Source organism: Vibrio sp. 1078-1 (assembly GCF_033340475.1).
In genome coordinates this window covers 748,683-806,353 of sequence record NZ_JAWOWM010000001.1, presented here as the reverse complement: position 1 = coordinate 806,353, position 57,671 = coordinate 748,683, and the positions used below count along the sequence as shown (strand labels likewise).

52 protein-coding genes and 3 pseudogenes (2 of these 55 cut by a window edge) are annotated in these 57,671 nt (G+C 45.4%); 15 read left to right on the top strand and 40 right to left on the bottom strand.

The features are described 5' to 3' along the window. Both R7190_RS03550 and R7190_RS03545 read left to right on the top strand, forming a co-directional pair. Positions 1-498, top strand: partial view of a hypothetical protein gene (locus R7190_RS03550; protein WP_186585223.1) — the 3' portion only. 1,737 nt of this gene lie to the left of the window's left edge; only the last 498 of its 2,235 coding nucleotides appear in the window; its start codon lies off the left edge, out of view; its stop codon occupies positions 496-498. A gap of 141 nt (positions 499-639) precedes the next feature. Then, positions 640-1,635 (top strand): ABC transporter substrate-binding protein, encoded by a 996-nt coding sequence (locus R7190_RS03545; protein WP_186585222.1) that lies wholly within the window; start codon positions 640-642, stop codon positions 1,633-1,635. An 82-nt stretch (positions 1,636-1,717) separates the two neighbouring features. Here the strand turns inward: R7190_RS03545 and R7190_RS03540 are convergent, their stop codons facing one another. The 7 genes from R7190_RS03540 to R7190_RS03510 form a co-directional block, all read right to left on the bottom strand. Beyond that, positions 1,718-2,095, bottom strand: coding sequence for a nuclear transport factor 2 family protein (locus R7190_RS03540; protein ID WP_005390944.1), 378 nt, complete (start codon positions 2,093-2,095; stop codon positions 1,718-1,720). Positions 2,096-2,239: 144 nt separating this feature from the next. After that, positions 2,240-2,971, bottom strand: a complete 732-nt coding sequence (locus R7190_RS03535) for a DUF3726 domain-containing protein (RefSeq protein ID WP_186585221.1) — start codon at positions 2,969-2,971, stop codon at positions 2,240-2,242. Further along, positions 2,968-4,704 carry a hypothetical protein gene (locus tag R7190_RS03530; protein WP_186585220.1) on the bottom strand — a complete coding sequence of 579 codons (1,737 nt, stop codon included), beginning with the start codon at positions 4,702-4,704 and terminating at the stop codon, positions 2,968-2,970. The genes R7190_RS03535 and R7190_RS03530 overlap by 4 nt, the downstream gene beginning before the upstream one ends. Before the next feature lie 101 nt (positions 4,705-4,805). Then, a complete protein-coding gene (locus R7190_RS03525) occupies positions 4,806-6,407 on the bottom strand; it encodes a BCCT family transporter (RefSeq protein WP_005375792.1) in 1,602 nt (533 codons plus the stop codon). A 109-nt stretch (positions 6,408-6,516) separates the two neighbouring features. After that, positions 6,517-7,506, bottom strand: a complete 990-nt coding sequence (locus R7190_RS03520; RefSeq protein ID WP_053303711.1) for a membrane dipeptidase — start codon at positions 7,504-7,506, stop codon at positions 6,517-6,519. Between the two features lie 69 nt (positions 7,507-7,575). Next, positions 7,576-9,036: an aldehyde dehydrogenase family protein gene (locus tag R7190_RS03515; protein WP_031781215.1), complete on the bottom strand. Its 1,461-nt coding sequence runs from the start codon at positions 9,034-9,036 to the stop codon at positions 7,576-7,578. A gap of 73 nt (positions 9,037-9,109) precedes the next feature. Beyond that, positions 9,110-9,508: a RidA family protein gene (locus tag R7190_RS03510; protein WP_182016142.1), complete on the bottom strand. Its 399-nt coding sequence runs from the start codon at positions 9,506-9,508 to the stop codon at positions 9,110-9,112. A gap of 155 nt (positions 9,509-9,663) precedes the next feature. Here R7190_RS03510 and R7190_RS03505 point away from each other — a divergent pair, with 155 nt between their 5' ends. Beyond that, positions 9,664-10,554, top strand: coding sequence for a LysR family transcriptional regulator (locus R7190_RS03505; protein ID WP_005375788.1), 891 nt, complete (start codon positions 9,664-9,666; stop codon positions 10,552-10,554). A gap of 80 nt (positions 10,555-10,634) precedes the next feature. Here the strand turns inward: R7190_RS03505 and R7190_RS03500 are convergent, their stop codons facing one another. The 13 genes from R7190_RS03500 to R7190_RS03440 form a co-directional block, all read right to left on the bottom strand. Next, a complete protein-coding gene (locus tag R7190_RS03500) occupies positions 10,635-11,741 on the bottom strand; it encodes an NADH:flavin oxidoreductase (protein WP_186585219.1) in 1,107 nt (368 codons plus the stop codon). Positions 11,742-12,411: 670 nt separating this feature from the next. Beyond that, complete coding sequence (gene cyoE / locus R7190_RS03495; protein ID WP_033906955.1) at positions 12,412-13,326, bottom strand: heme o synthase; 915 nt, start codon at positions 13,324-13,326, stop codon at positions 12,412-12,414. Beyond that, positions 13,287-13,598 (bottom strand): cytochrome o ubiquinol oxidase subunit IV, encoded by a 312-nt coding sequence (gene cyoD, locus R7190_RS03490; RefSeq protein ID WP_005375783.1) that lies wholly within the window; start codon positions 13,596-13,598, stop codon positions 13,287-13,289. Before cyoD ends, cyoE begins: the two co-directional genes overlap by 40 nt. Next, positions 13,598-14,200 carry a cytochrome o ubiquinol oxidase subunit III gene (cyoC, locus tag R7190_RS03485; RefSeq protein WP_005375782.1) on the bottom strand — a complete coding sequence of 201 codons (603 nt, stop codon included), beginning with the start codon at positions 14,198-14,200 and terminating at the stop codon, positions 13,598-13,600. The genes cyoD and cyoC overlap by 1 nt, the downstream gene beginning before the upstream one ends. Next, on the bottom strand, positions 14,190-16,226 hold the full coding sequence (gene cyoB / locus R7190_RS03480; RefSeq protein ID WP_005375781.1) for a cytochrome o ubiquinol oxidase subunit I: 2,037 nt from the start codon (positions 16,224-16,226) through the stop codon (positions 14,190-14,192). The genes cyoC and cyoB overlap by 11 nt, the downstream gene beginning before the upstream one ends. A 5-nt stretch (positions 16,227-16,231) precedes the next feature. Beyond that, positions 16,232-17,113 (bottom strand): ubiquinol oxidase subunit II, encoded by an 882-nt coding sequence (cyoA, locus tag R7190_RS03475; RefSeq protein WP_005388604.1) that lies wholly within the window; start codon positions 17,111-17,113, stop codon positions 16,232-16,234. A 798-nt stretch (positions 17,114-17,911) separates the two neighbouring features. Continuing rightward, a complete protein-coding gene (locus tag R7190_RS03470) occupies positions 17,912-18,670 on the bottom strand; it encodes an SDR family oxidoreductase (protein ID WP_005375778.1) in 759 nt (252 codons plus the stop codon). Between the two features lie 110 nt (positions 18,671-18,780). After that, on the bottom strand, positions 18,781-19,686 hold the full coding sequence (gene mmsB, locus R7190_RS03465) for a 3-hydroxyisobutyrate dehydrogenase (protein WP_005375775.1): 906 nt from the start codon (positions 19,684-19,686) through the stop codon (positions 18,781-18,783). Between the two features lie 11 nt (positions 19,687-19,697). Beyond that, entirely contained in the window at positions 19,698-20,837 is a 1,140-nt protein-coding gene (locus tag R7190_RS03460) for an enoyl-CoA hydratase/isomerase family protein (RefSeq protein ID WP_186585218.1), read from the bottom strand. Between the two features lie 8 nt (positions 20,838-20,845). Continuing rightward, positions 20,846-21,631 (bottom strand): enoyl-CoA hydratase, encoded by a 786-nt coding sequence (locus R7190_RS03455; protein WP_145472032.1) that lies wholly within the window; start codon positions 21,629-21,631, stop codon positions 20,846-20,848. Between the two features lie 38 nt (positions 21,632-21,669). Continuing rightward, a complete protein-coding gene (locus tag R7190_RS03450) occupies positions 21,670-22,824 on the bottom strand; it encodes an acyl-CoA dehydrogenase family protein (RefSeq protein WP_186585217.1) in 1,155 nt (384 codons plus the stop codon). Between the two features lie 19 nt (positions 22,825-22,843). Beyond that, on the bottom strand, positions 22,844-24,337 hold the full coding sequence (locus R7190_RS03445; RefSeq protein ID WP_064354633.1) for a CoA-acylating methylmalonate-semialdehyde dehydrogenase: 1,494 nt from the start codon (positions 24,335-24,337) through the stop codon (positions 22,844-22,846). A 23-nt stretch (positions 24,338-24,360) separates the two neighbouring features. Next, the gene (locus R7190_RS03440) at positions 24,361-25,572 is read right to left on the bottom strand and encodes an acetyl-CoA C-acyltransferase (protein WP_017821196.1); all 1,212 of its coding nucleotides are present in this window, start codon (positions 25,570-25,572) and stop codon (positions 24,361-24,363) included. Between the two features lie 275 nt (positions 25,573-25,847). Between R7190_RS03440 and R7190_RS03435 the strand changes: the two genes are divergently transcribed. From R7190_RS03435 to R7190_RS03415, 5 genes are all read left to right on the top strand, one after another. Beyond that, positions 25,848-26,222, top strand: coding sequence for a MerR family transcriptional regulator (locus R7190_RS03435; protein ID WP_017821195.1), 375 nt, complete (start codon positions 25,848-25,850; stop codon positions 26,220-26,222). Between the two features lie 66 nt (positions 26,223-26,288). Further along, on the top strand, positions 26,289-27,458 hold the full coding sequence (locus R7190_RS03430) for an isovaleryl-CoA dehydrogenase (protein WP_248525410.1): 1,170 nt from the start codon (positions 26,289-26,291) through the stop codon (positions 27,456-27,458). Between the two features lie 25 nt (positions 27,459-27,483). Further along, positions 27,484-29,088, top strand: a complete 1,605-nt coding sequence (locus tag R7190_RS03425) for a carboxyl transferase domain-containing protein (protein ID WP_318137511.1) — start codon at positions 27,484-27,486, stop codon at positions 29,086-29,088. A 29-nt stretch (positions 29,089-29,117) separates the two neighbouring features. Further along, positions 29,118-29,957 carry an enoyl-CoA hydratase-related protein gene (locus R7190_RS03420; protein WP_042521092.1) on the top strand — a complete coding sequence of 280 codons (840 nt, stop codon included), beginning with the start codon at positions 29,118-29,120 and terminating at the stop codon, positions 29,955-29,957. After that, positions 29,957-30,865, top strand: a complete 909-nt coding sequence (locus R7190_RS03415) for a hydroxymethylglutaryl-CoA lyase (protein WP_213965143.1) — start codon at positions 29,957-29,959, stop codon at positions 30,863-30,865. The genes R7190_RS03420 and R7190_RS03415 overlap by 1 nt, the downstream gene beginning before the upstream one ends. 46 nt (positions 30,866-30,911) lie before the next feature. On the opposite strand, the gene R7190_RS03410 is transcribed toward R7190_RS03415, so the two are convergent. The 4 genes and pseudogenes from R7190_RS03410 to R7190_RS03400 form a co-directional block, all read right to left on the bottom strand. After that, positions 30,912-31,790, bottom strand: a complete 879-nt coding sequence (locus R7190_RS03410) for a DMT family transporter (RefSeq protein WP_005375761.1) — start codon at positions 31,788-31,790, stop codon at positions 30,912-30,914. A 391-nt stretch (positions 31,791-32,181) separates the two neighbouring features. Next, positions 32,182-32,535, bottom strand: a pseudogene (locus R7190_RS31345) (methyl-accepting chemotaxis protein); the annotation flags it as partial. 180 nt (positions 32,536-32,715) lie between these two features. Continuing rightward, positions 32,716-33,402, bottom strand: a pseudogene (locus tag R7190_RS31340) (PAS domain-containing protein); the annotation flags it as partial. Between the two features lie 507 nt (positions 33,403-33,909). Continuing rightward, the gene (locus R7190_RS03400) at positions 33,910-34,083 is read right to left on the bottom strand and encodes a hypothetical protein (protein ID WP_153294768.1); all 174 of its coding nucleotides are present in this window, start codon (positions 34,081-34,083) and stop codon (positions 33,910-33,912) included. Between the two features lie 179 nt (positions 34,084-34,262). Between R7190_RS03400 and R7190_RS03395 the strand changes: the two genes are divergently transcribed. Then, on the top strand, positions 34,263-34,703 hold the full coding sequence (locus R7190_RS03395) for a phosphate-starvation-inducible PsiE family protein (protein WP_005375731.1): 441 nt from the start codon (positions 34,263-34,265) through the stop codon (positions 34,701-34,703). A 419-nt stretch (positions 34,704-35,122) separates the two neighbouring features. On the opposite strand, the gene R7190_RS03390 is transcribed toward R7190_RS03395, so the two are convergent. Then, positions 35,123-35,731, bottom strand: coding sequence for a MarC family protein (locus R7190_RS03390; RefSeq protein WP_017635732.1), 609 nt, complete (start codon positions 35,729-35,731; stop codon positions 35,123-35,125). A gap of 279 nt (positions 35,732-36,010) precedes the next feature. Next, positions 36,011-36,436, bottom strand: a complete 426-nt coding sequence (locus R7190_RS03385) for a TraR/DksA C4-type zinc finger protein (RefSeq protein WP_064354628.1) — start codon at positions 36,434-36,436, stop codon at positions 36,011-36,013. A 190-nt stretch (positions 36,437-36,626) separates the two neighbouring features. Between R7190_RS03385 and zigA the strand changes: the two genes are divergently transcribed. Next, positions 36,627-37,826, top strand: a complete 1,200-nt coding sequence (zigA, locus tag R7190_RS03380) for a zinc metallochaperone GTPase ZigA (RefSeq protein ID WP_005375723.1) — start codon at positions 36,627-36,629, stop codon at positions 37,824-37,826. A 147-nt stretch (positions 37,827-37,973) separates the two neighbouring features. Here zigA and R7190_RS03375 read toward each other — a convergent pair whose 3' ends face one another. Together R7190_RS03375 and R7190_RS03365 are read right to left on the bottom strand one after the other, a co-directional pair. Next, positions 37,974-39,188, bottom strand: a complete 1,215-nt coding sequence (locus R7190_RS03375) for a CobW family GTP-binding protein (protein WP_053303729.1) — start codon at positions 39,186-39,188, stop codon at positions 37,974-37,976. 523 nt (positions 39,189-39,711) lie between these two features. Beyond that, positions 39,712-40,971, bottom strand: a complete 1,260-nt coding sequence (locus tag R7190_RS03365) for a peptidoglycan DD-metalloendopeptidase family protein (protein WP_054579012.1) — start codon at positions 40,969-40,971, stop codon at positions 39,712-39,714. 147 nt (positions 40,972-41,118) lie between these two features. On the opposite strand from R7190_RS03365, the gene R7190_RS03360 reads away from it, so the two are divergent. Continuing rightward, complete coding sequence (locus R7190_RS03360; RefSeq protein WP_064354625.1) at positions 41,119-41,991, top strand: aspartoacylase; 873 nt, start codon at positions 41,119-41,121, stop codon at positions 41,989-41,991. 207 nt (positions 41,992-42,198) lie between these two features. On the opposite strand, the gene R7190_RS03355 is transcribed toward R7190_RS03360, so the two are convergent. The 6 genes from R7190_RS03355 to R7190_RS03330 form a co-directional block, all read right to left on the bottom strand. Further along, positions 42,199-43,212, bottom strand: coding sequence for a CobW family GTP-binding protein (locus R7190_RS03355; RefSeq protein ID WP_005375717.1), 1,014 nt, complete (start codon positions 43,210-43,212; stop codon positions 42,199-42,201). Further along, a complete protein-coding gene (locus R7190_RS03350) occupies positions 43,202-43,762 on the bottom strand; it encodes a carbonate dehydratase (protein ID WP_017635738.1) in 561 nt (186 codons plus the stop codon). Before R7190_RS03350 ends, R7190_RS03355 begins: the two co-directional genes overlap by 11 nt. 44 nt (positions 43,763-43,806) lie before the next feature. Further along, positions 43,807-45,141, bottom strand: a complete 1,335-nt coding sequence (locus R7190_RS03345) for a dihydroorotase (RefSeq protein ID WP_047104476.1) — start codon at positions 45,139-45,141, stop codon at positions 43,807-43,809. An 82-nt stretch (positions 45,142-45,223) separates the two neighbouring features. Next, positions 45,224-45,694 carry a Fur family transcriptional regulator gene (locus tag R7190_RS03340; RefSeq protein ID WP_258490091.1) on the bottom strand — a complete coding sequence of 157 codons (471 nt, stop codon included), beginning with the start codon at positions 45,692-45,694 and terminating at the stop codon, positions 45,224-45,226. A 4-nt stretch (positions 45,695-45,698) separates the two neighbouring features. Beyond that, positions 45,699-46,367 carry a DUF1826 domain-containing protein gene (locus tag R7190_RS03335; RefSeq protein ID WP_017635741.1) on the bottom strand — a complete coding sequence of 223 codons (669 nt, stop codon included), beginning with the start codon at positions 46,365-46,367 and terminating at the stop codon, positions 45,699-45,701. 338 nt (positions 46,368-46,705) lie between these two features. Further along, positions 46,706-47,500, bottom strand: coding sequence for an AraC family transcriptional regulator (locus R7190_RS03330; protein WP_258490089.1), 795 nt, complete (start codon positions 47,498-47,500; stop codon positions 46,706-46,708). A 122-nt stretch (positions 47,501-47,622) separates the two neighbouring features. Here R7190_RS03330 and R7190_RS03325 point away from each other — a divergent pair, with 122 nt between their 5' ends. Further along, positions 47,623-48,429 carry a sulfite exporter TauE/SafE family protein gene (locus R7190_RS03325; protein WP_258490088.1) on the top strand — a complete coding sequence of 269 codons (807 nt, stop codon included), beginning with the start codon at positions 47,623-47,625 and terminating at the stop codon, positions 48,427-48,429. A 119-nt stretch (positions 48,430-48,548) separates the two neighbouring features. Here the strand turns inward: R7190_RS03325 and R7190_RS03320 are convergent, their stop codons facing one another. The 4 genes from R7190_RS03320 to R7190_RS03305 all read right to left on the bottom strand — a co-directional run bounded on the left by R7190_RS03320 (position 48,549) and on the right by R7190_RS03305 (position 52,415). After that, positions 48,549-49,574, bottom strand: a complete 1,026-nt coding sequence (locus R7190_RS03320; protein ID WP_132936369.1) for an alpha/beta hydrolase family protein — start codon at positions 49,572-49,574, stop codon at positions 48,549-48,551. A gap of 407 nt (positions 49,575-49,981) precedes the next feature. Continuing rightward, entirely contained in the window at positions 49,982-50,284 is a 303-nt protein-coding gene (locus tag R7190_RS03315; RefSeq protein WP_054579645.1) for a hypothetical protein, read from the bottom strand. A gap of 205 nt (positions 50,285-50,489) precedes the next feature. Continuing rightward, complete coding sequence (locus R7190_RS03310; RefSeq protein ID WP_017635745.1) at positions 50,490-51,428, bottom strand: alpha/beta hydrolase; 939 nt, start codon at positions 51,426-51,428, stop codon at positions 50,490-50,492. 72 nt (positions 51,429-51,500) lie between these two features. Further along, a complete protein-coding gene (locus tag R7190_RS03305; protein ID WP_182038368.1) occupies positions 51,501-52,415 on the bottom strand; it encodes an alpha/beta hydrolase in 915 nt (304 codons plus the stop codon). 128 nt (positions 52,416-52,543) lie between these two features. Here R7190_RS03305 and R7190_RS03300 point away from each other — a divergent pair, with 128 nt between their 5' ends. Next, on the top strand, positions 52,544-53,473 hold the full coding sequence (locus R7190_RS03300; protein WP_115386707.1) for a LysR family transcriptional regulator: 930 nt from the start codon (positions 52,544-52,546) through the stop codon (positions 53,471-53,473). A gap of 68 nt (positions 53,474-53,541) precedes the next feature. On the opposite strand, the gene R7190_RS03295 is transcribed toward R7190_RS03300, so the two are convergent. After that, complete coding sequence (locus tag R7190_RS03295) at positions 53,542-54,735, bottom strand: acetate/propionate family kinase (protein WP_005375697.1); 1,194 nt, start codon at positions 54,733-54,735, stop codon at positions 53,542-53,544. 363 nt (positions 54,736-55,098) lie between these two features. On the opposite strand from R7190_RS03295, the pseudogene R7190_RS31335 reads away from it, so the two are divergent. Next, positions 55,099-55,419, top strand: a pseudogene (locus R7190_RS31335) (GGDEF domain-containing protein); the annotation flags it as partial. 125 nt (positions 55,420-55,544) lie between these two features. Beyond that, positions 55,545-55,721, top strand: a complete 177-nt coding sequence (locus R7190_RS31330) for an EAL domain-containing protein (protein ID WP_373921230.1) — start codon at positions 55,545-55,547, stop codon at positions 55,719-55,721. A gap of 100 nt (positions 55,722-55,821) precedes the next feature. Here the strand turns inward: R7190_RS31330 and R7190_RS03285 are convergent, their stop codons facing one another. After that, positions 55,822-57,671, bottom strand: the 3' portion of a protein-coding gene (locus R7190_RS03285; protein ID WP_104976537.1) for a DEAD/DEAH box helicase. Its footprint extends 82 nt past the window's final position; only the last 1,850 of its 1,932 coding nucleotides appear in the window; its start codon lies off the right edge, out of view; it ends in the stop codon at positions 55,822-55,824.

Sequence of the window (57,671 nt, the reverse complement as noted above, 5' to 3'; positions counted from 1 at the left end):
GGTAACAACTTCTGGAAGGCAAGCGTACCAAAGAATATTGCTTATCAACCTAGCACCTTACTTGCCATCGATTTAGGTACGCCGGCCAATCAAATCCCAGATGGGTATCAGGCGACTCCGCTAATGATGTCCACCAGCACGCCCTATTCCGCCGATTACACGGTGATTGGAGATGCTTCTATGAGCAAAGTGGCTCATCCTGACTTGCCTAATGGCGCTATCGATTTGTTACCAACCCATACGTACTTTGCGTATCGCTCAGAAGATACGGTAGTGATGCATGGCCCTACGGAGATGGTGTTAGCCCGCGAATTCACCAAAGGCCGAGTGCTGTATCGGACTGATTTCTCTGGCAAGAATATCGATTACTTCTCCTCACCGAAGATAACTATCGCACTTCCAGAGCCTATGCGACCTGTAGATCAAGACGGTAACATCGGCGACTATGTTTCTCACATTGAGATCGGCGGCTACGAAGGGGTGTTCTTGCTGTATTAACTCCCTTTCAATCACTCTAACTAAACGCTTCATAAATCGCCGTTTTTATGCTTAACGTCACTGAAAAAACCTTGTTCACTGAATCTTTATAAACCGATGTATATACTGAAGTAAATGACAACGACAAGGAAATTCAGTCACATGAAGACGACACCTTCCATGCTCTCTGTTCTACTGCTATCGGCATTATCAACTCATGCAAATGCGGATGAATGTGGAAAAATAACCATCGCGGATATGAATTGGAATTCGGCCAGCTTAATGGCGCACATCGACCAATTTGTCTTAAATGAAGGCTACCAGTGCGATGCGGAATTGATCCCTGGTGATAGCGTTCCTACGGGCACCTCTATGATTGAAAAGGGACAACCTGACGTTGCGCCAGAGTTATGGACAAACGGCATTAAAGAAGCGCTTGATAAAGGCATTGCGGATAAACGCTTGCGCATCGCTGGTGAATCGCTTGTCAATGGCGGTGAAGAAGGGTTTTGGGTTCCCGCCTATCTGGTAAAACAGTATCCAGAGCTCGCGACGATAGAAGGCGTCATTAAACACGCCAAGCTGTTTGAACACCCTGAGGATGACGACAAGTTCGCCTTTTATAGCTGCCCTGCTGGTTGGACATGCCAAATCACCTCCGGTCACTTGTTTAATGCATTAGGGTTAAGTGAGCACGGCTTTGAGATGGTTGACCCAGGCTCTGGCGCAGCATTAGCTGGCACCATCGCCAAAGCCTATGATCGCAAAATGCCTTGGTTTGGTTACTACTGGTCACCAACACCCGTATTGGGCAAGTATGATATGGTCAAAGTGGATTTTGGTAGCGGAACGGATCTGGAAGAGTATCGCAACTGTACCACCCAGCCTGATTGTGCTTCACCAAAAGTAACAATGTACCCACCTTCTCCAGTTCGCACAGTAACAACTGAGGCATTTGCGAACAAAGAACCCCAAGCATTCGCGTACTTGCAGAAACGCGGATTTACCAACGAGCAAATGAGTGAAATGCTGGCCTGGATGGAAGATAACTACGCAGATGGTGAAGAAGCGATGTTTTACTTCTTTAATACCTACCCTAACTTATGGAAAGGTTGGGTATCTGAAGACGTAGCGGTGAAAATAGAAAAAGCGCTTTGATGATTGATACTTAGAGTGCCACAAATCATTTAACCTCCCATACCGTTTGAATAAACGGCATGGGAGACTAATCAACGATTCGTTAATACATGGTGTGGCCATTCAATGTTTCTTTAGGAATCTCTTGCAGAGCGTCCCAATGTTCGACGATTTTCCCATTATGATCAAAACGAAAGAAATCCATCGTCACGTATTCAATATCATTAGGCCATGTTTGGTGAGTGTGTAGTGCCACCAAATTCCCCTCAGCAATGGCTCGCACAAACGTAATGTCTTTATTGGGATACTCGTTTTGCATCCGCTCAAAATACTCGATAAAAGCCTCGGGGCCATTTCCAACTAATGGATTGTGCTGGATGTACTCATCGCCAACGTAGTCTTCAACCGCCTTTCTTGGATTACCTCGATAGGCAGTTTCGTAAAACGCAATGGCATTTCTTTTGTTCTCTTGCAGGTCCATTTTTCTTCCCTATGTCGCTCTACTTGGTATTTAACGATAATCATAGCCTTAGAACCTAAGAAGTGACCGAACATCGCGCACAAAAAAGGCCGCTAAACCGCAGCCTTCATCACTTGAAACTTGGAATCGCTGTCCCTTCAGAGCTTAAACCACACCACCAGCGCCCTGCATGGAACGCTCACTGTTCTCCACTAGCAATGCGGTTGCGGTTTGTTTCAATGTTTCCCACTCTTGGTCTTCGACAAAAATACCATTTTGCCAAGAGGCTTGTTGCGTGTTGCTTAACTCATCGCCTTCAATGTGAATGATGTATCCTTGTGCGCTTTTCTCGATATCGAAATCGTTCACAGAGAGTTCGATAACCATACTGTGCAAATCCGTATCATGCCCATCAAACTGATCCGAGAAAAAGACTTCTGGCGCGATTCGTCCACGGTTTAACACATAAAGCGTTCGTTTTGGACTAGAGCCATTGACCCATTGTGCACGGCACGCGATGCCTTTTGCAGAGAGCTTCAACAACTCACTAAAACCTAGCCAACGGTTATGGCAATGTTTCAATGTGATAGTAATCGACTTGCTGTTGATCATTTTCTCAAGTGCGAAATCCAACACTGCGGGTAAGTGGCACGCCACACTGCCATTGTGCAAATCCATCTCGATACTCGATGGCGTGCTGTTGGTCACCGATACGGCGCAGTCCGAATCTAACCCAAGAAACAGGCTGGCGTTATTAAAGTGACGCACCCCGTGCAAGCCAACCATTTGCAAGTCCGCCACCATGTTCGCAATGACATCCGCCTCACCACAGTGACGGCGCATGCCAAGAAATGCCTTATTAACCGCGGCCACCAATTCGTTGTGAGAGACGATCATAATGCAAATCCTCCGTTGATTTTTTGATTGTCACTTTGCGCAATTTCTTCTCGTTCCGGCATGCTCGGAAAAATCCATGTGTCCGCCAGTTTAGGATCGTGAATTTCATCCAACAACGGCGCGCCTTGGAAGAAAGTTACTCGAACCCAACGATCCGAGCGCGGATCAAACTTAGTCGCACCAAAGATCGCCAATTTACAGCGCAGTAAGTGCATTGGCAGTGCATCTTGGCGTAGCACGTTCATTTGAATATCCCCCATCGCACGGTTACCTAACGTCCATACGCGACGTGTGATCGAACGATAAGCCGGTTTTTGCAATAGAAACTCTGCTACGGACATTTCTTCATCACAACCAAGCAAGGCGTGGTACAAGCGATTCACTTGTCTGCCGATATCAAGCGGCAGCTCTTTTTCTTCTCCTGCCTCTTCCCCACGAACACCAAGCCTTGGCTCTTCTTTGTCTTGTGAGCGATACCAGAACCAGTAGTTGTTCTCGGCTAGTGAGTAATCCGCATTAATCGCCCAGCGGTATTTGCTTTGCAGCACCTCAAGTAAATCTTGGATCTTTTTCCCGCCCGGAATAGATAACGTTTCATCCGTATTCATTTGGCTAGCAAATTCATCCACCAAAGATGGGTAGAGCTCGATCAAGCAAGAGGTGAGGATTTCTTGGGCTTCCACACTCATTGTTTTCTTTTGCTCGACCAAACTCGCCCAGTTCGGATGTGATGCCATTAACGTTGTTAGCTCCGATAGCAGTTGTTTGATGTCTGCTGTCGCTTGATGATTGAGCCTGTCTTGATGTTCATTGATGGTGATGACTTGCTCTAGATGACGCTGTGCTTTTTGCAGCAATCCTTGTAAAGGAGCATGGAATGAAGCTTCACACGGCATCGCAAAGACTCGCGCTACTGCACGCTCGCGAGAGGTCATCCATTGGTCAACGATGCACGGGTGATTAATCAAGTATGGAGCCATGCCTAAGCCAGTAGCATTGCCGACACCAAGGTAGCGCTGCAAGCCACGGTGCAATGCCACCGCGTTGTCGCCACCTTGCTGAAGTGCTAGGTAGTGCACCCAATCCAAGCTGAATTCACGCAACATATATACTGCGCACATTTGCGCACTAAAAGACTGGCTGAAATCTGAGTTGTTCTCTAGCAGTTTGAAATCGGCGATGCCAAACTTGCCGTTCCCATACACAGCTGTGGTACGCAGGATATAACCCACTTCCGCCAGCTCTTTTGGCTCGGGCTGCTTGCCTTGAGAAAGTGCGCTAACAATGTGTTCAAACACACGCACGCTTTTGTTCGCGCGAGCCAGAACAAGCACGTTGTTTGGATTGCGTCCCGCTTCTTGCAGCGGTACATTTGCTCGCAATCTTTCCAACAAAGTAACATCAACATCGCCTTGAACCAGTGCGAATGTGACGTCCCACTTTTCAGCAATGACGCGGTCATTACGCTCGTCATCAGCAATTTCATCACAGAACACCACCAAATGATAAACGTGCTCTGGCGTGGTCAATTTGTAAATAACGTGACCATAACCACGCGGACAAAGTTGCCACTCATGCTTGGTTACTTGCCAGTTTTGGCTTGCCATATTACGAATCAGGCTACGAACAAAGCTGATTCGGTTTTGGTGCATTGCGCCAAGCCTTTCGGCTGCCATGACAATCGCTGCATCGCGCATAGTTGCTTCCGTATAAGTAGAACGATGTGCATCCATTTTGCTCACCACCTATTTGTTATTGTAAGAATACTAGGGTTTGTGCGGATGCAGGAGGAAAACACCCGCACAAGCTCCACGTTGTTTGAATTGGATAATTGTTATAGCCCTTGCTCTTTCGCCATTTTGATTGCAATTTGTGGCGCATTCCAAAGTGACGGTAACAGAATCAACGAAACCGGAACCGCAGTAATAACAATGAAAGATTGCAGAGCAGAGATGCCGCCAGAGCCAAGGGAAATTAGGATCAATGCCGTCACACCCATCATTACTCCCCAGAAGGTACGGATGATCGCATTCGGCTCCGTTTCACCACTGATCACGACACTGATTGTGTAGGTCATTGAGTCGCCCGTCGTGACGATGAAGATCGTGGTTAAAATCAGAAATAGAATTGAAGTCAGCATTGGCATTGGTAGTTGCTGAGTCACTGCAAGCAAAGCACCTGGCAAGTTAAAGCCCTCAAACGCCGCACTCACGCTACCCGGTTCAGCAATTTCAAACGCAAGGCCTGAGCCGCCCACAATCGTGAACCAAAAACAGGTGGTTAACGGAGCCACAATACTGATGGTGGAAATAACTTGGCGAATAGTTCGACCACGGGAAATACGTGCAATAAAGATTGCCATCATCGGACCATAACCCAGGAACCAGCCCCAGAAAAATACTGTCCACCAACTTAGCCAACCTTCGTCACCGCGATAGGTCGCCATTGGGATAAAGTTATCCAACATGCTTCCTACACCTTGAATGTATCCGTTAAAGATAAAATTTGTCGGACCAAAAAACAGGATGTAAACCATCAATGCCATTGCCAGAATCACGTTGTAACGACTAAGCAGTTGCATGCCTCGGCTTAATCCACTGAGTGCTGACAAGGTGTAAAGCGCAATCGCAAACAAGATGATGATAAGCTGAGTGGTAAAGCCATCAGGAATATCAAACAGCGCATTTAACGCGTAGCTAACCTGCAAGCCTAAAAACCCAATTGGTCCGATGGTGCCCGCGGCTACCGCGATAATGCAGCACGCGTCAATCAATGCACCGAGTTGGCCTTTAAGTGCTCGTTCGCCCAAAACTGGGTAAAGCAAAATACGGGGTTTTAGTGGTAAACCTTTGTCGTAATGCAGGTGCATCACCACGATGGAAGTTAAGCTACCTACAATCGCCCAAGCCAGAAAGCCCCAGTGCATAAAGGATTGCGACAACGCATTCACCGCACCTTGCTGCGGGTTATCTTGCGCGCCGTACAAAGGGGGTGGGCTAACGTAATGCGCGATAGGCTCAGCCGCGGCCCAGAAAACACCACCACCAGCCAATAAGGTACAGAAAATAATCGCCATCCAGCGGAAAGAATCCATTTCTGGTTTTGCAATCCCGCCCAACATCACCTTGCCTGTTCGCCCTGCAGCCAAGCCAAGACCAATAAGAAAAGTGAGAAGCAGCAGTAACTGCCAGTATGGACCAAACACCTGAACTGCCCAGCTAAAACCGGCGTTAACGATCGTAGATAACAGCTCGCCGTCATAAAGTGCAATAGCAACGAACAACGCGATGAAACCACCGCTATACCAAAAGGCCGGGTTATTCAGTCCTAATTTGTCCATCGTGTTTTCTGTTGTTGATGTGTTGTGTTTTACTTTTGACTTGCCCGATGACACGCTCATCGTGGAAGCTTTCATGCTATTGGTTAAATCAGACATACTCTGGCTCCAGAGGTTCTTTGCAGCAGCCAAAGACTGGCTACAAATGTGAGTTTTACGCCTGCCGTATTGTTATTATGTGGGCAGGCGGTTCCTACTTTGGGGAATGCTATGAAATAGGCTCTAATCCTTCTTTAAGGAAGTTGAACCAGTTTTCACCCAATATTTTTCCAGCCTCAGATTCACTGAATCCGTGACCCATTAATCCGTTGTAGATGTTCTCCATCCCTGCGCTGCCGCAGAACCATGGCAGCGCATCTGGCCATCCCGAGTTACTTGCTGAACCTTCGCCGTAATCCATCGCTTTTGACCAACGCCCGTTGCGCATCCATTCCAATACTTGTTGCGGTTGGTTTAAGCACAGATCACTACCGATGCCTAAATGGTCGACGCCAAACATGTCTGCGGTTTTCGCAACCATCTGGCAGAAATCATCCAGCGTGCACTGGCTGCCATTTGGTAAATGGAACGGATATAAACTGAATCCAATCAAACCACCGCGCTCCGTCAGTGCTTTGATCACGGTGTTGGACTTGTTGCGCAGTGCGTCATGCGCAAACGTCGGGTTAGCATGGCTGATACAAATTGGACGCGAAGAGAGCTCGATAGCTTCCAACGTTGAACGCTCTGCGCTGTGGGACATATCAATGATCATCCCGACTCGGTTCATCTCTTCAATCGCTTGCTTACCAAAGCGAGTTACGCCGGAATCATTTTGTTCGTAACAACCTGTCGCCAGTAAGCTTTGGTTGTTGTAGGTCAGTTGCATGATCAGCAGACCTTGACGGCGCATCACTTCAATCAGGCCAATTTCATCATCGATTGGTGAGCAATTTTGCGCGCCGAAGAAGATGCCGACTTTGCCTTCTGCTTTGGCTTTTTCTACATCTGCCATTGAATAAATAGGCATGATGAGGTCTGCATTTTGCTCGAAGCGCAAGTTCCACTCAGCAAAACGCGTCAAGGTTTCGCGCGCAGTTTCGTGGTAGACGATGGTGGCATGAACGGCGGTAATGCCACTCGCCTTAAGCGTTTGGAAATACTCTCGATCCCAATTGCAGTACTGCAATCCGTCAATCACAATCCGTTGTTGGTACATAACCACTCCTTAAACAATTTCTTAGCCTTTTCGTGCGGGTAACTGACACCATCAGTTACCCTGCCGATCTTAGTAAGGACGCTGATAAGCGGTTTTCACTACGGTGTAGAACTCTTTGGCGTACTGACCTTGCTCACGAGGACCAAAGCTAGACTCTTTACGGCCACCAAATGGAACGTGATAATCTGTACCCGCAGTTGGCAAGTTAACCATGACGCAGCCCGTTTGGACTTGCTGTTTGAAGATCGCGCTATTACGCAAGCTTTGCGTGATAATGCCGCCTGTCAGGCCAAAGCGCGTATCGTTCGCGACTGCAATTGCCTCATCCAGATCAGAAACGCGAATCACGCTCGCCATTGGCGCAAAGACTTCTTCTTGGTTCACTTCCCAGCCATTCTGTGTATTTAAAAACAGAGTTGGTGACATGTAGTAACCGTCATGCTCTAGGCTCAGACGCTCACCACCGAAAGCCAGCTCCGCGCCTGCTTGGCGTGCGTTTTCGATCCACTCAAAGTTCGCATTCAGCTGGTTACCATCAACAACAGGGCCCATGAACACGCCCTCTTCTAGAGCGTGACCCACTTTAAGTTCGCTCATGCGTTTGATTAGCGCTTCAACATACGCGTCGTGAACTCCGTCCATAACGACAAGACGAGAAGACGCGGTGCACTTTTGACCTGCACCCGAGAATGAGCCTGCGATTGTTGCTTCGACAGCAATCTGAATGTCTGCATCATCTGCGACTACGAGCGCATTTTTGCTACCCATCTCTAGCTGACAACGCACAAAATTTGGTGCCGTTGCCGCTGCAACTTTACGGCCTGTGTCCACAGAACCAGTGAAGCTCACGCCGTTCACATCCTTCGAATTGATAAGGGTATTACCTACTTGCGAACCGCTACCCAAAACGAGGTTAAACGTGCCAGCAGGTAAACCTTGGCGATGGATAATCTCTGTCAGCGCAACGGCACTTGCTGGGGTTAGGTTGGCAGGCTTCCAGACGACGCTGTTGCCAAACGCAAGTGCTGGCGCGATTTTCCAAGCCGCTGTTGCTGTTGGGAAGTTCCAAGGAGAGATAATGGCGATAACGCCGACGGCTTCGCGAGTAACTTCAACGGAGACACCTGGACGGACGGAAGCAGCGCTATCGCCAATTTGACGCAGAACCTCAGCAGCAAAGTATTGGAAGAATTGGCCAGCACGGTAAATCTCACCTCGACCTTCAGCAAATGGCTTACCTTCTTCACGCGAAAGCAAGGTGCCCAATTCGTCACATCGTGCAATGAGCTCATCACCAATCGCTTGTAGCACTGCTTGCTTGCGCTCGATTGGTGTTTTTTCCCACTCTGGCTGCGCTGATTTAGCCGCTTGAATCGCTTGCTCTACTTGCGACACACTCGCTTGTGCGAAATCGCCAATGTTTTCGCTGATATCAGAAGGGTTAATATTGGCGATGGTGTCCATGCCCGATTGCCATTCACCTGCTATATAGAGGGATTTTTCTGCTTGAACATTGTTAATAAAAGTCATGGTTCTTTCCTTGTTCTTCCGATTTGTGATGGCAAGCCACCCACTCACTGATCTCTAATTGTTCTTATTGGATTTATTCTGGTTTGCTTGCCGACGCGTAGACAACAAACTCCACCAACATCTCTTCTCGCGCTAACCCTGCAACCACCATGGCGGCGCGATTTGGGTACGGCGCTTCAAAATATTCCGCGTACACTTGGTTAACGGTCTTTAAGTATTCTCTGTCAGTCACATAAATCAGGACCTGCAACACCGAGTCCAAAGACTCCCCTGCACACTCCAGGGTGTGAATGAGATTGTTAAAGGTTTGACGTGTTTGTGCTTCGATACCGCCTTCCACAACCGCGCCTGTGTCATCAATAGGAATTTGAGCCGTATACAGGGTTCCGTTGTTGACTATCGCCCATTCAAGCGGCGCTTTAGAAGCAAATAGACTGGTTTTAACTGGGTGTTTTTTAGTAGGAGTATTCACGTGCCTTTCAACCTTTGTAACAGCTTTGTTTCAATATGGTTAAATGATGCACATTGACAAGCGATAAATCTAACGGTAAATTTTTGACATTTGATAAATTAAACTTATCACTCTGTTTAAAATAACGTAAATAAAGGGATTAAGAGGCATTAGGGATGAGTATTAAGCTTCAACAATTAATGCATTTTGTGATGGTAGTCGAGGAAGGAGGCTTTCGAGCCGCTTCACATCGTGCAAATCGTTCTCAGGCGGCACTGTCAACATCGATAAAAGAGCTTGAAAAAATTCTAGGGCAAACGCTGTTTGAACCCGGAAACAAAACCAAATTGACCCCGTTTGGTGAAATTTGTCTTCCCAAAGTGGTTCAGTTTCTCAATATCTACAGTGCACTAGACAACGATCTCAAAGCAGCCGCTGCCGGACAGCAAGGGAGAGTGCGAATTGCGAGCGTTCCTTCTGTTGCAGCGAAGCTCATTCCTAGCGTGTTGGGCGCCTTTTGCGAACAGTATCCAAATGTAGAAGTAAGCTTGATAGACGATAATGCCGCTGGCGTCGAGGCTCGCCTACTCTCCGGTGAGGTCGACTTAGCGCTCGGTAACCCCTCTCACCTCGATGAGGGGGGCATTGACTTTACGCCGCTGTTAGCCGATCCAATAGGCGTGGTGTGTTTAAAGGACAACCCTATTGCGAGTCATCCTGAAGGAATCGAGTGGCAAACTTTGTTGGAACAACCCTTTATCCGTAACGGCACTTGTACACTTCTCGATCCAACCCCAGCAAGAGCTCTGAGTCAGCAAGCGCTCTATTCGGTCGAAAATATTACTTCGCTGTTTTCTGTCTTAGAACTTGGGATTGGTGTCACGACCCTACCGAAGCTTGCTTTCCCAACCAATGAAACACGCTTGGTTTGGATTCCGCTTATCGATCCACCACTTGAAAGGCAAATTGGTATATTTACGTTAACCGATCGCACGATCTCGCCTCAAGCTAAAGCATTTCACGATCTTTGTGTGCATTATTTAAACTATCAAAAAGAAGATAAATAATGGTTCGATTAACATGCGGATAATTAAAAGCCTCCATATTCAGAGTGGAGGCTAATTTGTATTTGTGTATTCGCTTCGTTCTATTTTTTGCGACGATTTCGGTTCTTATACACCACGCAAAAGTTACCACGCTTGGTACGACACTTTGAGCAACGTTCGCAATCTACTGGTGCGCGATTGCCTTCTTTCCAACGTTTGATCAACTGCGGCTCAGCCAATAAAGGGCGTGACACAGCAAAAAATTGGATATCTGTGTTTTCTGCAATTTTCTCAATCGCATCAATGTCGCTCAGCCCGCCGACAGTAATCACCGGTATGCTAACGTCCTGACTGATCACGTGACCATATTCGTGAAAGTAACCTTCTTCTTGTAGTCTGTAACCATCGAACGTTTGACCAACAAGTTCGTTTGCTTTGCCGTGAACATTGCCAGATACGATGATCGCATCAACGCCTACTTCTTCAAGTTTCTTACAGACGACGCGAGTTTCATCGAACGTTAAACCGCCGTCAAAGAACTCTGTTGCCGTCAGTTTAACGAGGATCGGAAATTCGCTTCCAACCAGCTTTCTGGTTTCAGAGTAAATTTCTAAAAGAAAGCGCATGCGATTTTCTAAGTCACCACCATATTCGTCTTCGCGACGATTATAGTACGGGCTTAAAAACTGGTTAATTAAATAAGTGTGCGCCGCATGAATCTCTACGCCGTCAAAACCAGCGTCTTGAGCACGTTTACTCGCCAATGCGAATGCCTTTACGATGTAGTCGATTTCGTCCTTTGTCATCGCTTTGCCTTGCGTATTTGTACCACGCTCAGGCACGTCACTCGGAGCGAAGATGACACGCTCACCGACGTTATGGGTGGTTTTGGTGCCACCGTAAGCAATTTGCATCACGATTTTAGAATCTTGTTGATGTACTAGCTCTGTTAGCTTTTTGTATTCTTCAATAAAAGAGTGGTTGTAGATCCCCATCATACCTGCGTTGGGTTTCTCTTCTTCAACGATATTGGCATAACCCGTGACAATAAGCCCAACCTCCCCTTTCGCAAGTGTTTCGTAAATATCGTAAAGCTTTGCCGTCATGTGACCATCTTCGGTCGCCATGTTCTCCCACGTTGCGCTTCTCACAAAACGGTTCTTTAGGGTCATGTTGCCAATTCGGGCTTCGGAAAACAAAATGCTCAAAACCAGTCCTCTTAAAGTTGTCTTTATGTTTTATCTTTTCGCAAGTAAACAAGAACGAAAAAGGAACAGCGATACACGATGTATGGCTGTTCCTTCTCTGAATCCTTGAGACCTGCAAACTACAGGCGCACCTTAATGCCTCGGAGACGACAAAACTTTAATCTGGGTTAAGGTTTGGTGAGTTTTTAGATTATGTAAAAGGATGATTCTTAATCGTGTTCATTTCACTGGAGCTAAGGTGCTTCCTTACCCACTTTCAGTCGTAAAACTTTTGTATTTCGCTAGCTGGTGATTCAACTCAAACATTCACATTGTTAGTTTGTATGCTGCTATGGGAACTAGCACTCTCCCCAAATGTTTACATTACAAACTATCGATATTGAATTTTCATATGGCGAATAGAGTTATTGCGCTGTTTATACTTTTTAGCTTAATAGTCACTATCTCTTGGCATTATTACGCGTCAGCGAAAACGTGCTTCACTATGTTTTACACACTGGTTGTTTTTGCTTTTAGATATGAATACGTGATAGTGAAGCTAGAGGAGGAGCAGGAAAAACAGGGAAAATAAAGAACAATAGAAAGTTAAATGACCTTACTTCTAGGTAAGGCCATTCATGCATTCAGCAGCAAAAGATATTGGCGCTTAGCAAACGCTTAGGTTTGGTTGTTACAGAGCTAGAGGAATCAACTCGACACCAAGCACACCACTGATCCCCATCACCACTAGCAGTGAGACTTTAAACACCGACTTTGACCAAGCGATATAGTTGTTGTCATCAATGCTGCGAAAGGTCACTTTCGTCCACATAAAGCAAACAACCGCTGCAACCGCTAAGTATTCATACCCGGCTTCACCTAGTAAAAATAACCCCAATGATGCTGCTCCAAACGCCACGACATACGCTTTCATGTGTCGATGAGCTTTATGAATGCCCTCTTTAACTGGCAATACGGGAATCCCGGCTTCTCGGTAGTCTTGCATGCGGAACATGGCAATGGCATACGAGTGCGGCATTTGCCAGAGACAGAACATGGTAAAGAGTAAAATCGCTTCCAAGCTAATGAAGTTTGTTACCGCTAAGTAACCCACCAATGGCGGAACTGCGCCTGAGATACTTCCCACTAAGGTTCCATACACCGAGTTACGTTTGTACCACATCGTGTAAAAGAACACGTAATACACGTAGCCAAGCAACACGACGACAGCGGATAGTGGGTTCACTCGGATAAATAACAGTGCGGTTCCTACCAGCAATAAAGCAAGTGCATAAACAAACGCAATATCGATATTGATGTTGCCTTTCACTGTTTCACGATTTCGTGTACGTGCCATCTTTTGGTCGATATCACGATCGAAAATATTATTCACCACACAACCTGAAGCGATGACTAACCCAACACCAACTAACGTCGTAACGAACAGCATTAGACTGGCTGGTTCTGTTTTTGCGGCGAGGAAGAACCCCGCCGCAACAGAAATCAGGTTGCCGAAAATAATGCCCGGTTTAGTGATAGACAAATAACTTTTCAGCATACCTTGACCTACAACTTCATGTTGACGTTCATGTTGTAGATGATCCATACCGAGCCAGCGATAAGGATAAGTACAACAATGGCGGTAAACATCAGTGATACAAGGTTCCAACGTCCGTCGGATGTTTTTGTTTCCATGTGCAAGAAGTATTTAAAGTGAACAAATATCTGCACTAATGCACATCCAAATAGAATCGCATAGGTCGTTGTATCTGGTAATGATTTCGTCCAAACAAAGTAGAACGGAATTACCGTCAGAATCAGTGAGGCAATAAAGCCTTTCACGTAATCTGACGAACTGGTTTCTACATGTTGATCCATTACATTACCCCCAGTAAGTAAACGATGGTAAAGACACAAATCCAAACGATATCTAGAAAGTGCCAGAATAGGCTTAAGCAGTTAAAGCGCATTGCCATATTGTCGTTCAGACCTTTCGTCGACAGTTGATGATACGCTACCGCTAACCAAATCAGACCAAAGGTTACGTGCAGGCCGTGCGTACCAACCAACGTAAAGAATGCCGATAGGAATGCACTTGTTTGTGGCCCATAGCCTTCTTCAATCAGGTGATGGAACTCATAGACCTCCATACAGATAAAGCCAAGACCAAGCGCGAACGTGACTAACATCCAACGTTTGAGACCAGCAACGTTGTTGCGCTTCATCGCGATAATGCCAAAACCAAATGTGATACTGCTAAACAGAAGCAGCATGGTTTCGACAAACACGAATGGGAGTTCAAAAATGTCTTTACCTGTTGGACCCGCAATTGAATTGCTCGACAGCACAGCGTATGTCGCGAACAAGGTCGCAAACAGTACACAGTCACTCATCAGGTAAACCCAGAAGCCAAATAGCTTGTTGCCATTCGTGTCATGGTGGTGATCATGGTCGTGATGTGCTGCGATATTAGTTTGCATACGTCACCTCCAGATCATCTTTACTTTCGCTGTCTTTCACTGAGTTTTTCTTCGCTTCTTCAAGCTGAGCTCGACGTTCGGCCTCAATTGCTTTGATCTCTTCAACTTCCACGTAGTAATCCACATCATCGTTATAGCTATGCTGAATACACGTCACGATAATACCGACCAAACTTGCCGCCGCTAGCCACCAGATGTACCAAATCATGCCGAAGCCAAATAGGAGCGACCAAGCCGACACGTAGATGCCTGTTGCCGTGTTTTTTGGCATATGAATACGTTCGTATTCCACTTCTTTAGTTGGATCGAACTCGCCACTTTGTTTCTGGTACCAGAAGGCATCCAGCACATCACCTTTTGGTAGGTGCGCAAAGTTGTAGAACGGCGGTGGAGACGATGTTGCCCACTCAAGAGTACGTCCACCCCACGGGTCACCAGTTAAATCACGATTTTGCTCGCGGTCACGGATACTCACGTAAATTTGGATGAACTGAGACAATACGCCCAGCGCAATCACAACCGTACCTGCTGCGGCAATCGACAACAGTGGGAAGTATTCTGGGTTGATGTCTTGGCTTAAACGACGAGTCATCCCCATAAAGCCCAGCGCATAAAGCGGTAGGAACGCCATTAAGAAACCAATAATCCAAAGATAGAACGCACGTTTGCCCCAAGTTTCATTCATGGTGAAACCGGTCGCTTTCGGGAACCAGTAAGTGATCGCAGCGAAACATCCAAACACCACACCACCGATGATAACGTTGTGGAAGTGAGCGATAAGGAATACTGAGTTATGCAGAACGAAATCTGCACCCGGAACAGCCATTAGTACGCCCGTCATACCACCAACAGTAAAGGTGATCAGGAAACCCACCGTCCACATCATTGGCGTCGTAAAGCGGATGCGGCCTTTGTACATGGTGAATAGCCAGTTGAAGATCTTCACCCCTGTTGGGATAGAAATGATCATCGTGGCAATACCGAAGAAGGCATTTACGTTCGCGCCAGACCCCATCGTAAAGAAGTGGTGTAGCCAAACAACAAAGGCAAGAATCGTGATAACTACGGTAGCCCAAACTAGCGATGTGTAACCGAACAACTTTTTACGTGAGAAGGTTGCGGTGACTTCTGAGAACACACCAAAAATTGGCAAGATCAAAATGTACACTTCTGGGTGACCCCAAGCCCAAATCAGGTTGACGTACATCATTACGTTGCCGCCAAGATCATTGGTAAAGAAGTGCATGCCTAGGTATCTATCCAGCGTAAGCAGAGCGATAGTCACCGTTAGGATTGGGAATGAAATGATGATCAAAATGTTTGCACACAGAGACGCCCAAGTGAAAACTGGCATCTTCATCATTGGCATAGACGGTGTACGCATACGCAAAATGGTCGCGAAGAAGTTCACGCCTGTTAACGTCGTACCAACACCTGATATCTGCAGCGCCCAAATCCAATAGTCGACCCCGACTCCTGGGCTTGCCTCAATACCTGAAAGCGGCGGATACGCTAGCCAACCTGTACGACCAAATTCACCTAAGCCGAGAGACATGTTTGTTAGGATGACACCAACAACAAACAGCCAGAAGCTCAAGTTATTCAGATACGGGAAAGCCACGTCACGTGCACCAATCTGCAATGGCACGATGATGTTCATCAAACCAATGACCAATGGCATCGCTACAAAAAAGATCATGATCACGCCGTGGGCAGTAAAAATTTGATCGTAGTGATGCGGTGGCAAGTAACCTGCTTCACCCGCAGAAGAAAGGAGTTGCTGACTACGCATCATGACTGCGTCAGCAAAACCACGAACAAGCATCACCATCGCTACTGCGATGTACATGAAGCCAAGTTTTTTATGGTCTACTGAAGTAAACCATTCATTCCACAAATATTGCCACTTTCCGGCTTTGGTCACCGCGTAAACTACGGCTAAACCAACCAGCGCCACAACCGCTAGGGTGATGACGATAATAGGTTCGTGGAATGGAACTGAATCAAGAGTTAATCTTCCAAACATTACGATTATCCTTGGTTTTCAGGCAAACAGTTCATTGAACCAGGATGCTGAGTCACAACGTCGGTGAACAAGAACGGAGGAACGCTAGAGAACAAAGTGACTGGCTCTGCGATACTTGGCGCTGCCAGTGAGCTGTATTGCTCCCAATCTTCAATACGATCAGGGCTCGCCTTCACTTTCTGCACCCAATTTAGGAACGCAGCACGATCAGACATTGCTGAAGCTGTGAACTTCATTTGCGAAAAGCCTTCGCCGCTGTAGTTCGATGCAAAACCCTTGTAGTCACCTTCGTGGTTCGCTATCAGGTTGAGCTTGGTTACCATTCCTGGCATCGCGTAGATCTGTGTACCTAAGCGAGGGATGAAAAACGCGTTCATGATGTTGTCCGAAGTCAGTTTGAACTGCACTGGCACGTCTTTCGGGAACGCCACATAGTTCACCGTCGCAATGTTTTCTTCTGGATATATGAACAACCATTTCCAATCGAGTGACACCACTTCGATGGTCATTGGTTTAACATCACTTTCCAAAGGTTTGGATGGCTCTAGTTCATGAGTTGAACGCCATGTGATCGTCGCAAGAATCGCAATGATGATGATTGGAATTGTCCATACCACCACTTCGATTTTGGTCGAGTGTGACCACTCGGGTGCGTACTCTTCTTCAGTGTTAGAGGCGCGGTATCGGTAAGCGAAGTAAATCGTCATTAAAATCACAGGGATTACAACGATCAACATCAGCAAAAGAGCAGTAATAATTAACTCTTTTTCTTGCACACCAATGGCACCTTTGGGGTCAAGTAAAGCTGAATTACATCCTGAGAGCATAAGTATGACGGACGCCAAACTTCCCCTCGACAAGATGCGTTTATATCTTGAGGCTTCCATTAACTTTCTCGATGGTTGTCTGGTTTCAAAGCAGATGCCAATCAAAGTAAATAAAAGCTCACAAATAGCGCAGAGGTAATGTATGAGAACAAGAAAAAACTTCGATAAGTAGTTATTCTACTTACAATTTTTCAACTTCGTCATCAAGCATTTAACCAGCTAGAATGAACCGTTATTTGCTACGATACGATTGGTATCAAGCCAAGAACCAGTTGTTATAGTCATTAGAATGTTTATGTGTTGAGCATGAGTAACGTCGGGCTCAGAGCGAAACAAAACGGAATTGAGTGGAGATCAAAACCACACTCTTAGTGTGAGTTTATTGTTACACTTTGAAACACTATGTTACATTTGGCGCATTATGAGGAGTAAAAAGTTAAAGCTCATTAGCCACAACTGGAAACTAACCTTCCATTAATGGAAGTTACACACTTTAAATCGAATATTAACCTCAACACGAATTTCTCGTGCTTCAACAATTAATTATTTAAAAACAAATAGTTGAAACTTAAAATTGATGAGACTGACTATCAACTTCATTTACGCAGATAGCCTTAATGAGAAGCGGAAACTAAAAAACCAAAAGTGTGATCAGCATCAAACTAATGATTTCACTTAATATTTGAGTGGTATTTACATCTCTTTATTGGATTGCGAGAAATCATTCTCAAGGTAAATCCAAACATAAGTTGTAAATACATTTGGGTTGCGCAGAATTAGCACTCCACAACATAGAAAATGTTGAAATGGAAAGAAACTTATTATTCAGGTCTATCAGAGCCTTATTTAAGTGGTCACTTACATACGAATACCGCCATCCACTTCTAAAACCCTGCCAGTAAAGTAATCACTCTCAATAATGTATTTTACTGCATGCGCGATTTCGCTTGTTTCGCCCATCCTGCCAACTGGGATCATCTTTTCTAATCGCTCTATGGCTTCTGGTTTCATTTGCTCTGCCATCGCGGTATGAACTACACCTGGTGCAACCGCCGCCGCGCGAATACCGTATCTTGCGAGCTCACGGGCCCATGTTGTCGCCATGGTCGCGACCGCCGCTTTTGACGCAGAATAATTGGTTTGTCCGATATTCCCTGCTCTCGCAACACTAGAAATATTGATGATAACGCCTTGGGAGCCACTCTCAATCATCTTGACGGCAGCTTCACGCCCACACAAAAATGTTCCTGTCACGTTAACGTTCATGACCAAATTGAATTGATCTAAAGACATCTTACTGATCACGCCATCTTTTGCTTTTACAAGTAACCCATCTCTTAACACGCCAGCGTTATTGACTAACCCATTGAGTTGACCAAAATCTTGGATAATCGCTTCAAACGTGGTTTCAACATCGATTTCGTTGGTGACATCCACTTGATATGTCAACGCTTTCGCACTCAGCATTCGACACTGCTCTTGTGTTTCCATTAAGCCACTGGCGTTTACATCCAATAACGCTAAATCAGCGCCAGCTTGAGCAAGGGTAATGGCCATCATTTGCCCAAGCCCCTGCCCTGCTCCTGTAATGGCAATAACACTACTTTTTATGTCCATATTGGTGCACTCCATAGCTCGTAATGTTCTATACCTCAACCAGTCTAAGTTGGCCGAAATGATGCGCATTTTACGTCACCATCTCGGGCTGGTTTGTCACAAAACTCGGTCTAGCCTTTCTTACTCTTGTATAACTCAAATAAGCTTGAGAAATCGAGCTCGCCGTGGCCGCTCGCGTTGTGGAAAGAATATAAGTTGCGCGCTAACGACCCCATCGGAACCGAAGAATGTGTTTGTAACGCCGCATCTAACCCCAAGCCGAGATCTTTTAGCATGAGTTTGCTCATAAAGCCCGGTTGGTAATCGTGACTGGCTGGCGCACTGTCCATCACGCCTGGGCAAGGATTGTAAAGCTCCAATGCCCAATTTCGGCCAGAGCTTTGCAGCATGATGTTTGATAGCACTTTTGGATCGAGTCCATGATCGATACCTAGGTTTAATGCCTCGCACGTACCAGACATTAAAATGCCGAGCATAAGGTTGTTACAGATTTTTGCCATTTGACCATCGCCTGCTTTGCCAGCATGGAAAACATTTTTTCCCATATACTGCAAAATCGCATTGGCTTTAGAAAACGCTTGATCCGAACCACCAACAATAAAGGTTAATGTCGCCGCTTTAGCGCCAGCAACGCCCCCCGAAACGGGCGCGTCGACAAACAACACGCGTTTATTTGCCGCTTCATTGGCGACTAATCGCGCAGAGTCCGGATCAATGGTTGAACAATCAATCATCAAGGTACTTGGCGAGACAAGATTGAGGACACCTACGCCACCGTGTAAGTCACCAAGATACACGGAACGAACGTGAGACCCTGCTGGTAGCATCGTGATGACTGTGCTAGCACCATCTACTACCTCTTCGATAGAGCTCGCCACCACCGCACCAAAAGGTACTAGTTGCTTTGCGGCTTCGCTATCGACATCGAATACTTGCACGTTAAATCCAGACGCGAGTAAGTTTTGCGCCATAGGATGCCCCATCCTTCCTAAACCGATAAATGCGATGGTACTCATGATCATTCTCCTTATTGACCTAGTGTTTGTTCACCCAAATTAGCAAGCGGATGCTCGTTATCTGACCAAAGCGAGGTAAACAAAGTATCGATAACATCTTCATCGACTTCACTGACACTGTTAAATATCCAGCTCGGCTCGCCATCCCGGTCAATGAGCCGAGAACGGACGCCCTCTTTAAACTCACCTAATAAGGCACTGCGAACCGACAAACTCAACTCTAAACGGAAGCAATCTGCAAGCGGTAAGCTGTGGTACTCTTTCACTTGTCTGAAGCAAATATGCGCGGTGATCGGACTGCCTGCGGCGAACGTTTGTTTCGCGTTTTCTATCCACTGACTGTTCCCGTCGATAGCCATGATTCGCTGTGCTATCGTATTAAGATCAAAGCCTTTGCACGCTTCCTCTATCTGATCTAAGTATGGACAAATTTGCGTGGTTGGTTTGCTATCAATAACTTGTTCTTCCATTAACTGTAGTAGTGCAGTTACCAACTCTTTCGCATCTTCTTTGCCCCACTGGAGCCGCTTCAGCTCATCCAGTAAGGTGGGATACTGCTCTTCCAACAGTAACCAATCGGCCAAACCAATAGTGACAGCGTCACTTGAATTAACCATTGAACCTGTCAATCCGAGGAATAAACCCACTTGCGGATCTATCTGGCTTAAAAACCACGTACCTCCCACATCAGGATACAGTCCGATATTGATTTCTGGCATAGCAAGGCGTGATGTTGTTGTCACAACTTTATGGCTGGTTCCCATAAAAAGCCCCATCCCACCGCCCATGACAATACCTTCTCCCCAACCGATAATGGGTTTGTTGTAAGTGTGGATGAGATAGTCACACTCATACTCCAACGAGAAATAGTTCGTACAGAACTCTACGATTTTTTCTTTACTCTCGTTATGCATGACGTGATACATAGCTCGAACATCACCACCAGCACAGAATGCTTTTTCTCCAGCGCCAGTCAGTACCACACAAGCCATATGTGGATCATCTTGCCACTTGATAAGCTGATCGTTAAGTTGGACTAACATGTCATACGTCAATGCATTCAATGAAGCGGTGTTGTCTAACGTTGCGATGCCAATGCGGTGCACGCCATCTAAGCACTCTATTTCACTAATGGTTACCATCCCTGCCATGTGGCCTCCTATCGGTTTTTCCATTGCGGTGGGCGTTTTTCTAAAAAGGCGCGAACACCCTCAACTTGATCTTCCGTATCAAAAAGATTCAGAAACAACTCTCGCTCTTTCATTAAGCCGTGCTTAAGTGGCGCAGAGCGCATATTTTGAATGAGCGCCTTACATGCGGCGACAGAAGATGGTGACTGGTTCGCAACAGATTCAGCAAGTTCCAGCGCTTTACTTAAAGCTTCACCTTTGGGAACCAACTCCTCAACTAGGCCTAGTTCTTTTGCTTTGTCAGCGCTGACTTGCTCTCCACATAAAATGATACGCTTTGCCCAGCCTTCCCCTACTAACGCTGTGAGGTTTTGGGTACCGCCAGCGCAGGGCAAAAGTCCGACTTTGGCTTCAGGTAAAGCAAGTACCGCTTGCTCTTCAACGACTCGAATATCACAAGCTAATGCCACTTCTAAACCTCCACCCATGGCGTAACCATTAATAGCGGCAATGGAAACACCACGGAATTCCGAGAGCGTTTCAAAGGCTTCACCAAAGCATCGCGCCATGTCTAACGCAACCGCTTTGTCACCGTCAGAAAATAGCTTGAGATCTGCACCAGCAGAGAAAAACTTTTCTCCACTGCCGGTTAAAACCAGTGCGTAGACCTGCTTATCATTGTTAAGTGTGAGTATCAGCGACTTCAGTACCTTGAGGCTCTCTGCTGTCCACGTATTGGCTGGCGGGTTGTTCATCGTCACCACCGCAACGTGATTAGTGATCGTATGTTGAATGGCTTCTTGGGTTAATGGCATATCTGAATCCTTTCTCAATGAGCAAATCCAATACTTCGCTACAGCAAGGCCGACTCCTCAGAGAGCAAACGACGTGCGATGATCAAGCGCATGATTTCGTTCGTTCCCTCCAGAATTTGATGCACACGCACATCTCTGAAATGACGCTCCATTGGATACTCTTTGATGTAACCATAGCCGCCATAAAGCTGCAGCGCGTGGTCGCAAACCTGGAAACCCACATCGGTTGCGAACCGTTTTGCCATCGCGCAATAAGCCTTGGCATCGGGGTCATTTCGGTCGAGTTTGCTGGCGGCATAGCGCACTAACTGCCGCGCAGCCACTAGCTCTGTTGCCATGTCTGCCAATTTGAATTGTAAGGCTTGAAACTGCGCAAGCGACTTGCCGAACTGCTTACGCTCCTGAATGTATTGTGTCGCCTGCTCAAGGGCCTGTTGAGCCGTACCGACGGAACAGGTCGCAATATTTATACGCCCTCCATCAAGCCCTTTCATCGCAAAGACAAAACCTTGCCCTTCTTCGCCCAGTAAATGGCTAGCTGGAATAACGACATTTTCAAAAGTAACCGCTCGTGTTGGTTGGCTGTTCCAACCCATTTTGGGTTCTTTGCGCCCATAGCTGATACCATCAGCGTGAGCAGGAATAACAAATGCGGACACGCCTTTGGCACCCGCTTCTCCGGTTCGCGCCATCACGACCAAAACATCTGTCTCTCCTGCGCCAGAGATAAAGGTTTTGCCACCATTCAACACGTAAGTATCACCTTTTTTGCTCGCGGTTGTGGCCAACGAAGCGGCATCCGATCCCGCATTAGGCTCGGTTAAGCAATAGGAGCCTAACCACTCCCCCGTAACTAATTTCGGACAGAACTGCGTTTTGGCTTCATCGGTAGCAAAACTGGCTATCATCCAACTGACCATGTTGTGAATCGTCATAAACGCCGTAGTGGACGTACATCCCATGGCCAGTTGTTCAAAGATAATTGAAGCATCCAAGCGACTCAGCCCTAGGCCACCTTGCGCTTCTGGAGTGTAGAGACTGAGAAACCCCAGTTCCCCCGCCTCTCTCAATACGTCTTTGGGGAAGATCTGCTTTTCATCCCACTCCGCCGCCATCGGTGCTAAACACTCATCGGCAAATTGCTGAGCGGTATCAGCAAATGCACGTTGATCTTCATTAAGTTCAAAGTCCATAAAAGCTCCTTTTATTCACTCAGCGCAGTTGGATGGTCAGATTGGGCCCCGTCGGAATATCGTCATCAAACCAACGTGCCGTCACCGTTTTAGTCTCGGTATAAAAACGTACCGCTTGTTTACCATACGCATGTAAATCACCATAGAAACTGCCTCTCCAACCAGTAAAGGAGAAAAATGGTAAAGGGACTGGAATTGGCACATTGATCCCAACCTGACCGACTTGAATGTCATGCTGATATTTTCTCGCAGCAGCGCCATTAGCGGTAAATATAGAAGTTCCGTTGCCGTAAGGGTTGCGATTCACTAACTCAATAGCTTCTTGCAACGTTTCGACTTCCATACAAACTAAGACAGGGCCAAATATCTCTTGCGTGTAAATCGACATGTTCGCTGTTACACCGCTAAACAAGGTTGGGCCAATCCAGTTTCCATCGGGAAAGCCTTCCACTTCACACTGACTGCCATCGAGTTCACACACTGCGCCTTGTTGTTTGCCATCTTCAATTAGGTCCAATACGCGTTGTTTAGCTTGCTCACTGATCAGTGGGCCATAAGCAGCTTGCTCATCGTCCCAAGGCCCTGGGTGTACTTTCGCCATTGCCTGTTTGAGGTCTGTAATCCATTGTTTTGAATCGCCGACAAATACCGCAACAGAAATTGCCATACAACGCTGCCCCGCAGCCCCTACGGAGGCTCCGATTAGGTTATTCACCACTTGATCTTTGTTTGCATCAGGCATGATCACCATGTGATTCTTTGCACCAGCAAAAGCTTGAACCCGTTTAAAATGTTTAGTCCCTGTGGTGTAGATATAACGGGCAACGGGAACCGAGCCAACAAATGACACCGCTCGAATATCAGGATGAGCCAGAAGAAAGTCGACTTGCTCTTTGCGGCCATGAACGATCTGCAACACTCCTTTCGGCGCGCCAGCTTGCTCAAATAATTCAGCTAAACGAATAGAGGTCAATGGCACTTGTTCGGAGGGTTTAAGCACAAATGTATTGCCCGCAGCGATAGCGATTGGGAACATCCACAACGGAATCATGGCAGGAAAGTTAAATGGCGTAATGCCGCAACACACACCTAGGGGCTGAATCATTGAGTAACTATCAATATCCGTGGCAACGTTTTCGACGGTTTCGCCCATCATGTTGCTAGCAATGTTTGCCGCCTGCTCAACCACCTCGATACCACGCCATACATCGCCTTTAGCATCCGCTAAAATCTTACCCGTTTCATGAGAAAGCAGTGTGGCAAGCTCATCATGATGCTCTTTGAGCAAGTGCTGATAACGAAGCATGACTCTGGCACGCTCGGATACTGCCACTTCCTTCCAGGATTGGAATGTCTCTTTCGCATTATCAATGGCAGCTTCCATCTCGTGCTCTGTGGAACATGGAACGTACGCAATGACATCATTAGTGGCAGGATTGGTTACCTCAACCCAATCCGATGTTTGAGATTCACGAAACTCGCCACCAATAAACAAGGGAACCAAACGAGTCATCATTTACTCCTTTCTGATTTCAATTAAAGCGGTATTTCAATGCCTATCGCCGTGGCTTCTCCACCACCGATACAAAGTGACGCAACACCCCGCATCACTTTTTTGGCTTCGAGATCACCATTGGTGCCTAGCGCTTGTAGCTGACGCAAACTGTGAATCAATGTCACCAGAATTCGTGCGCCACTAGCCCCTATCGGATGCCCAAGTGCACAGGCTCCACCTTTAATATTTACTTTGCTCGTATCTAGTCCAAGTTCCGCCACCGCTATTTGTGTCACAACGGCAAAGGCTTCATTGATTTCCCACAGGTCCACTTCATAAATTGACCAATCTAGCTGGAACAGCAGTTGCTCAATTGCGTAGACGGGTGCCAAAGTAAATTCTGCAGGTTTTCTGGCATGTGTAGAGTGCGCCTTGATGATCGCAAGTGGTTTAAGCCCCTGATGACGCGCAGTGTCTTCATCCATAAGCACAAGAGCCGCCGCGCCATCTGAAATGGCACTCGAATTAGCAGCGGTCACCGTACCTTTTTCATCGAATGCAGGTTTGAGTTGAGGAATTTTACCAAGGTCAATCGAGCGTGGGTGCTCATCGTAGTCCAGCACCGCTTGTTCTGACTTGGTATTGAGTGAAACCGGCGAAAGTTCATCGGCAAACAAGCCTCGCTCTTGAGCTTCCAACGCACGTTTTGCCGACATCACGGCCCATTCATCCATTTGCTCTCTGGTGAACTTAAGCCTGTCAGCGACTTGCTGAGCATAAACACCCATTAAGTGCCCTTCGTAAGCATCTTGTAGCCCATCGAGAAACATGTGGTCATACGTAGACTGGTGCCCCATGCGCATTCCCTTTCTCGCCTCCCTCAGCAAATACGGCGCATTGGTCATACTTTCCATACCACCAGCAATGGCTGAGCGAATCGTTCCAGCTTTAATGAGATCGTGCGCTAACATGACGCTCTTCATGCCAGAGCCACACACTTTGTTAATGGTGGTGCACCCTACACCCAAAGGAAGATCGGCCCCCATAGATGCTTGCCTCGCAGGAGCTTGTCCACACCCTGCTGGAAGCACACATCCCATGAACACTTCATCCACCGAAGTCACATTCACTTCGTGCATTGCCGCCTTGATCGCCAGTGCGCCTAATTGAGGAGCAGAGTAAGTTTGCAACTTGCCTTGAAAGCGCCCAATTGGCGTTCTTTTCGCGCTGACAATCCAGATGTCTTTTCCCATGATTCGCATTCCCTTAAGGTATATGTGAACACTTGGCAGAATGATGACACCCTACATAGAATTACTCACCAAGCGCCACACCAGCCTTTATCGCCTTTTTCACTAACAAACTTTCATTCCGCGATTTCTTGACGTTTACGTAAGCATAGCACTAGCCTTTACAATGAGATGAAAAAACACACCAAGCAGGCGTTTATATTTCAAAGTTGATGTTCGACCTTCCCATTAAAGGTTCGATTTCCAGAAACTGGATTTTTATTCGAGGTAAGTATGTTATGGAAAAATACAAGATCAGTGACCTCGCCAAGGAGTTTGATATTACTACTCGCAGTATCCGGTTTTATGAAGACGTGGGTCTGATTGAACCAGAGCGAAAAGGCAATATGCGCGTTTATCAACGCAGGGATAGAATTCGCCTCAAACTGATTTTAAGAGGGAAACGACTCGGTTTTTCGTTGGCAGAAATTCGTGAACTTTTCGAGCTCTACGACATGCAACAAACCGAAGGACAGTTGTTGAAAATGCTCAATATCATTGAAGAGAAACAAGCTGTCCTACAACAACAACTCAACGACATCAGCGTCGTTATGGCTGAGTTGAATGCCGCTAAGGAGCGTTGTATTCAAACACTCAAAAGCAAGCAGACATAAACGCTATACTCAATTAGCAACACCGCTATCGGCTTTTCCACCTTACCTCTGATACCGGGAGACGTTATGAAAAGCACCTATACCCCACTCAATTTCGGACTTGGTGATACCATCGATATGCTCCGAGAACACGTTAATGCCTTTGCTACGGAACATATTGCGCCCATCGCCGCTGCGATAGACCGCGATAACCAGTTCCCGAATCATTTATGGCCTTTGTTGGGAGAAATGGGGTTGCTTGGTGTGACCGTCGATGAAGAGCTTGGTGGTGCAGGCATGGGATACCTCGCTCATGTTGTTGCCATGGAAGAAATCAGCCGTGCCTCTGCGTCTGTCGCTCTAAGCTACGGCGCTCATTCTAACCTGTGCGTCAACCAAATCTTTCGTAACGGCACGCCTTCTCAACGCGAAAAATACCTTCCAAAACTCATTGATGGTACGCACGTTGGCGCCCTAGCGATGAGTGAGCCCAATGCCGGTTCAGACGTGATAAGCATGCAACTGAAAGCGGAGAACAAGGGCGACCATTTTGTACTGAATGGCAACAAAATGTGGATAACAAACGGGCCCGATGCTGACGTAGTGGTGCTTTACGCTAAAACGGATGTCAGCGCAGGTTCACGTGGCATTACCGCATTCATTATTGAACGTAACTTCGCAGGTTTCACTCATGCTCAAAAGCTGGACAAGCTAGGCATGAGAGGCTCGAATACTTGCGAACTTGTATTTAACCATTGCGTAGTGCCAAAAGAGAATATTCTTGGCGAGTTGAATAAAGGCGTCGAGGTGTTAATGAGTGGGCTGGATTACGAGCGCGTCGTCCTCGCTGCCGGACCACTCGGGATAATGCAAGCTTGCATGGACATTGTGGTCCCGTACGTACATGAACGAGAGCAGTTTGGAAAATCCATTGGCGAGTTTCAGTTAGTTCAGGGCAAGATCGCCGATATGTACTCTCGAATGAGTGCAGCAAAAGCGTATGTATATACCGTCGCAGCGGCTTGTGATCGAGGTAACGCAACACGCAAAGATGCGGCAGGAGCGATTTTGTACAGTGCAGAGCTCGCCACACAAATGGCACTCGATGCAATACAACTGCTCGGTGGGAATGGCTACATCAATGAATACCCTGCTGGTCGTTTGCTACGTGATGCAAAGCTTTATGAAATCGGCGCGGGTACCTCAGAGATTCGCCGCATGTTAATAGGCCGAGAGTTGTTCGAAGAATCTCGCTAACGGAACATACGACAAGGAAGTCATTATGGCCATTATCAAAAGTAAAACTAAGCCAACTGACGAGTTATTTCTTTCCAATAAAGCTGCGATGGAAACGTTGGTCACTCAACTTAATCAACACATCGAGACCATCAAACAGGGCGGCGGTGAAAAAGCCATTCAGCACCAGAGGCAAAAAGGAAAACTCCCCGCACGAGAACGCATCGCGCGCTTGCTTGATGACAACACTGACTTTCTTGAAATCAGCCAGTTTGCCGCCTGGCAAGTGTATGACGAAGCGATCCCCTGCGCTGGCGTTATCGCCGGCATTGGTATCATAGAGGGGATTCAATGCATGGTCATCGCCAACGATGCTTCGGTAAAAGGCGGAACCTACTACCCACTCACGGTAAAAAAACACCTTAGAGCGCAAGAGATTGCCCAACGTTGCCAACTCCCCTGCGTGTACTTGGTGGACTCCGGTGGCGCAAATCTCCCTCATCAGTCCGACGTCTTCCCCGATAAAGAACACTTTGGTCGCATTTTCTTTAACCAAGCGAGAATGTCGGCGAAAGGCATCCCCCAAGTTGCTGTTGTGATGGGGCTTTGCACTGCTGGGGGCGCGTACGTTCCTGCCATGGCGGATGTGTCCATTATGGTTAAAGAGCAAGGCACCATTTTTTTGGCGGGGCCACCTTTGGTGAAAGCGGCCACTGGCGAAGTCGTGACGGGTGAAGAGCTCGGCGGTGCAGACGTGCATTGTCGAAAATCTGGTGTCGCAGATTATTACGCTGAAAATGATGAACATGCCCTAATGCTTGCGAGAGAAGCCATTGCCAATGCCAATAGAACAAGACCTGTTAAGCCAGAAAACACCGTGCTTCCTCCCCGCTACGACGCAGAAGAAATCTACGGAATTGTGAATGCCAACTTACGACTGTCATTCGACGTTCGAGAAATTATTGCCCGCATCGTCGATGATTCTGATTTCGACGAATTCAAAGCCTTGTACGGCAGAATGCTAGTGTGTGGCTTCGCTCGTATTCAAGGACACTTGATTGGTATTGTGGCAAACAACGGTATCTTGTTTTCTGAATCGGCACAAAAAGGCGCGCACTTTATTGAGCTGTGCGCCAAACGGAAAACACCGCTTCTCTTTCTCCAAAACATTACCGGCTTTATGGTCGGAAAAAAGGTTGAAGAAGAAGGCATCGCAAAACATGGCGCCAAGCTAGTGATGGCCGTCGCTTGTGCTGACGTGCCGAAGTTTACCGTGATCATCGGTGGATCGTACGGCGCTGGTAATTACGGCATGTGCGGCCGAGCGTATGATCCAACCATGATGTGGATGTGGCCGAACGCGCGTATTTCTGTTATGGGCGGAGAACAAGCAGCAGGCGTTTTAACACAAGTTCGAAAAGACGCGAAGGAACGTCAGGGGGAAGAGTGGTCAGAGCAAGAAGAGCACATTTTTAGAGAATCGATCATAGGCTTGTATGAAACACAAGGACATCCCTATTTTGCGAGTGCTCGGCTATGGGATGACGGAATTATTGACCCTAAAAAAACGCGTCAGGTGTTGAGTCAAGCGTTAATGGCAGCATTAAATGCCCCCATTCCTGATAGCGAGTTTGGCGTCTTCAGAATGTAAACATCCAAAGATGAATTAAGGAAGTTAGTATGCAGGAAATGCAACCAAGCATTATTCCCAACGCCCAAAGGCAAGATGATGTTCTTTGGCATGTCGATGATAATGGCGTAGCGACCATTACCCTAAACAGAACAGCTAAACACAATGCTTTTGACGCTTGTACGATCGACTTGCTGATCCACCGCCTAGATTATCTCGCTTTACGAACGGATGTGCGGTGCTTGGTATTAAGAAGTAACGGCAAGCACTTTTCATCCGGGGCCGATTTGAATTGGATGCAGTCGATGGCCGACAGCACGAGGCAAGATAACTTCGTTGATGCCCAAAACTTGGCAAGACTCATGGAAACATTAGATTCGTTCCCTCAACCCACCATCGCAGTTGTTCAAGGTTCCGCTTATGGTGGTGCTTTAGGGTTGATTTGTTGTAGTGATATCGCCATCGCAAGCCAAAGTGCCAACTTTTGCTTAAGTGAAGTTAAGCTTGGTTTAGTTCCAGCGACCATTGCGCCTTACGTCATGCGCGCGATGGGGAATAGACAAGCTAGACGCTATATCTTAAGTGGTGAAGTCATTTCAGCCGAAGATGCCGAACGGTTTGGTATTGTGCACGAAGTGAAAGAAGCCAAACAGCTTGAAAATGCGGTCGATAGCGTAATCAAGACGTTGCTACTGAATAGCCCAGATGCGATGCGTAAAGCGAAAACGCTCTGCCATCAATGTCATCAAAACCCCATCGATCAACAACTGATTCACTATACTAGCAAGCTCATTGCGGACATTAGAGTATCACCCCAAGGTCAAGATGGGCTGCAAGCGTTTCTTGAAAAACGTAGCCCAAGTTGGGTCACCAAGTCACAGGACAAGTAATGCTACCTTCCAAAGTAAAGATTGTCGAAGTAGGTCCTAGAGATGGGTTGCAAAATGAACCTCCTGTTGCGACCCAGACTAAAATCCGGCTGATCAACTTACTCTCTGATACTGGGTTAACGCATATTGAGGCGGGCTCTTTTGTTTCGCCCAAATGGGTGCCACAAATGGCGGACTCAACAGAGGTCATGAAAGCAATAACAAGGCGAAATCATGTTACTTATTCTGCCCTGACACCAAACCTAAAAGGCTTCGAACAAGCCTTGGAGGCTGGTGCCAATCAGGTCGCGATTTTCACTTCATCATCAGAAGGATTCTGCCAACACAATATCAATTGCTCGATTGCAGAAAGCCTAACTCGCTTCGAACCTGTAATGCGATTAGCCACCAAACACGGCATCCCTGTTCGTGGCTATCTATCCTGCGTTGCCGACTGCCCTTACGATGGCCCGACAGCCCCTAAACAAGTGGCGAGCGTGGTCAAATCACTCATCGATTTAGGGTGTTATGAGGTGTCTCTAGGCGACACAATCGGTACAGGCACGCCAAACCGTATCGCTGCTATGCTGGAAGCCGTCATGTTGGTTGCACCTCTTCGCCAGCTTGCTGTCCATTTCCACGACACATGGGGACAAGCTCTCACCAACATTTATCAGGCATTGAGTATGGGCATCAATACCATCGACAGTAGTGTAGCTGGGCTGGGTGGATGCCCATACGCTCATGGCGCATCAGGAAATGTCGCAACGGAGGATGTACTGTATTTATGCCAAGGGTTAGGAATAGAAACGGGGATCGACTTAGAGCTACTGGCTAAAGCTGGCTGGATGATCAGCGAAGAGCTGGGTCGGCAGCCTACATCAAAAGTGTCATTAGCATTGCGTAACCGCGTATTATCACTTTCGTAGAAGGCCATCCGGCACCTCAAATTCTCCCAACCCAAGTTAATTTGCTCTACTTTCGAGTAGGGAAGCGAAACCGCCCGCCAGTACGATAAATAATTAGAGAAAATAAGATAAGCACACAACCTACTAGTTTATTTGCCGTTAGCACTTCGCCATACCACAGCACGCTCAGAATAACCGTCCAAACTGGTTCTAATATCATAATTAGAGCAGCGTTACCTGCCTGAACAAATTTTTGCCCCATGGTTTGCATTACGTAACGCAAGCTCGTCGCTAATAAGGTACTCAACGCAAACCACCACCAAATAGAGGAGTCCACCTCAGCCGGGAAAGATTCCATAAAAAATGAAACCAACAAACCTAAGCAACCTGCTGAAAAAAGTTGCACGCAAGTAAGCAGCAGCACAGGTAGTTTTTGAGAGTATTTGCTGTTCACATTAAAATGAAGCGCCAAAACCAGTGCTGCACCAAGAAACCACAATTGACTGGCCGATTGTTTCCAGCCACCAACTAAAGAAAGACAAGCAAGACCTAATACAGCGATAGGCAAAGAAAGCCAGAAAATTCGTTGTGGTCGTTGACGAAACATAACCCATGCAACAATCGGCACAAACAGCATGGAAAGGCTCATGATAAATGCGCCTTCCCCAAGAGTATCACTGATAGAAATAGCGTAAATCCATGTCATAACGGCACTGCCTAACAGGAGCCCGACACCACCAGCAGAAAGCACATCTTTTAAGTTTGCTTTCAGCAAAGGTCGGTAACATAGAGGCAGTAAGCAGAGCGAAGCGATAGTAAATCGCGCCCCAATAAAGCCAAAAGGTGGTAAACCCTGTATTGTTTCCTTAGAGAATATCCAGCCAAGTGCAGCGATCATCGTCGTCGCAACCAGAATAACCGTCGCTTTGCGTTCTGAGTTAAACATAAGTACTCACAAAATATGGAACACACAATAGCGCAGCAAGAGAGTTTTACTGCGCTATTGTGTAAATTTGAAAGGGGTTTGTGTCGAGCGAAAAAGTGAAAGCCCGATCCTCTCCTGTATTGTTGTCACGCAGATTGAAGTTCTGCTGCTAGATACATTAAATGCAGGCAAAGTCTTAAGGCAAGCCTTTTCGCATACTAAATTACTTTAGCATTCTATACAGCAAGCAAACTGGCTAAAACCTGTACCGGGTGTCGAACTACCTCCCCTTCAAAACGCTTAACTTGACTGCGGCAGGAGTAGTATTGCGACTTCAGCGCTCCTCAATACAGGTTGAATAAGGCGAATTGCTTTTTACCCATCGCCCCTACAATGAAAACTTATTGATTAACTACAACGAGCGGTTAAATTGCTCCACGGCCTCTACAACACGGCTAGCGCCATCTTGTATTTCATTCATCACATTGCCTGCTTTTTCAGAGAGCTCTAGCGTATCTAGTGCTTCTTTTTGGCATTTAGCGATCAGCTTAACTGCGTTATCTGTTCGCTGTAGGTTTTCACTGACCATTGTGACAATTTCATCGGTGGTTGCATTGGTTCTTGTAGCAAGCTGTCTGACTTCATCAGCAACAACGGCAAAACCTCTACCATGCTCACCCGCACGAGCCGCTTCTATCGCCGCATTTAACGCCAATAAGTTAGTTTGGTCAGCGATACCACTGATGCTATTTACCAACTCGCTAATACGCGATGAGTGCGCTTTAAGCTCGTCAATCGCGGTGTTCGCTTGCTGCATTTGCTCGGAAAGTATCTGCATCTTTTCTAACGTTGAGCCTATAACCTCTTGCCCTTGCAGGGTTTGTGTTCCAGTTTCTTGGGAGATTTCGTTCGCCAATTGCGCAGCCTGGGCCATTTTCTGTTCCTGCATCACCTGCTGGGTAATATCTGTCGCGAACTTAACGACCTTGTAGAGCTCTCCTCTGTCGTTATGGATAGGGTTATATGAAGCCTCTAGCCACACCTCTTCACCATAACGGTTAACTCGTTTGAATCGCTCTGATGAAAATTGCCCTTTTGCTAAACGTTGCCAAAACTCACGGTAAGCTTGAGAGCTCGACTCTTCCTGATCACAAAACATGCGATGATGCTTCCCTAGAATCTGATCAAGCGTATAACCCATTGTGTTTAGGAAATTATCGTTGGCTTTTAAAACATGGCCATCTAATGTGAACTCAATCACCGCCATAGAACGACTTAATGCATTTAGCATGTCCTCTTGCTCACGGGATGATTTGATCGTTCGCGTAAGTTCAGAAGCAAAAACAAAAAAGCTTTCTACTTCTCTGCGCTCATTTAAAACAGGCTGGATAATCGTTCTTAACCAGGCTTCCTCACCATTACCTTTCTGTACTTGCAATGCCCCATTCCAGAACACTTTATCTTGGACGGCTTTCTTCATTCGATGAAAGTGGTCTGTATTGCGCGAATTTGACGGTACCAATTCAGTAATTGATTTCTTTAAGATCTCATCATCATGTAAGAAAAGTTCTTGCTGTAGTTTGGTATTTGCAGAAGTAATGAGGCCTTTACTATCCAATGTTAAGCGGATCATCTCTTCATCTAAACTGGTTTGGATTTGCTGCAGGATTTGCAACTCCTGCTTTAATCGTTGATTTTCTTGTTGAAGCGACTTATTAAAAAACATGACTTTCTCTCATTTGACCGACCTTCGGATTAGTCAAAGGTTTATTATTTGTATACCGAATAAACTGCAAGCGGCAAAATCGTTTGGTTGCATATTCAAACGCGATTTCTATTTCTTATCAAAGGACCCCGCAGGGAATACGGCGATTTTTTCTCCAGTGTAACCTAAGCGCAGTATACTGAAATTTCTTCAGCACCCAAGTTGTTTATATATTTATCAATATTAAAGCTCTTTATCGCCAATTTGAGGTTTGTATTTGTGGATATACTTATATGGAGAAGTGGTGTGTTCAGATCAATAAGCCTTTTCATTTAAAAAAAGGGCCTTGACTTAGTTCCAATAATTTTCGCCGTTTTACCGCTTTTCCACCCGACTTTTGAGCGATTACCCACTCCTTATTCGCTTGTATTTCTATTAACAACGCACGGAGGAACCAGCAACAAGCGCATCGATTTGCCCAGTATCAATACGTTGTGGTATCCGCTCATTCAGTTTGCCGTGAAGGTGATGAATCACCACCTCACCAGTCGACTCGTCACGATCAGAAATGAGGCAATGAGGTAATGAGGTAATGAGGTAATAACGCATGACACCAGAGATTACATTATGTGTCCAACATTGTGCCCACTCCTAAGTTTCATAACTTCCTTCCCTCGGACGCTTCTATCTCTCACCACAGCAACTATGCTTTAAACGACATGTATTCAATTGTCTAGCTTCAACATATGAAGGTTAAGTGAACATAAACAAGCGAAGGAAACAGGGCCATGGAAGTCGATAAAAATGATAAGTTAACAAAAAAATTACAGATAGTGATTCATTGGTCTGTAAGAGTATTGTCGATAGTTATGTTGTTTGTAATCGTCATGGGTGTGATAGATGTTGCATGGACGATATATCAAAAACTTATCACGCCACCTAAACTCATTCTGACGATTTCAGATATGCTAGCCACTTTTGGTGCTTTTATGGCCGTTTTAATTGCTATTGAAATTTTCATCAATATAACTATTTACCTGAGAGAAAATGTTATTCATGTAAAAATCGTCATGGCCACCGCGCTGATGGCAATCTCCCGAAAGGTCATTATTATAGACTTTGAAACCTTGTCTCCAATGTACCTGATTGGAATTGCGGCTGTAGTTCTTAGTATGAGTCTTGGTTACTGGCTGATCCATAAACTGCCCAATAAGAGCCATACTGAATAAACTTCTCAGCCTCCCGAATTTTCAGATACTCTCAAGGCATGAAAAAGTCTTGTCTTGGCACGTTGGAAGCTAATAAATTCCTCCATGCTAGGCTCTATATACTGCGAGACTACAAGATTATAGAGTAGTGCCTAGGCGGAGAAATTATCGATATTATTTTCTAGCAGCTAATCTTTGAGTATTGGCAAAGCTCAATGGGGCAAGTGTTGCTCCAGTTCCCCATCTGATTTATACCCTCAACATCTATGTATTTTAATTTAAACTTTTCCGTGATCCTCTTAAACAAGGTCGTCACGAATAGCCTGAAGGATTACATCCGGCTAAAAGTAACCGCCAGAAAAGTGATTGTCAGGTGGTCGGTCATCTCGCCGTAAAATTAGCTCTTAACGCATACCTTCAGCTCAGTTTGCGAAAAAGCCTTAAAGGTCAAAGTAACTTTCAATCCCATTCAGAGTGTTGGTCGTGGCCACAGCGGCTAATATCAACCCCATGATCCGACTTACAGCACTAGCTCCTGTATTCCCAATAATCCTGTGTATGCCGCTGGCCATTAATAGCAAGATATAAACAACCAATAGTACCAGCAGCATCATAGCCACTGTCTGGACTTGCTCCCAAATATTAAACCGCACGTTCTCTGTGAGTAAAACGGCGGCTAATATTGCGCCAGGGCTAGCAATTGATGGAATGGCTAGAGGAAAAACTGCTGTATCATGATGACTATTGAGCGTTCTGATTTCTTCTGCTGGTTTACTCTCACCAAATATCATAGTCAAAGCAAACAAGAACAATACGATACCGCCCGAGATTTGAAACGCAGACAAGGGAATACGCATTGCTGTAAGTATGATTTCACCAGCAACAACAAAAAACAGTAGGATAGCAGCGGAGAATAGAGTCGCAAAAAGAGCGACCTTACGCTTTGCCACTTCTTCATAGCTTTTTGTGGCTGCGATAAAAACGGGCACAGTACCTATGGGATCGATGACAGCAAAGAAAAAGATAAAAGTTGCCACAAAGTCAATCATGCTACTTTCTCCAGTACCAATTTAGCTTTAAGGATAGAAGATCAGCTTGAAGTAGCAGAGAAAATGTTTGACGCTAACATAGCGAGAGCTCATTCAGAAAAACAAAAATGGTGCGTTATTTACAATACAGAACTTACTTCTATCCTATCGATAACTATTAATATCTCAAAGGTAATGACTACCATACCTAACGGTAGTCGCCATCGCTTTAGACTTCTCAGAGAACATCAAAAAAACAAGTGAACGAGAAGAATATCGACGTCATAAGATAGTGAGGCTTTAGTGTTTATACCAGTGCTCTTTTGACTCCATTTGAGCTTTTACTTCTGCACTATATTCAGCAGTAGGTCGTGCCAATAACCTTGGAATGCCGATAGGTTCTCCGGACTCTAAACAATAGCCATACTCCCCTGCGCGCAAGCGAGCCAACGATCGTTGAATCTTAGGTAACAGCTTTTGCTCTCTATCTATGATTCTTAATGCGATTGCAGATTGCTCCTCACTGGACGCCCTATCGCTTTCGTCACTGAATTCCATTGGCGCAATCATCTCTTCTTTCGCGCGTTCAATATGCGCTAACGTCAATTCATAAAGCTCAAATAATCGGTTTTCAAAAAACGCGAGCTGAGCTTCATTCATATAATCCGCCTCGGGCGCTGCAAGAATTTCTTCTTCTGTCATGACATGCTTTTTCTCTTCGTTCATAGAACCTCCACACCGAGATAAGAGTTCGATCTCTAAATTCCGGACATCTGAACCTGTGCAACTAAACGACAAATAAAGCCGCCAATAAGGTGCAGTGCTCGACACACTCACAAACTGCTTGATGCCAGAGTTAAGATCACCGACTATATTAATTGTTATATTATAACATTACACTATAAAGAGCATGAGCATGAACACCCAGAAACTCCCTGTTACGGTTTTGTCCGGCTTTCTAGGCGCAGGAAAAACAACCGTTTTAAGTCATATTCTTAACAATAGACAAGGCAGAAAAGTCGCGGTCATCGTCAACGACATGAGCGAAGTCAACATCGATGCAGCGACCGTTCAGAATGAAGTTTCTCTCAACCACAGTGAAGAAAAGTTGGTTGAAATGAGTAACGGTTGCATCTGTTGTACCCTGCGTGAAGATCTGCTTGAAGAAGTCACTAAACTCGCGCAAGAAGGCAGATTCGATTACTTAGTTATCGAGTCCACTGGCATCGCCGAGCCACTTCCCGTTGCAGAGACTTTTACGTTTGCTGATGAAAACGGGCTATCACTTTCAGACGTTGCACGTTTAGACACCATGGTTACGGTGGTTGATGCGATTAACTTTCTGCGTGATTACGATGAAGCTAAGTTCTTAACAGAGACAGCCGAATCATTAGGTGAAGACGATGAACGCAGCGTTGCTGACTTACTCGTTGATCAAGTAGAGTTCGCTGACGTTATCTTGATAAGTAAAACCGACCTTGCTGAGAAATCAGAAATCGAAAGGCTTCTTGCGATTCTTAAAACTCTTAATACATCGGCCACTATTCTTCCTATCTCGAATGGTGAAGTAGAACTTGATGCGGTACTCGACACACAAAGCTTCAGTTTTGAAAAGGCACAACAAGCCCCAGGTTGGTTGAAGGAAATGCGAGGCGAGCACATACCGGAAACCGAAGAATACGGCATTTCCAGCTTTGCCTATCATGCGAGACGCCCTTTCCATCCAGAGAAGTTTTACGACTTCCTCCACAATGCGAAAGATTACGGCAAACTGATTCGTTCCAAGGGTTACTTTTGGCTAGCAACCAGACCAGAGTTTGTCGGTCAATGGAGCCAAGCGGGAGGCATCGCACGTTATGGTGTTGCGGGTATGTTTTGGAAAGCGATTCCGAAGGAGGAATGGCCGACGGATCAAGATTACCTAGATGCTATAAACGACATTTGGCAAGAACCATACGGCGATATGCGACAAGAATTGGTGTTTATTGGTCAGGGATTAGAGCAAGAGAAATTGATTGCTCGTCTTAACGAATGCTTGTTAACAGAAGATGAGATGGAGCAAGGGCTCGACTATTGGTTATCTCTGGAAGACCCTTTCCCTGAATGGGAACAGTAAACGACTGAGATACAAAAAGCCTCCCACCATTCGGGAGGCTTTTTCGTTACACAGAGCCAATTTTGGTATACCGAGCCAATTCAGTAAGTCCGTTCTCGAAACAACCCGAGATTCAAACATGTAGCGAGGGAATCCTCACCAGTGCATTCAAACCGTCTTCTTCTGGCTCAACTTAGCTATTTTCTTTGGCCAAGGATCTTCAAATGTTGCCCCTTGTTGCCATTGCTCCAATTCCACATCCGTTAAAAAGCAGTTTTCCAGCGCATCAATAAACACATCGACTTCGTTTTCTTGCCCAATCACCGTTAAGCGACAACGACGATCACCAAAGCGGCTTTCAACGCTGTCTATCTTATCTTGTAGGATTTGACGATGTTCCTCTGTGAAGTTTTGCGATTCGTCATTGATTACCGAAGCGCGCCAAAAGCCTGTAATTTCAAGCCCCACATTGCCGTTTGCTTGGCTCCAAAGTAGTGAAACATCGTCTCGAGTTGGGAACCAAAAGAACCCCTTACTGCGGAACACACCTTTAGTTAAATACTGATGGCAGGTATTCCACAAACGCGCAGGATGAAAAGGTCGATCATCTTTGATCACTTTGGCGACAAGGCTTTGTTCGTCTTTATCAGAGAGATTCAACGGCTCATTCGCCGTCTCACGAAGTTCTGCGGTTAACTGCTCAACGAGGAAGAAATTGTAGTCTTGCTCACCTTTCAACATGCGGATATCTAAGTTTCCCCATGACGTTTTGATTATCTCGGTGTAAACATTAAGCGGGTGAATCGCCTGCGCGATGTTGCGAACGGTATTGTCGTCCACTTTGTCCGTCTTGGTGAGCATGATACGGTTTGAGAACATGATTTGCTCTACCAACAAGTTTTCAACGCCGCGAACACCCTGCTGCACGTTCTCCTGCCACTTAGGGATTAAGGCAGAACCTTGTCGATAGTCATCTCGCAACCAAGTCGCATCCACCAACGTAATTACGTCTTTGAGTGCGAATTGTGCGTTACTTTTGAAGTACTCGACCAAAGGTAAAGGATGACTACTGCCCGACGTTTCAATCACAACCCATTCTGGCGATTTTTCTGCGCAGAGCTTTTTAAGGGCTTTATCGAGCTGCTTTACACCACTCAGGCTGCTGATGCTGTCTCCACTGATCGTAACAAAGTTGCCCTGCTCTTCACTCACCGCATCGGTATTTAAGATAAGCACGCCATCGACGTCTAACTCACTCATGTCATTAACAATAACGGACAGATCAATACCAGAAGAATCGGCTTGTTGAAGAATGTTGCGTAAAAACGTGGTTTTCCCGGACCCGAGAAACCCATGCAAAATGGTGACTGGAATTGATGGCATACTTTTGACCTACAAACTCTGGATGAACGCATGTTATAACATAACGTCTTAGTGAGTTATAGAAGGAATCCAATTGCTGTCTTAGACGCAAAACTTAAGAATCGGTAAAGATCACAGGGGCTGATTTCTCAGAACTCTCCTTCGTTTCTCATCACGTTTCATCACCAGCAAAGGTCTGACTATTGATAAAAATAATAAGTGGTTACAAAACGACCATTGCTTTGTTTATAAAATTGGAGAAAGATGACAATACAGCGATTTATAGGAGGTGGTGTTATGACTTTAGTTCTTACCGTTCTTATTTTCCTAAGTTGTATTGCGATGCTCGCGATTGGTGTGATGTTTTCACGTAGGCCGATCAAAGGCGGAGGTTGTTGCAAAGTGTCCGATGTTGCGGATGTGGGCGCACGTAAAAGAAAAAATCGCAGTCATTATTCTTCTAGGAACACATATTGACACTCACCTATTGCTCCAACCTCACAACACAAAATAGCATAACTGAGCCCTAACAAATTGTCGGGAGTCAGTTTTTCGTTTCTACTAGATAATCAAACTCTGATACTCGCGCCAAAAACGAAGGTTTCTGGATGTTAGGAAGCGACTTCGCGATAGGTAAGTCGGCTTTCATTGCATCAACCGGACGATTACGAACTAAAACTTCAAAATGTAAATGTGGTCCGGTTGAACGACCAGTATTCCCAGAGAGGGCTATTTTTTGCCCACGCTTTATAACTTGACCTTTTTTAACCAAGATTTTATTCAAGTGTAGGTAACGAGTTTTGTACACACTGTTATGTTCAATCACTAAATAATTACCGGCATAAGGGTGCTTGCGGACCGCAATTACTTTTCCATCCCCAGTAGAATAAACTGGCGCACCGATTGGTGTCGCGAAATCCGTTCCGTTATGCGGGGTGACTCTTCCCGTCACTGGGTGTTTACGCTTAGGGTTAAACCCAGAGGTGATTCGGCGGTATGCCCTATCGACAGGATAACGGTTAAACGCTCGCTCCAAACTGTTACCAGCTCTATCATAGAACCGTCCATCCTCGGCTAGAAATGCAGCGACTTCGCCCCTCGCTAAGTTAAAAGAAATAGCCTTAATCTCACTATTGCCAGTTTTGTGTTCACCTAAATATTGCTGTTTCACTAATATATCGAAACGGTCACCGGCTCTAAGAGATCGCGCAAAATCAATCTTATCTTTCATCACCTGCGTAATATTTGCGACGTGGCCTGATGCCAATCCTACTCGATGTGCCGAGACTGAAAAACTCCCTTTGATTTCTCCCGAAAATAAGGTTTCACGCCATTCCCCTGAAATTTCCTGAAATTCGTAAGAGAAGGAGCCATCGTTTTCTCTAGTGTAGATAGCCTTCTCTACAAGGCTCATATGATAAATTAGTCGACTCAATTGCCCCATGTCATCCATCACTAATTCAAGCTCTTCTCCGGGCTGAATCATATCTAGCTGGAGGTGATCAAGATCAACTGAGAGAATTTGCTGCAAAATACCGTAAGGGAGACCCAATTGAGCGAAGATACCACTGAGCGTATCTCCCACTTTAACTATATAGTGTATTTGTTTAGGTTTAGGCAACGGAGTCAAACTGACATCTGAGGGAACCACTATCTTTGATGATGGAGGTGGTGACGAATCACTGCTTTGATTCAGTTGAACGCTGTGACTATCTTGATTTGGCTCATCCTCTGTAGGTAGAAGCAAAGCGACCGAAAAACAAAACACAGCAACGATTAAAGCAATAAATTTAAACTGACTCATGAGAAACTAAGTATCAATAACAATGATTGTTATGTTATAACATATCTAGGATTATTTTTACTCAGTTTAGTAAACGTTTATTCAGTTCACTGGATTGGCTAAGAGAAGACCAGTCATTCACCCCATTCTCTTTGAGAAGGCTCAATAATGAACACATTCAATTCAGCACTTATCGTTGCAGGAACACACGGAAACGAACTTTCTGGTATTTATTTACATAAACTAATCAAAGAAAAACGTTACTCTGTCAATAGATCAACCTTTTCAGCCTGCTCGATCATCGCAAACTCCGAAGCAGTAAAACACAACGTCCGATACATCGATACAGACTTAAATCGCGAGTTCTCAGCAATGAATAGCAATCATTGTCCTGATTTGCATGAAAGCAAGATTGCACATCAATTTATCGAGAAATATGCAAACCAAGAAAAACTGTTGATTGTTGACCTGCACAATACAACAAGCAATATGGGAGCGACGTTGATTTTGCTTTCTAACGATGTGTTTTATCGGAAACTGGGCGCGTACGTCAAACAACGAATGCCATCAGCACATGTCCTTTTCGAAGAGCGAAAAGAATGGCAAGAGCAACCTTACCTTTGTACTGCTGGGCAATATGGAATAATGATTGAGGTCGGGGCGCAAGCACATGGTGCGCTAGAGTACAGTACGTTGGAGTTGATGAAACAGATGCTTACCGCAGTATTGGACTATGTTGAAAAGCACAACCTCAACCAAATAGGCTTACTGAGCGATTATGAGGCATTTTTTTACACCGAAGAAATCAGGATTCCACTTGATCAAGAGGGTATGCGGCAAGCACTAGTACACCCTACTATTTGTGGCAGAGATTTTGAGGCGGTCAAACCAGGAGCACCTTTATTAGCGACTTTCGCTGGTTATGATATCCATTGGAATGGCAAAGGGGAAATTTACCCGCACTTTATCAATGAGAGCGCCTACAGTACCGCAAATATAGCAATGGCCCTCGCTAAAAAAAGACGTGTTTCTTCCGGGTAACTTAAAGCAAGTAATTAGGCCACGTGTAACGTGGATACCTCACACCATGAATAAAACTGTGCCTGAACCGCATAGGCAGAAAATACGGGTACTAACCCCACCCTAATACGGCAGCATAAGTGCCCTAAGCGCAGCTTTAAAAGAAACCCCACTAGAATTTTAAGGAGGTAAGACATTATGGTTAAAAGGAGAGTTTTCTCTTTTCTATCATGATGCCTTCTCCAAACATCGAAATAATCTATCTTCAAATTGGTCATCTAGACCGGAAGAGATCAGTTCTAGGCGGCTTTCTGAACACTCGTCTAGTTCAAACTCTGTGAGTCCATCTGATGTTAGATTGTAACCAAAAATACCGCTTCCCGTGATAAAAACCGCTTTCATTCGTTCGACCTTGAGGTCGAGCAGCAATAATCTCAGCTTTTGATGATCGAACACGTTTTCAGCGGATATACGCCAACCGATACTGTAGAAACCTTCCCCCTGATTGGTTGCTTTTAGAATGCCGCTCTCAGGCATAGGCAACTCAGGAACAAGTGACTTTTTCTCTCTTTCACGATAAAGAACAGAGGGCGTTTTTTGCACGTCAATACGAGTCGCTCCCCCACATTCATGAAAAGGGATAGCGCCATGTTCAGCGAAAATCACTTTTGTTTCCCGCAGACCGAGCTTTGCTATATAAGCCGTCAGCTTTTGCTCATCTTCATCTTGATAGAGATCGCGCTTATTACCTACCACTGTATCTGCGATAGTGATTTGCTGGTTAAACGTTTCATGCTCAGTGTACTTAGGATCCGATAGTTTACGTGCATCGACTAAAGTAATGTTTTTTTGCAAAGCGAGAATTTGACGATAATACTCGGTCGATAGCACTTGCAGTACTTCTTTAGGATGACCAAGACCTGTAGGCTCAATCAACAATCGATCTGGCCTTGCTTCAGACAATAATTGATTTAAAGCGATTTGCATCGGAAGACCTGCTGCACAGCACATACATCCCCCGGGGACCTCTCGAATAAACACTTGGTCTTGTTGTTTTTTTTGGCCTTGTAACAAGCTGCCATCAATACCAACTTCGCCAAATTCATTGACCAATACAGCCCAACGTTCATGGCTAGGTTTATGGGTCAATAAGTGCATTATTGCCGATGTTTTCCCCACCCCGAGAAAGCCAGTGATGATGTTAGTCGGCACTCGCGAAATCAGTGGCTTATTAAAGTTCATTGGCAATTCTCCGGTAGCCTTGGACTAGTTCATGGTTGGCAGAAACGACGGATTCGGAAAAAGCTGAATATTCTGGCGGCACTTTAGAGATACTCTCTAAATCAAAACCGACACCAATATTGGTCATCGGTGGTACATGGAAATAAGCGGGTAAATCGAGGCCATCGACGACACAGTTATGACGAATAACACACCTCTCACCGATGACGCTATTGAACACGACGGAGTTGAAGCCAATGAAAACATCATCACAAACCTGGCAAAGACCATGAATAATCGAACGATGAGCAATGGATGAGCGCTCACCAATGGTCACCGCAGCCCCTGCCTTAGAGTGAATTACGACACCATCTTGGATATTGGTGTCACGTTTGATGACGATAGCTTCCATGTCTCCATGGTTATTAACTTCGTCAGCTCGAATAACAGCATAGGGTCCAATAAAAACGTTATCCTCAATAATGACTTTGCCACAGATAATAGCGGTTGGATCGATAAAGGCTGTTGAGGACACCTGTGGCATATGGCCCGTTGGGTTTCTTCTTAACATAATGCTTCCAGTTTGTTTATGGCTCTTTTTTAACGGTCAGCGACTTAACGATTGAAGGATAAACGCATCGCTCCAGCTGGTTTATCGATGACTTTGTTATTGGCATAAACTAGCGCGCCATTGACCCAAGTCTTTTGAATTTGAGCTGAAAATTCATGTCCAGCAAAAGGCGACCAACCACAGTGATATAAACTGTTTTCGTTGCTAACTCGTGTTGGGGTATGAGCATCAACCAACACCAAATCGGCGTAGTAACCTTCACGAATAAAACCTCGGCCTTGAATGCCATAGCGAATGGCCGGGTTGTGCGCAGTTTTTTCGACTACTTGAGTCAAACTCATATGACCTAAACGGACATGCTCGAAGAGAGTAAGTAACGCATGCTGAACTAACGGCAGTCCGGCTGGAGCCTGCTCGTAAGGCACTTGTTTTTCTTGCCAAGTGTGAGGAGCGTGATCTGTTGCAATGATATCTATTTGCCCCGTATTTAACGCTTTTAACAACGCATCGCGGTCACTAGGAAACTTGATTGAAGGATTACATTTGATCAAATTACCAAGAGCGCCATAATCTTTGTTGCTGAACCAAAGATGGTGAACACAAGCCTCCGCGGTGATTGATTTATCTCGAATGTCTCCCTCGTCAAAAAGTGCTAGCTCCTTCGCCGTTGTGATGTGCAGCACATGCAGTTGGCTGTGATACTTTTTGGCAAGTTCTACCGCATAAGAAGATGAAGCGTAACAGGCCTCTTCGTCACGCAAAATGGGATGGTCTTCGATAGTGAAACCTGGCTTCTTAAGCCTTTGCTTTTGCTGGTTTTGTTTAATAACAGTCCCACTTTCACAATGAGTAACAATGAGTACTGGAGAGTCACGAAAAATTGACTCTAACGCTTGCGGATCTTCGACTAACAAATTTCCTGTTGATGCCCCCATAAATACTTTCACACCACAATGTTGTTTGGGGTTAAGTTGTTTAATCTGTTCAAGATTGTCTTCGGTTGCACCGAGGTAGAAAGAATAATTCGCAAACGAGCTTTCTTTAGCGAGAGCGAACTTGCGCTCTAACGAGTCAATAGTCGTTGTAGCCGGACTAACATTGGGCATTTCCATGTAGCTTGTAATACCGCCGGCTACCGCTGCCCGCGACTCGCTTGCAATTGTGCCTTTATGTGTCAACCCAGGTTCTCGGAAATGCACTTGATCGTCAATCATGCCTGGCAGTAAATAAGCCCCTTTAGCATCAATTACAATATCTCCGTGTTGTACGGATATATTAGTAGCAATCTTGTCAATTCGTTGATCAACAATACGTAAATCTGTTTCGGTAATGGCTCCTTCGTTAACCACCCGAGCGTTTTTAATCAATGTTGCTGACATAATTCATTCTTTTAGATAATTTGAAAAGGTGGCCAATACTCGGTCACCTTGTGAAGCTATAAGGGGAGATCGTGTGTCTGCCTCATAGGGGGCGGTTTGCGCATTCATCGCAAACACAGGAAATCTCAAATTGTGGGCTAAGAACGGTGAAGCCTTCTTGTATGGCTTTCGCACATACGCTAGAAATAACATTGGCTTCAACCGCTATTTCACTAACCTTTCCACACTGAGAGCAAATCACAAACTGTGGAACGCCATGCTTCTGATCGCACGCGATTTGAGAACAAACGACGTATTTACTAGATGTATTGAGCTTATGGACAAAGTGCTCTGCTTCAAGGAAATCGAGTATTCGATAAACCGACATCGCTTGAATGTTTTGAGAAAAGTTGTGATTGCAGTAGTCAACTAGTTCGTAGGCAGAAAGCGGCTTCTCCGCATATAGCAGTGAAGTCAGTATCAATTTCCGTTTAGTAGTGAGTTGTTTACCTCGCAGCAGGCAGATTTTCTCTACCTGCTTCATGACGTCATCTACCGTTTTGAGCTTTCTCATATCTCTAGATGAAATCCAATGTGAGTAGTAAGCGACGTTCATTGTCTGCAACATGTGGAGAGCGATGTATAAGTCCAGTGGCTTCATTGCCTTCCCAACCACTTCCTTTGAGCAGGGCAACATCGCCAGGCTGCATTCGTCGTATTGCACTTTCAGAGTCGTATAAGCCCGATAGGTGATCAGGTTGACCGAGACTACCGGCACCGAGTTTAGTGCGATCAATGGTATCGTTGGTTAACCATTCGGTCGCTCGGCCGGTATAAGTTATGACAAGTCTGCAAGGCACACGATCAAAGTGAAATTTCGGGCACATCGGGCTGTCTAGGCGAGTTAGTCTCAAACCTGCTTCTTTAACCTCAAACAAACAGCAGAACATATCGACGATTAAAGCAACATCTTCACTCAGCGCATCAGCACACGCATAGCCCTCTAACTTGCTTCGTACCCATTGTGCAGCATCATCTGGCGTGACACTTTGTACCAGTGCCAATCTAGGCTCCTGAGCCAGCATCAGATTAATGTCCTTCGTCAACTCTTTCGAGAGCGTTCGCTGCCATATGGCAATATTGTGCTCTGGTTTGTAGATGTCGCTAAGTATGTTCGCTGATGTCGATATCGCCAACGATGATGTTTTTTGGACACGAAGCGGGTTCTCAACTACATCAATGCTCATATATCTTCCTCCCAAGCGTTAAAAAGGTCAGGTAAAGGTTTTAATAACGTTGATTTTCTAGGGCTATGAGACCTAGTAATCGTTACGATTTCGCTCTAGTTCACGGACATATTGACACAGTCCCACCCCATGTAGAGTCAAGTCAGACAGCGCTTGTGAAGAAATCAACGTTTACTCTCCTCAATAGGAGACTACTGGTTGTGAGATCAATTCTTTAAACAACAAATTGTAGAGCCCCAAACAAGGCAATGTTATAACATAACAATTAATCTTTTCAATATTTACCTTTTTTGATTAAAGATAATTAGGGGAACATCATGAGCATGCGAGCACGGAAATTATATTCCGCGATTAGAAAAGTAACGCGTGGGTGAATCGCCATAGACCCGACGAAACATCGCAATAAAGTTACTGGGCGTCGAATAACCTAAAGCATGTGCAATATCTCCCACCGATTCCCCTCGAGCTATCATTTCTAATGAATGTATTAGCAGTACTTGTTGCCGCCATTCACTAAAACTCATGTTTAACTCACTTCGAATCAATCGTCTTAACGTCCGAGATGAGACTGCCCCAATATTGGCCCAATGCTCTACAGAATGCTTGCTGTTTGGGTCTATTAAAATTGCTTGAGTAACTTTTTGCAGTCTCGGATCTCTGGGCAGTGGGATGTGGAGTGACTCATGAGGGCTATTGACGATTTCATCGGATATTACGGCGAGAATACGTAAAGACTGTATGGATAGATCGTCTGTTTTGCTCCATATCGATGCCCTAACCAATAGGGCTTTCAACACATCGCTCATTTGGATAACACAAGGTCTCATTGGAAACCGCTCACAACTCTCTGGAGTAAACAGTAATGAACTACCTTTCAGAGAACCACAAAAATAAACACTGTGCATCGCACCCGGGGGGATCCAACCAGCTCGGTGAGGTGGTAGTATCCACGTTCCTTCATCGGTTTTTACCTGTATTAGCCCTTCATCTATACACAGTAACTGGCCTCGATGATGACTGTGCCAATTATGTGGCCGTTGATCCAAATGGTTGAAGTCGCTCCTTTCATGCTGCCACTCCTTAGCGATCAGTGCGGCGCCATTTTTCCATTCGCTGTAATCAGAGTTTGTCACTTTATTTACTCAATTCCATTTTGGCCATTATTCATTATTTTCTGTCCTCTTAACGTTACCATAGCAAGTTAGCGTTCGAGTAACATTTTAGCAACGATCATTTTATCGAAGGCAGAACCATCATGAACGAACCTATCTTTATTATCTATTACATTACAGCAGGCTTGGGCATTGGCTTTCTCGCTGGACTCGTTGGTGTGGGTGGTGGTGGAATGGCCGTCCCTATTTTTGCGTTTCTATTTTCACTACAGGGAATAGCTGATACGGAAGTAGTGCATCTTGCGTTAGGGACATCAATGGCTTCGATGATTATTACAACATTGGGCAGCATGCGCGCTCACTACAAAAAAGAGAATGTAGACTCGACAATGGTAGGAAAAATGTTGAGCGGAGTTCTAGTCGGAACATTTTGCGCCACATTCGTAGCATCGTATCTACAAGGAGTTTATCTGGCAGGCTTTTTCAGCGTATTCATGTTGTATGTTGCTTATAAGATGTTTCTCAACACTGAAAATGAGTACAACCCTAACCCACATGGGGCTATCGGTAATATCACTGTAAGCTCGGTGATTGGCTCTGTATCAGCACTTGTCTCTATAAGCGGTGCGGGGTTGATCATCCCCTATCTTGTCCAGCAAAATTTTGAGGTAAAACGTGCTATTGGTACCTCTGCTGCGATAGGTTTCCCTATCGCGCTGTCAGGAAGCCTCGGTTACATGTTAAACGGATGGGGAAACACAGATTGGAACAACTTAGTATTAGGATACATATACCTTCCTGCAATGCTCAGCTTCTCCATTAGTAGCTACTTAACTACTAGCCTCGGCGTGCGTTGTGCAGCGTATTTCCCAAATAAAGTTCTTAAGAAAATCGTTGGTATTTTGTGTGTTCTTCTAAGCTTTAAAATGCTGGGACAAGTACTTAATTAAGGCAAATAATACGGTCACTAGTATGTCTTGCAGTATGGTGGAGGGATAAGCCTGCACAAAACTTACTCCTCGCTTTGCTTACTCGAACAGACAATGTGTAAGAAAGTGTCACATTGTTGCTATTCTTGTGGCTTTGTTAGGCTAGTCAGAATTACATCCAAAATTTTCTGGTGATTGTCCTTTCTGGAAACCTCGTCACGCTCCTGGCAAAGTGCTTCCTCCCCTTCTGATGCGAGAATTTTAATGCCACGCTCAGTACATTCTGCGAACGCACTAAACTGACTCGCACTGGGGATCTCTTGAAACGTCACATTGGGAAGAGCAACAAGTGATTCGGCTGGTGTCAGTGCGGGATGTAGCCGATCAGAGAGCGCCACCACGGTGATAGCATTGTTCATCAAGGCCAGAGTTTCAGGGACAAAAGTTTTCGTTAGCTCAGGGTTGATAACGACGACCGATTTCAGTTTGTTTTCAGACTGAAATCGGGGGAATTTTTGATCCGGGATGCTGGTAATATCAACGTTATTTTCACGTAACCAATGACAGTCTACATTGGTGGCGTTGTGACACGATGTTCGATATTTCTCCGGGCTTATTTGCGCTCCGGAGAGCATCAGCATAGATGTGCCGCCCAGAAAAAAGCCGACCCCCTGCACTGCATCAGTATCTACGCCTCCGGACAGTATCCCGACCGAACTTAATTCGTTCAGCCCAAGCACCAAATCACTGGTTCTGAATGTGATTTCATCAACAGCCATTTCTGCATTGATTTCGTTCGGTGCAGGAGGCTTTGGTACCACAACGACATAACCTTGTTGCGCCAGGCTCGAGGCTATCCAACCACTGTGGGAAAACGCTGACCGTGTTCCGCCCTGCGACAAAAGCACAACGGGAAATTTTCCACTTGCTAAAGGGGCATCTAACTGCGTTTCGACTGATTTAAAAATGTTCCCCCTACCAAACGAGAAGTTGTTTTTTTCGTTCGTTGTGGGATACCAATAATAGACTTCCACAGGCTTGTCTCTGTCTTCACTGAATCCCGTTTTGACTGTTAGCGCAGAATGGTATTTCGGCTCATTCGTACTGGCGCTGACACTGACACATAATGTAGCGAGTAGAAAAGACATTATTATTTTGGTTTTCATTTTTCCCTCAGCCGGCAAACACATTCTTCTGCACGGCATCTGAAGATAACGAGCAGAAGAATATCCATATATTTTGCGAAACATAGCAATTAAGCTATTCATAGTCGAGGTAACCCAAAGAAAATGATAGACCGCTCCAGCTAGAGCCTTTCTTTTCAATAATTTTCTGCGGATATCCACCATGCAGAAGTTTGTACTTTACTCATTGTAAACGACTAATCATGGCCTCTTAAGGCAACATTAGAAAACCAACCGTATTCACAATCCATAACTCCATAACTCCATAACTCATAGTTACACCGATGTATATCTAAGTGAGCTGAAGCTTCATTGCCCATCCAGTGCCCTTTGCATTTTTATAGCAAGGTAGCCAAGCACCATTTTATTACGGACCATTGCTGCCCGCACTAACACTTTTGTTTTGTATCGTAACTGATTTGCTTACTGGCGTTCTTTAGTTGCACTCCTGCCTTATTAAATGCCTTTTGAATAGTTGTGGAAACATGCTGGCGGCCCTCTCCTTCAAAAAAGTTAGCTCGATCTTGCTTCGTTTCGAATACGCAGACTATTTCTAAACTTTGTGGAAAAGAAGAGAATTTGACGGTATGAGTCACCCAAAGAAAGCCATCGTAGCCTTTTAGCGTATCTTCACAAACTTCGGTCAACACTCCTCTAATTAGATTCTCGACCTTCTTATCTGATTTGCGCATAAATTAAACTTCATTCCTATCTAACGCCTTTAATTAGGTTTCAGTGTACATTGTCTTAAACAGTATTTGGCAGTGGTATTTAGTCAATAGCCTGTAGATGAGGTTATTCGCACGAAGATTTACCGACCTACTCGCTTCGAACTACATCTTACGCTGTTAAAAATAAGCGCTTTGCAACTCTACAAAACGCTTCTAACTTATTAGATTATTTTAAGTGTGTTTCAAGGAATGCTGAAACCTTGTCCATTGCAATGCCGACTGCTTCTGGATGGTCATACAGTTCATAGTGAGACCAGTTTTCCAAATTAACCAGCTGTCGGTCTTTTGATTGAACAGAGCGGCCATAAATTTCCTGCCCATCACGATAAGCACCAAACGCCCCGACTTTTTGCCCTACCACGGCCATAACAGGCTGAGTCAATAACGTTTCGGCAAATGCAAAGGCATCCCAGCTCAGTGTTTTCTGTGCATGTGAAAACAGCATACGAGTTGCACCACCTTCGGTTTGTCCACGTGATGTTTTGTAGTATTCAGTAGCTTCGAACACGTCTCGTTCTGTTAATCCATTTTCTTTTGCAAATTCAATATTTGGAGGAAGAAGTTCATCGATTTTCAGCTCTGAGCCGCGAGCTTCGGCTGTTCTCTGCGCAGCCATAGCTTCAAGATTGGCGATAGGGTCGTACATACTAAAGCCTTCACGGAACAAGCGACCTAAGTTAACAGGCGTAATACCTACGACAGCTTTCAAGCGCTTTTCGGTTAGGGCTGAATTGATCATGTAACCACCACCGCCGCAGATACCGAGTCCACCAATTCTATTCTCATCGACATAAGGTAAAGTCACTGCATAGTCGATAACGCGACTGATATCTTCAACACGTTGACTTGGGTCTTCTACGTAGCGAGGCAATCCCCCCGATTCTCCTTGGAAGCTCGCGTCAAATGCGATCACGACGTAACCTAACTCAGCAAGGGCTTTACCATAGACAGCGCTGGATGTTTGTTCTTTACAACTACCAAAAGGATGAACACTTATCATTGTTGGGTAGCGTTTCGATTCATTGAAGCCTTCTGGGAATAAAATTAATGCAGACATATCCCAAGACATATCAGCATTTCTAAAAGTGATTTTTTGCATATTCATAATCAATACCTTAAGAGTAAAAAGCCTTGAGAGCAGAAAGGCTCGAAGCAATTGAGCCTTTCATCGGGAATATTAAAGAGTGCGTTGGAAGAAAGATGCGAGTTGGGATACTGCGTCATCGACGTATTCGGCAACATCATAAAGCGACATATGGTTTGCACCATCAATGGCATACAAGGTTTTATCTGAACTCGCAGCACGTTCTATCAGGTCATCACTCATCCATTTGCTGCCTGCGTCACTACCAACGACAGCAAGAATTGGCTGAGTTAGGAATGCTTCCGCTTTGTGGTACGCATCGTAAGTAATGATCTGGTTTAAGTTACGAGTTAGAGCAAAGCCCGGCGCATTCGGATGTTCACAACGTGGTGTGTGGTAATACTCCCAAGCTTCGCGTAGCTCTGCATTTGAGGCATCTTCTTCACGCATCGGAGCTAGAGGAATAGTCGCGAATTCTGTACCATTCGTGTCGGTTGTGCGAGCATTCGAACCAAATTCTAAGTAATCAACAGCGTCAGCATCGTTAACCGAATTATCCCAACCATTACGGAACATTTGGCCAATGTTTACGGCACTAACCATACCCAGTGCTTTGATTCGACGATCATTGATCGCTGCATTTGCACTATAGCCCGCACCAGCACAAATCCCCATTGCGCCAATTTTATCGTTATCGACGTACTCTAACGTTGTCAGATAGTCGACGACTGCGCTCACGTCTTCAGTACTCGTGTAAGGGTTTTCCATTTGGCGAGGCTCACCTGTACTTTCACCTTGATACGAACGGTCAAACGCAATGGCAATTATGCCGCTTTTTGCAAGTTTACTCGCATATAGGCCTGCGGTTTGCTCTTTTACGCCACCACCTGGGTGTGAAACAACAACCGCCGCATATTGTTTACTTGCATCAAAATCTGTAGGGAAGTTGATAACCGCTGAAATCTCAATACCTTGACCATTGAGATTTTTGAAAGTGACTTTAGACATAGCGACATTCTCCATTAGAGGTTAACTGTTCATCTCAGGCTGACCTAAGCTTCGAGGTAATATTAGTCAACACACTGTTTCGGATAAATATCGTTTTATCTACATGACTGTTTAGTTATACTTAACAAATGAGAATAGAACCTTCTTTAATTTCATCACTGACGTGGTTTGCACATATTGCTCGCCATCGCAGTTTCACTAAAGCAGCCTTAGAAATGGGGATAACCCGTGCTGCCTTATCACAACACCTGAAAGCGTTAGAGCAACAGCTACAAGTTCGGTTAATCAATAGAACCACTAGAAGTATGTCGTTGACTCAAGAAGGCCAACGTCTGCTTGATATTTTGCAACCTTCATTGATGAACATTGAGCAGGTCGTTAACGAATTGAACGACTCTCATCTTGAGCCTTCGGGATTAATCCGTATCAGTGTATCAAGAACCGCTGCTCGGCTGCTTATTGAGCCCTATCTAGGTGAGTTCCTCTCTCGTTATCCTAAAATACGCCTAGAGCTAATCATGGATGATGGGTTTTCTAACATCGTCGCAGAAGGCGTTGACGCTGGCATTCGCTTAGGATTAAGCTTAGATGAACATATGGTTGCGGTCCCTATTACTCCGCCGTTAACAACGGCAATAGTGGGCTCTCCTGAATACTTTAGGCAAAATGGACTACCTCAAACTCCTGAGGATTTAGAAGGTCACAATTGCCTTGCTTATCGTTTTACCTCTAGCGGAACAATTGATCATTGGTCGCTAACCTCTCCAGATGTTGCAAAGCGCACCCTCGTTTTCGAGCCTAAAGGCAATGCTATTTTTAATGATGACTATAGTATGTTACAAGCTGCAATACAGGGTGTGGGTTTAGTGAAGCATATTGATTTATGGGTGGAAAAGCACATAAATGAGGGAAGATTGACCCGAGTTCTGACACCTTGGTGCAAAGAGTTTCCTGGGTTTTATTTATATATACCTTCACGAGAGCATATGCCGAAAAAAATCCGCGTCTTGATGGATTTTTTAATCGAAAAGCGCGAAGCTCTGAAACTCAAAGAGTAATTACCAAATTGCTTTAAGTAAAAAAGCGAGCACGAGGCTCGCTTTTAACTTTCTGTTTTCGTTATATATTACAATAGCTCAACCGATTGTTTAGCTATCACAAATTCCTCGTTAGTAGGAATAACAAGAGCTTTGGCACCTAATAACTCAGATGTTGCAATAACACCTGCGTTACCAAATCTTGCATCTTCGTTACCTTTCTCATCTTCAACAAAACCTAACAGTTTTAGGTTTTTCAAGATTTCACGACGAATTGGTAGTGAGTTTTCACCAATACCACCAGTGAAGATGATGCCGTCTAATGAATCCAGAGCCGCTAGGTAGGAAGTAATGTATTTCGCAACGCGGTAAGTGAAGATCTCAAATGCCAACTTCGCACGTGAATTCCCCGCTTCCATTGCTTCTAGTACGCCACGAGCATCACTTGTCACACCAGATACACCTAAGAAACCTGACTTCTTGTTCATCATCTCGAACACTTCGTCTTTTTCCCAGCCTTTACGGAAAAGGAACTCGATAACACTTGGATCAAGGTCACCACAGCGAGTGCCCATCATTAGGCCAGCTAACGGCGTCAAACCCATACTTGTATCAACACATTCGCCATTTTTAACCGCACTCACTGATGCACCGTTACCTAAGTGCACAGTGATAAAGCTGCTTTCTTCAACCGGCTTATCTAGCATTTTCGCTGCTTCACGGCTTACGTAGTAGTGGCTTGTACCGTGAGCACCGTAACGACGCACTTTATGCTCTTCGTAAAGCTCGTAAGGAAGTGCGTACATAAAGGCTTTGGCTGGCATTGTTTGGTGGAAAGCAGTGTCAAATACAGCAAATTGAGGCAGTGAAGGGAACGCCGCCATTGCCGCTCTCATGCCTTCAGCGTTCGCTTTGTTATGAAGTGGTGCAAGTTCAGCAAGGCGCTCTACTTCTTGAATAACTGTTTCATCAACTTTCACAGTTCCTTTAAAGGTTTCACCGCCTGCGACAATGCGATGGCCTACAGCGACAAATTTTGAGCTCAAACCTAGAGTATCGAGTAGTTTTACCACTCGCTCAACAGCGTACTGATGATGGTTGCCACCAGCTGGAATTGCTTCAACGGTTTTTTCTCCCTGATATTTCCAACTGATTTCAGCTTCAGGTAGGCCAAAACACTCACCAATACCTGATACCAAAGCTTCACCGGTTTCAGAATCAATAACAGCAAATTTTAATGAAGAGCTACCAGAGTTGATCACCAGTACAAACGAATTAGACATGAAATAGTTATCCTGTTGTAGAGCAGAGGTTGTAATAGCGCTTGTGCGCTGCGTACTTCTTGTTTGCCCCTCTATTATTCAATAATTTTTTAATCTTTCAACAATCTTTTAGTAAAACCGATTTGATTGAACAAATTTTGTTGATCTGTAGCAAGTTTTCATTTTATTTGAAGGCTAAAAGATATCACTTGTTAAAGATAATTTATGAATAGGTCAATTTGTACAAAGTCAGATATATAAGATACGTTGTTTATTGGGTGAACAAAAATAACAAACCAATCAATAAATCGGGGTAATAATGTGCCCACTATTGCATTTCTATTAGTGATCTTAGGTTCGATTTTGCTCTGCTGGGGATGGCAGATGACAAAAAACATCTGCTCGAAAACTGACGTAACCGGGTGGACTTTCCTATTATTGTTAATCAGCTGTTTCATTTTTGCTTATGCCGTTTTTTTGCACGCCATCATGCAAAAACCTATTGCTTCTCTCTTAGAAACGGGGGTTTCTCTTATACTTTTTGGCGGCAGTATCTTTGTCGTGCTGGTGATTAAGTGGAGCAACGATTCGATATTCGAGCTTCATACCGTTGCTGAAAGAGAGAAGCGCAATGCTGTCCATGACGCTCTTACTGGGCTCCCTAATCGTAAATACTGCTTTGAGTCTATCGAAGACATGACACAACCTGAAGGCCAATGACTGATTCAAATTATGAGATAACCTCAAAAACGTCGAAAGATTGATAATACGTTTCAAGGTAAGCTGGTTAATTTCTTTTCACAGCAAGCCGCACTGAAGGCTCCCGCTCTATCGTTGAGAACACGATTGCGTTAGCACATGGATTAGGGTATTCGGTCGTAGCAGAAGGCGTTCAAGACATGGACACACTGCATTTTTTGAGAAGTCGAGGCTGTGACATCATTCAGGGTTACTTGTTCTGCCCTGCCCTTAGACGAAGTAATAAGTTGGGTAAACAAACACGATGAAAAGCAAAACCGTATTAGACGCGCATAAAAAAGCCGAGCGCTTTGCTCGGCTTTCAATTCTTTTTGTAGCAACTTAAACCGTCGCTTTAATCACTCGTGATTATGCGTCTGTACGACGGCCACGACCGTGACCACGTTCACCACGATGTGCACCACGGTGATCACCACCACGGTTGCGATCGAAACGACGTTCGCCACCTTCACGATTACCATCGCGGTTGCCGTCACGGTTACCACGGAAACCACCTTCGCGACGACCGCCTTCACGACGATCACCACCACGATTGCCGCCTTCGCGGTTGCCACGGTAACCACCGCCATCACGACGACCACCTTCGCGACGACCACCGTCACGGCGACCACCACGAGACTCGCGGAAATCATCGAAATCACATACTACAGCACCAACATCTTGTTGACGGATACGTAGTTTGCTTAGCTTGTTCGCCGCGTCTGAAGTCATTGCTTTAGGTAGCTGTACGAATGTGTGGCCTTGAGCTAGCTTGATCGCACCGATAGAACCTTTACCTAGACCTAGTTCGTTTGCTAGAGCGCCAACGATGTCTTTAACTTGAACGCCTTGCTCACGACCAACTTGAAGCTGGTAAGTATCCCAGTCTTGGTTGTTGAAGTTACGACCGCCATCGCGACCACCTTCACGACGCTCTTTACGACGTTGCTTGTCACGCTCAATTGCTTCAACCATTGGGTCTTCGCCAATGTAGAACAGAGGACGTTTGCCTTGCTGACGCTTAAGAAGCATAGCAGCAAGTGTTGCTGGGTCGATGTCTAGAGAAGTTTGTAGTTTCTCTACCAACTCAGCAAATTTGTCTAGTGCTTTGTGCTCTTTCTCTGCTTCAAGCTCAGCGCCTAGCTTAGCTAGACGAGCTTCAGCAACTTGGTCACGTAGAGGAAGTTGGATTTCTTCCATAGATGACTTAGTTACACGCTCGATAGTGCGAAGCATACGAATTTGGTTAGTGCGAACTAGAAGGATCGCTTTACCCTTACGTCCAGCACGGCCAGTACGACCGATACGGTGGATGTATGACTCAACATCAAATGGGATGTCGTAGTTGAATACGTGCGTAATACGTGGAACGTCAAGACCACGAGCTACAACATCAGTTGCAACTAGGATGTCAATAACACCTTGTTTGATGTGATCAACAGTACGCTCACGTAGAGACTGAGGAATGTCACCGTGCAGTGCAGCTGCTTTGAAGCCACGTGCAGATAGCCAGTCAGCCAGACGCTCAGTATCTTGACGAGTACGTACGAATACGATTGACGCGTCAGTTTCTTCAGTTTCAAGAAGACGAGACATTGCTTCATCTTTCTCTACACCTTTCACTACCCAGAACTGTTGTTGAACTTTGTCTACAGTGTGGTTTTTACCAGCAACGTCAACCGTTACAGGGTCACGAAGGAAACGTTCAACGATCTTCTTCAGCATTGGAGGCATAGTTGCAGAAAACAGAACGCGTTGTGCTGACTCTGGAGCGTGCTCCATGATCGCAGTTACGTCATCTACGAAACCCATGTTTAGCATTTCGTCTGCTTCATCAAGAACGAAAGTACTAACTTCGTCTAGGTGTAGACGTTCGCGATTGATAAGATCTTGAACACGGCCTGGAGTACCGACAACTACATGAGCGCCACTTTTAAGAGCACGCATTTGGTCGACAATAGATGCGCCACCGTAAATCTCTAGAACTTTCAAACCTTTGATGTTTTTACCAAGGTTTTTCATTTCCGCTGCAACCTGAATTGCCAGCTCACGAGTCGGAGCAAGTACAATCGCTTGCGGTTTGCGTTGGTTTAGATCGAGTTTGTTGAGAAGAGGCAGAGAGAACGCTGCTGTTTTACCTGTACCTGTTTGAGCTTTACCCAGCGCGTCAGCACCTTCCAATAGGTGTGGGATTGCCGCAGCCTGAATTGGAGTTGGTG

Bases quoted from the DNA above. Each gene is read 5' to 3' on its own strand.
- R7190_RS03325 (WP_258490088.1), top strand. From the start codon at position 47,623: ATGAACGAACCTATCTTTATTATCTATTACATTACAGCAGGCTTGGGC.
- R7190_RS03345 (WP_047104476.1), bottom strand. From the start codon at position 45,141: ATGTCAGCAACATTGATTAAAAACGCTCGGGTGGTTAACGAAGGAGCC.
- R7190_RS03445 (WP_064354633.1), bottom strand. From the start codon at position 24,337: ATGACTCGTTTGGTTCCCTTGTTTATTGGTGGCGAGTTTCGTGAATCT.
- R7190_RS03410 (WP_005375761.1), bottom strand. From the start codon at position 31,790: ATGTTTAACTCAGAACGCAAAGCGACGGTTATTCTGGTTGCGACGACG.
- R7190_RS03430 (WP_248525410.1), top strand. From the start codon at position 26,289: ATGAAAAGCACCTATACCCCACTCAATTTCGGACTTGGTGATACCATC.
- R7190_RS03320 (WP_132936369.1), bottom strand. From the start codon at position 49,574: ATGAAAACCAAAATAATAATGTCTTTTCTACTCGCTACATTATGTGTC.
- R7190_RS03545 (WP_186585222.1), top strand. From the start codon at position 640: ATGAAGACGACACCTTCCATGCTCTCTGTTCTACTGCTATCGGCATTA.
- R7190_RS03415 (WP_213965143.1), top strand. From the start codon at position 29,957: ATGCTACCTTCCAAAGTAAAGATTGTCGAAGTAGGTCCTAGAGATGGG.
- R7190_RS03340 (WP_258490091.1), bottom strand. From the start codon at position 45,694: ATGAGAAAGCTCAAAACGGTAGATGACGTCATGAAGCAGGTAGAGAAA.
- R7190_RS03300 (WP_115386707.1), top strand. From the start codon at position 52,544: ATGAGAATAGAACCTTCTTTAATTTCATCACTGACGTGGTTTGCACAT.
- cyoC (WP_005375782.1), bottom strand. From the start codon at position 14,200: ATGCAAACTAATATCGCAGCACATCACGACCATGATCACCACCATGAC.
- R7190_RS03515 (WP_031781215.1), bottom strand. From the start codon at position 9,036: ATGACTTTTATTAACAATGTTCAAGCAGAAAAATCCCTCTATATAGCA.
- R7190_RS03420 (WP_042521092.1), top strand. From the start codon at position 29,118: ATGCAGGAAATGCAACCAAGCATTATTCCCAACGCCCAAAGGCAAGAT.
- R7190_RS03505 (WP_005375788.1), top strand. From the start codon at position 9,664: ATGAGTATTAAGCTTCAACAATTAATGCATTTTGTGATGGTAGTCGAG.
- R7190_RS03355 (WP_005375717.1), bottom strand. From the start codon at position 43,212: ATGAACTTTAATAAGCCACTGATTTCGCGAGTGCCGACTAACATCATC.
- R7190_RS03525 (WP_005375792.1), bottom strand. From the start codon at position 6,407: ATGTCTGATTTAACCAATAGCATGAAAGCTTCCACGATGAGCGTGTCA.
- R7190_RS03350 (WP_017635738.1), bottom strand. From the start codon at position 43,762: ATGTTAAGAAGAAACCCAACGGGCCATATGCCACAGGTGTCCTCAACA.
- R7190_RS03385 (WP_064354628.1), bottom strand. From the start codon at position 36,436: ATGAACGAAGAGAAAAAGCATGTCATGACAGAAGAAGAAATTCTTGCA.
- R7190_RS03305 (WP_182038368.1), bottom strand. From the start codon at position 52,415: ATGTCTAAAGTCACTTTCAAAAATCTCAATGGTCAAGGTATTGAGATT.
- R7190_RS03460 (WP_186585218.1), bottom strand. From the start codon at position 20,837: ATGGCAGGGATGGTAACCATTAGTGAAATAGAGTGCTTAGATGGCGTG.
- R7190_RS03535 (WP_186585221.1), bottom strand. From the start codon at position 2,971: ATGATCGTCTCTCACAACGAATTGGTGGCCGCGGTTAATAAGGCATTT.
- R7190_RS03365 (WP_054579012.1), bottom strand. From the start codon at position 40,971: ATGAGTCAGTTTAAATTTATTGCTTTAATCGTTGCTGTGTTTTGTTTT.
- R7190_RS03450 (WP_186585217.1), bottom strand. From the start codon at position 22,824: ATGGACTTTGAACTTAATGAAGATCAACGTGCATTTGCTGATACCGCT.
- R7190_RS03425 (WP_318137511.1), top strand. From the start codon at position 27,484: ATGGCCATTATCAAAAGTAAAACTAAGCCAACTGACGAGTTATTTCTT.
- R7190_RS03435 (WP_017821195.1), top strand. From the start codon at position 25,848: ATGGAAAAATACAAGATCAGTGACCTCGCCAAGGAGTTTGATATTACT.
- R7190_RS03375 (WP_053303729.1), bottom strand. From the start codon at position 39,188: ATGCCATCAATTCCAGTCACCATTTTGCATGGGTTTCTCGGGTCCGGG.
- zigA (WP_005375723.1), top strand. From the start codon at position 36,627: ATGAACACCCAGAAACTCCCTGTTACGGTTTTGTCCGGCTTTCTAGGC.
- R7190_RS03400 (WP_153294768.1), bottom strand. From the start codon at position 34,083: ATGCGTTATTACCTCATTACCTCATTACCTCATTGCCTCATTTCTGAT.
- R7190_RS03540 (WP_005390944.1), bottom strand. From the start codon at position 2,095: ATGGACCTGCAAGAGAACAAAAGAAATGCCATTGCGTTTTACGAAACT.
- R7190_RS03440 (WP_017821196.1), bottom strand. From the start codon at position 25,572: ATGGGAAAAGACATCTGGATTGTCAGCGCGAAAAGAACGCCAATTGGG.
- mmsB (WP_005375775.1), bottom strand. From the start codon at position 19,686: ATGAGTACCATCGCATTTATCGGTTTAGGAAGGATGGGGCATCCTATG.
- R7190_RS03335 (WP_017635741.1), bottom strand. From the start codon at position 46,367: ATGAGCATTGATGTAGTTGAGAACCCGCTTCGTGTCCAAAAAACATCA.
- R7190_RS03530 (WP_186585220.1), bottom strand. From the start codon at position 4,704: ATGGATGCACATCGTTCTACTTATACGGAAGCAACTATGCGCGATGCA.
- R7190_RS03295 (WP_005375697.1), bottom strand. From the start codon at position 54,735: ATGTCTAATTCGTTTGTACTGGTGATCAACTCTGGTAGCTCTTCATTA.
- R7190_RS03390 (WP_017635732.1), bottom strand. From the start codon at position 35,731: ATGATTGACTTTGTGGCAACTTTTATCTTTTTCTTTGCTGTCATCGAT.
- cyoA (WP_005388604.1), bottom strand. From the start codon at position 17,113: ATGGAAGCCTCAAGATATAAACGCATCTTGTCGAGGGGAAGTTTGGCG.
- R7190_RS03360 (WP_064354625.1), top strand. From the start codon at position 41,119: ATGAACACATTCAATTCAGCACTTATCGTTGCAGGAACACACGGAAAC.
- R7190_RS03395 (WP_005375731.1), top strand. From the start codon at position 34,263: ATGGAAGTCGATAAAAATGATAAGTTAACAAAAAAATTACAGATAGTG.
- cyoD (WP_005375783.1), bottom strand. From the start codon at position 13,598: ATGGATCAACATGTAGAAACCAGTTCGTCAGATTACGTGAAAGGCTTT.
- R7190_RS03520 (WP_053303711.1), bottom strand. From the start codon at position 7,506: ATGTACCAACAACGGATTGTGATTGACGGATTGCAGTACTGCAATTGG.
- R7190_RS03310 (WP_017635745.1), bottom strand. From the start codon at position 51,428: ATGAATATGCAAAAAATCACTTTTAGAAATGCTGATATGTCTTGGGAT.
- R7190_RS03470 (WP_005375778.1), bottom strand. From the start codon at position 18,670: ATGGACATAAAAAGTAGTGTTATTGCCATTACAGGAGCAGGGCAGGGG.
- cyoB (WP_005375781.1), bottom strand. From the start codon at position 16,226: ATGTTTGGAAGATTAACTCTTGATTCAGTTCCATTCCACGAACCTATT.
- R7190_RS03455 (WP_145472032.1), bottom strand. From the start codon at position 21,631: ATGCCATTAACCCAAGAAGCCATTCAACATACGATCACTAATCACGTT.
- cyoE (WP_033906955.1), bottom strand. From the start codon at position 13,326: ATGGATCATCTACAACATGAACGTCAACATGAAGTTGTAGGTCAAGGT.
- R7190_RS03315 (WP_054579645.1), bottom strand. From the start codon at position 50,284: ATGCGCAAATCAGATAAGAAGGTCGAGAATCTAATTAGAGGAGTGTTG.